56 protein-coding genes and 1 other annotated feature (1 of these 57 running past the window's edge) are annotated in these 57,671 nt (G+C 36.0%); of the genes, 51 read left to right on the top strand and 5 right to left on the bottom strand.

The genetic code is table 11. The annotated features are described in order from the left end of the window. The 11 genes from HMPREF0631_RS04730 to HMPREF0631_RS04680 form a co-directional block, all read left to right on the top strand. A protein-coding gene (locus tag HMPREF0631_RS04730; protein WP_002843781.1) for a sensor histidine kinase crosses the window boundary here: on the top strand, nt 1–168 show its end. Its footprint begins 1,140 nt before the window's first position; 168 of the gene's 1,308 nt are visible here — the last part of the coding sequence; its start codon lies off the left edge, out of view; its stop codon occupies nt 166–168. A gap of 116 nt (nt 169–284) precedes the next feature. After that, nucleotides 285–1,604 carry a ribosome biogenesis GTPase Der gene (gene der, locus HMPREF0631_RS04725; RefSeq protein WP_002843744.1) on the top strand — a complete coding sequence of 440 codons (1,320 nt, stop codon included), beginning with the start codon at nt 285–287 and terminating at the stop codon, nt 1,602–1,604. Nucleotides 1,605–1,619: 15 nt separating this feature from the next. Beyond that, nucleotides 1,620–2,228: a glycerol-3-phosphate 1-O-acyltransferase PlsY gene (gene plsY / locus HMPREF0631_RS04720; RefSeq protein ID WP_002843728.1), complete on the top strand. Its 609-nt coding sequence runs from the start codon at nt 1,620–1,622 to the stop codon at nt 2,226–2,228. Nucleotides 2,229–2,337: 109 nt separating this feature from the next. After that, on the top strand, nt 2,338–3,348 hold the full coding sequence (locus HMPREF0631_RS04715) for an NAD(P)H-dependent glycerol-3-phosphate dehydrogenase (protein WP_002843802.1): 1,011 nt from the start codon (nt 2,338–2,340) through the stop codon (nt 3,346–3,348). Nucleotides 3,349–3,452: 104 nt separating this feature from the next. After that, entirely contained in the window at nt 3,453–4,154 is a 702-nt protein-coding gene (locus HMPREF0631_RS04710; protein WP_002843801.1) for a YggS family pyridoxal phosphate-dependent enzyme, read from the top strand. A gap of 79 nt (nt 4,155–4,233) precedes the next feature. Next, on the top strand, nt 4,234–4,734 hold the full coding sequence (locus HMPREF0631_RS04705) for a cell division protein SepF (RefSeq protein WP_002843826.1): 501 nt from the start codon (nt 4,234–4,236) through the stop codon (nt 4,732–4,734). 9 nt (nt 4,735–4,743) lie between these two features. Further along, nucleotides 4,744–5,001, top strand: coding sequence for a YggT family protein (locus HMPREF0631_RS04700; RefSeq protein WP_002844826.1), 258 nt, complete (start codon nt 4,744–4,746; stop codon nt 4,999–5,001). A gap of 8 nt (nt 5,002–5,009) precedes the next feature. Further along, nucleotides 5,010–5,792, top strand: coding sequence for a YlmH family RNA-binding protein (locus HMPREF0631_RS04695; RefSeq protein WP_002843832.1), 783 nt, complete (start codon nt 5,010–5,012; stop codon nt 5,790–5,792). Nucleotides 5,793–5,879: 87 nt separating this feature from the next. After that, nucleotides 5,880–6,527: a DivIVA domain-containing protein gene (locus tag HMPREF0631_RS04690; protein WP_002843797.1), complete on the top strand. Its 648-nt coding sequence runs from the start codon at nt 5,880–5,882 to the stop codon at nt 6,525–6,527. An 88-nt stretch (nt 6,528–6,615) separates the two neighbouring features. After that, nucleotides 6,616–6,837: a binding site (T-box leader), on the top strand. A 93-nt stretch (nt 6,838–6,930) separates the two neighbouring features. Beyond that, complete coding sequence (gene ileS, locus HMPREF0631_RS04685) at nt 6,931–10,056, top strand: isoleucine--tRNA ligase (protein WP_002843762.1); 3,126 nt, start codon at nt 6,931–6,933, stop codon at nt 10,054–10,056. Nucleotides 10,057–10,189: 133 nt separating this feature from the next. Then, nucleotides 10,190–10,678, top strand: coding sequence for an N-acetyltransferase (locus HMPREF0631_RS04680; protein WP_002843804.1), 489 nt, complete (start codon nt 10,190–10,192; stop codon nt 10,676–10,678). A 17-nt stretch (nt 10,679–10,695) separates the two neighbouring features. On the opposite strand, the gene HMPREF0631_RS04675 is transcribed toward HMPREF0631_RS04680, so the two are convergent. After that, nucleotides 10,696–11,160, bottom strand: a complete 465-nt coding sequence (locus HMPREF0631_RS04675) for a low molecular weight protein-tyrosine-phosphatase (protein WP_002843770.1) — start codon at nt 11,158–11,160, stop codon at nt 10,696–10,698. Nucleotides 11,161–11,535: 375 nt separating this feature from the next. On the opposite strand from HMPREF0631_RS04675, the gene xseA reads away from it, so the two are divergent. The 16 genes from xseA (at nt 11,536) to HMPREF0631_RS04595 (ending at nt 27,815) form a co-directional block, all read left to right on the top strand. Then, on the top strand, nt 11,536–12,735 hold the full coding sequence (xseA, locus tag HMPREF0631_RS04670; RefSeq protein ID WP_002843731.1) for an exodeoxyribonuclease VII large subunit: 1,200 nt from the start codon (nt 11,536–11,538) through the stop codon (nt 12,733–12,735). Further along, entirely contained in the window at nt 12,726–13,025 is a 300-nt protein-coding gene (xseB, locus tag HMPREF0631_RS04665) for an exodeoxyribonuclease VII small subunit (RefSeq protein ID WP_002843813.1), read from the top strand. Before xseA ends, xseB begins: the two co-directional genes overlap by 10 nt. After that, on the top strand, nt 13,025–13,912 hold the full coding sequence (locus HMPREF0631_RS04660; protein WP_002843794.1) for a polyprenyl synthetase family protein: 888 nt from the start codon (nt 13,025–13,027) through the stop codon (nt 13,910–13,912). The genes xseB and HMPREF0631_RS04660 overlap by 1 nt, the downstream gene beginning before the upstream one ends. A gap of 43 nt (nt 13,913–13,955) precedes the next feature. After that, nucleotides 13,956–14,390: a divergent PAP2 family protein gene (locus HMPREF0631_RS04655; protein ID WP_002843789.1), complete on the top strand. Its 435-nt coding sequence runs from the start codon at nt 13,956–13,958 to the stop codon at nt 14,388–14,390. Nucleotides 14,391–14,416: 26 nt separating this feature from the next. Then, nucleotides 14,417–16,381 (top strand): 1-deoxy-D-xylulose-5-phosphate synthase, encoded by a 1,965-nt coding sequence (gene dxs, locus HMPREF0631_RS04650; protein WP_002843742.1) that lies wholly within the window; start codon nt 14,417–14,419, stop codon nt 16,379–16,381. Nucleotides 16,382–16,390: 9 nt separating this feature from the next. Continuing rightward, on the top strand, nt 16,391–17,269 hold the full coding sequence (locus HMPREF0631_RS04645) for a TlyA family RNA methyltransferase (protein ID WP_002843748.1): 879 nt from the start codon (nt 16,391–16,393) through the stop codon (nt 17,267–17,269). Between the two features lie 32 nt (nt 17,270–17,301). Then, nucleotides 17,302–19,011, top strand: a complete 1,710-nt coding sequence (recN, locus tag HMPREF0631_RS04640) for a DNA repair protein RecN (RefSeq protein ID WP_002843830.1) — start codon at nt 17,302–17,304, stop codon at nt 19,009–19,011. Continuing rightward, complete coding sequence (gene steA, locus HMPREF0631_RS04635) at nt 19,002–20,123, top strand: putative cytokinetic ring protein SteA (protein WP_002843847.1); 1,122 nt, start codon at nt 19,002–19,004, stop codon at nt 20,121–20,123. Before recN ends, steA begins: the two co-directional genes overlap by 10 nt. 12 nt (nt 20,124–20,135) lie before the next feature. After that, on the top strand, nt 20,136–21,002 hold the full coding sequence (locus HMPREF0631_RS04630) for a copper transporter (protein WP_002843780.1): 867 nt from the start codon (nt 20,136–20,138) through the stop codon (nt 21,000–21,002). Between the two features lie 119 nt (nt 21,003–21,121). Continuing rightward, on the top strand, nt 21,122–21,811 hold the full coding sequence (locus HMPREF0631_RS04625) for a glycosyltransferase family 2 protein (RefSeq protein ID WP_002843808.1): 690 nt from the start codon (nt 21,122–21,124) through the stop codon (nt 21,809–21,811). 2 nt (nt 21,812–21,813) lie between these two features. Then, a complete protein-coding gene (locus HMPREF0631_RS04620) occupies nt 21,814–22,641 on the top strand; it encodes a glycosyl transferase (RefSeq protein WP_002843805.1) in 828 nt (275 codons plus the stop codon). A gap of 13 nt (nt 22,642–22,654) precedes the next feature. Next, the gene (locus tag HMPREF0631_RS04615; protein ID WP_002843800.1) at nt 22,655–23,728 is read left to right on the top strand and encodes a DUF3866 family protein; all 1,074 of its coding nucleotides are present in this window, start codon (nt 22,655–22,657) and stop codon (nt 23,726–23,728) included. A gap of 8 nt (nt 23,729–23,736) precedes the next feature. Then, nucleotides 23,737–24,555, top strand: a complete 819-nt coding sequence (locus HMPREF0631_RS04610; protein WP_002843839.1) for a purine-nucleoside phosphorylase — start codon at nt 23,737–23,739, stop codon at nt 24,553–24,555. Between the two features lie 66 nt (nt 24,556–24,621). Beyond that, a complete protein-coding gene (gene mltG / locus HMPREF0631_RS04605; protein ID WP_002843745.1) occupies nt 24,622–25,788 on the top strand; it encodes an endolytic transglycosylase MltG in 1,167 nt (388 codons plus the stop codon). Nucleotides 25,789–25,885: 97 nt separating this feature from the next. After that, complete coding sequence (locus tag HMPREF0631_RS04600; protein WP_002843827.1) at nt 25,886–26,530, top strand: O-methyltransferase; 645 nt, start codon at nt 25,886–25,888, stop codon at nt 26,528–26,530. A 13-nt stretch (nt 26,531–26,543) separates the two neighbouring features. After that, nucleotides 26,544–27,815, top strand: a complete 1,272-nt coding sequence (locus HMPREF0631_RS04595; protein WP_002843751.1) for a peptidase U32 family protein — start codon at nt 26,544–26,546, stop codon at nt 27,813–27,815. A gap of 77 nt (nt 27,816–27,892) precedes the next feature. Here HMPREF0631_RS04595 and HMPREF0631_RS04590 read toward each other — a convergent pair whose 3' ends face one another. From HMPREF0631_RS04590 to HMPREF0631_RS04575, 4 genes are all read right to left on the bottom strand, one after another. After that, nucleotides 27,893–28,447: a hypothetical protein gene (locus HMPREF0631_RS04590; protein WP_242821661.1), complete on the bottom strand. Its 555-nt coding sequence runs from the start codon at nt 28,445–28,447 to the stop codon at nt 27,893–27,895. 144 nt (nt 28,448–28,591) lie between these two features. Then, nucleotides 28,592–29,116, bottom strand: a complete 525-nt coding sequence (locus HMPREF0631_RS04585; RefSeq protein ID WP_002843784.1) for a pilus assembly FimT family protein — start codon at nt 29,114–29,116, stop codon at nt 28,592–28,594. Further along, nucleotides 29,082–29,687: a hypothetical protein gene (locus HMPREF0631_RS04580; RefSeq protein WP_002843854.1), complete on the bottom strand. Its 606-nt coding sequence runs from the start codon at nt 29,685–29,687 to the stop codon at nt 29,082–29,084. The genes HMPREF0631_RS04585 and HMPREF0631_RS04580 overlap by 35 nt, the downstream gene beginning before the upstream one ends. A 38-nt stretch (nt 29,688–29,725) precedes the next feature. Then, entirely contained in the window at nt 29,726–30,199 is a 474-nt protein-coding gene (locus HMPREF0631_RS04575; protein WP_002843773.1) for a hypothetical protein, read from the bottom strand. 370 nt (nt 30,200–30,569) lie between these two features. On the opposite strand from HMPREF0631_RS04575, the gene HMPREF0631_RS10175 reads away from it, so the two are divergent. From HMPREF0631_RS10175 to HMPREF0631_RS04460, 24 genes are all read left to right on the top strand, one after another. After that, nucleotides 30,570–32,171, top strand: coding sequence for a sensor histidine kinase (locus HMPREF0631_RS10175; protein ID WP_002843753.1), 1,602 nt, complete (start codon nt 30,570–30,572; stop codon nt 32,169–32,171). Next, on the top strand, nt 32,152–32,763 hold the full coding sequence (locus tag HMPREF0631_RS04565; RefSeq protein ID WP_002843765.1) for a response regulator transcription factor: 612 nt from the start codon (nt 32,152–32,154) through the stop codon (nt 32,761–32,763). Before HMPREF0631_RS10175 ends, HMPREF0631_RS04565 begins: the two co-directional genes overlap by 20 nt. 124 nt (nt 32,764–32,887) lie before the next feature. Beyond that, nucleotides 32,888–33,319, top strand: coding sequence for a hypothetical protein (locus tag HMPREF0631_RS04560; protein WP_039866310.1), 432 nt, complete (start codon nt 32,888–32,890; stop codon nt 33,317–33,319). A gap of 25 nt (nt 33,320–33,344) precedes the next feature. Further along, the gene (locus tag HMPREF0631_RS04555) at nt 33,345–34,595 is read left to right on the top strand and encodes a radical SAM/SPASM domain-containing protein (RefSeq protein WP_002843761.1); all 1,251 of its coding nucleotides are present in this window, start codon (nt 33,345–33,347) and stop codon (nt 34,593–34,595) included. A gap of 510 nt (nt 34,596–35,105) precedes the next feature. Continuing rightward, a complete protein-coding gene (locus HMPREF0631_RS04550; RefSeq protein ID WP_002843829.1) occupies nt 35,106–36,764 on the top strand; it encodes an ABC transporter ATP-binding protein in 1,659 nt (552 codons plus the stop codon). Nucleotides 36,765–36,793: 29 nt separating this feature from the next. Continuing rightward, nucleotides 36,794–36,958, top strand: a complete 165-nt coding sequence (locus HMPREF0631_RS09910; RefSeq protein ID WP_157755927.1) for a hypothetical protein — start codon at nt 36,794–36,796, stop codon at nt 36,956–36,958. Nucleotides 36,959–37,268: 310 nt separating this feature from the next. Further along, on the top strand, nt 37,269–37,733 hold the full coding sequence (locus HMPREF0631_RS04545; RefSeq protein ID WP_002843816.1) for a ribosome maturation factor RimP: 465 nt from the start codon (nt 37,269–37,271) through the stop codon (nt 37,731–37,733). A 19-nt stretch (nt 37,734–37,752) separates the two neighbouring features. Next, on the top strand, nt 37,753–39,027 hold the full coding sequence (gene nusA, locus HMPREF0631_RS04540; protein WP_002843723.1) for a transcription termination factor NusA: 1,275 nt from the start codon (nt 37,753–37,755) through the stop codon (nt 39,025–39,027). A 14-nt stretch (nt 39,028–39,041) separates the two neighbouring features. Further along, nucleotides 39,042–39,323, top strand: coding sequence for an RNase P modulator RnpM (gene rnpM / locus HMPREF0631_RS04535; protein ID WP_002843724.1), 282 nt, complete (start codon nt 39,042–39,044; stop codon nt 39,321–39,323). 2 nt (nt 39,324–39,325) lie between these two features. Further along, nucleotides 39,326–39,643 (top strand): L7Ae/L30e/S12e/Gadd45 family ribosomal protein, encoded by a 318-nt coding sequence (locus tag HMPREF0631_RS04530; protein ID WP_002843740.1) that lies wholly within the window; start codon nt 39,326–39,328, stop codon nt 39,641–39,643. Between the two features lie 27 nt (nt 39,644–39,670). Continuing rightward, complete coding sequence (gene infB / locus HMPREF0631_RS04525; protein ID WP_002843845.1) at nt 39,671–41,611, top strand: translation initiation factor IF-2; 1,941 nt, start codon at nt 39,671–39,673, stop codon at nt 41,609–41,611. Between the two features lie 22 nt (nt 41,612–41,633). Then, nucleotides 41,634–41,981, top strand: coding sequence for a 30S ribosome-binding factor RbfA (rbfA, locus tag HMPREF0631_RS04520; protein WP_002843825.1), 348 nt, complete (start codon nt 41,634–41,636; stop codon nt 41,979–41,981). Between the two features lie 169 nt (nt 41,982–42,150). Then, nucleotides 42,151–43,170 (top strand): DHH family phosphoesterase, encoded by a 1,020-nt coding sequence (locus HMPREF0631_RS04515; RefSeq protein WP_002843792.1) that lies wholly within the window; start codon nt 42,151–42,153, stop codon nt 43,168–43,170. Nucleotides 43,171–43,285: 115 nt separating this feature from the next. Then, nucleotides 43,286–44,257 carry a tRNA pseudouridine(55) synthase TruB gene (gene truB / locus HMPREF0631_RS04510; protein ID WP_002843725.1) on the top strand — a complete coding sequence of 324 codons (972 nt, stop codon included), beginning with the start codon at nt 43,286–43,288 and terminating at the stop codon, nt 44,255–44,257. 70 nt (nt 44,258–44,327) lie between these two features. Then, nucleotides 44,328–45,254, top strand: coding sequence for a bifunctional riboflavin kinase/FAD synthetase (locus HMPREF0631_RS04505; RefSeq protein WP_002843717.1), 927 nt, complete (start codon nt 44,328–44,330; stop codon nt 45,252–45,254). Nucleotides 45,255–45,520: 266 nt separating this feature from the next. Next, nucleotides 45,521–48,364 carry a SpaA isopeptide-forming pilin-related protein gene (locus HMPREF0631_RS04500; RefSeq protein WP_002843811.1) on the top strand — a complete coding sequence of 948 codons (2,844 nt, stop codon included), beginning with the start codon at nt 45,521–45,523 and terminating at the stop codon, nt 48,362–48,364. 52 nt (nt 48,365–48,416) lie between these two features. Then, nucleotides 48,417–49,451: a VaFE repeat-containing surface-anchored protein gene (locus HMPREF0631_RS04495; RefSeq protein ID WP_157755928.1), complete on the top strand. Its 1,035-nt coding sequence runs from the start codon at nt 48,417–48,419 to the stop codon at nt 49,449–49,451. Beyond that, nucleotides 49,435–50,151, top strand: a complete 717-nt coding sequence (locus tag HMPREF0631_RS04490; protein WP_002843836.1) for a class C sortase — start codon at nt 49,435–49,437, stop codon at nt 50,149–50,151. The genes HMPREF0631_RS04495 and HMPREF0631_RS04490 overlap by 17 nt, the downstream gene beginning before the upstream one ends. Before the next feature lie 127 nt (nt 50,152–50,278). Further along, nucleotides 50,279–50,536 carry a 30S ribosomal protein S15 gene (gene rpsO, locus HMPREF0631_RS04485; RefSeq protein ID WP_002843739.1) on the top strand — a complete coding sequence of 86 codons (258 nt, stop codon included), beginning with the start codon at nt 50,279–50,281 and terminating at the stop codon, nt 50,534–50,536. A gap of 163 nt (nt 50,537–50,699) precedes the next feature. Beyond that, nucleotides 50,700–51,542, top strand: coding sequence for a DegV family protein (locus tag HMPREF0631_RS04480; protein WP_002843737.1), 843 nt, complete (start codon nt 50,700–50,702; stop codon nt 51,540–51,542). A 77-nt stretch (nt 51,543–51,619) separates the two neighbouring features. Further along, entirely contained in the window at nt 51,620–53,710 is a 2,091-nt protein-coding gene (pnp, locus tag HMPREF0631_RS04475; RefSeq protein WP_002843726.1) for a polyribonucleotide nucleotidyltransferase, read from the top strand. Nucleotides 53,711–53,819: 109 nt separating this feature from the next. Continuing rightward, nucleotides 53,820–54,035, top strand: a complete 216-nt coding sequence (locus tag HMPREF0631_RS04470; protein ID WP_002843757.1) for a hypothetical protein — start codon at nt 53,820–53,822, stop codon at nt 54,033–54,035. A gap of 195 nt (nt 54,036–54,230) precedes the next feature. Continuing rightward, entirely contained in the window at nt 54,231–56,090 is a 1,860-nt protein-coding gene (gene asnB / locus HMPREF0631_RS04465) for an asparagine synthase (glutamine-hydrolyzing) (protein WP_002843735.1), read from the top strand. 26 nt (nt 56,091–56,116) lie between these two features. Continuing rightward, on the top strand, nt 56,117–57,671 hold a 1,555-nt coding region (locus tag HMPREF0631_RS04460; protein WP_002843812.1), incomplete at its 3' end, for a hypothetical protein.

Raw genomic sequence — 57,671 nt, 5'->3', positions numbered from 1 at the left:
TCTAGGTCCCAAAATATTGAGGGTACTGGACTAGGACTGGCTATAGTCAAGCATATAGTCAGGTCATTGGATGCAAAGATTTTTGTAGAGTCTGAGCTGGGATTAGGCACCAAATTTACGATAGAGTTTGACCTTGTAAAAATAAGAAAAAGACAAGAGGAAGAATAAGTCAAGATAAAATTTTTGTCAAATATGGCTAATTTTAACATATTTGATAGAATATAATGTATAATAGTATATTGTGGTAAAGAGCGTATATTTATATAAGAAAAGGAAGTGAAAATATGGATAATAGACCGATAGTAGCAATAGTTGGTAGACCTAATGTTGGAAAGTCTACCTTATTCAATAAATTGACAGGAACGAAGATATCGATAGTAGAGGACACTCCAGGTGTCACAAGGGATAGAATATTTGGTGAAGTAGAGTGGTTAAACAAGTACTTTACAATAATAGACACTGGTGGTATAGAACCTGAATCTGATGATATAATCATATCTCAGATGAGAAACCAGGCTATGCTAGCAGTCGATATGGCCCACGTAATCCTATTTGTAGTAGATGGTAAGGGCGGTCTTACTGCTGCTGACAGGGAGGTTGCAGACATACTTAGAAAGACTAACAAGCCAGTATTACTAGTTGTCAACAAGATTGACTCTAAGAGCCAGTGGGACAATGTATATGACTTTTACGAACTCGGACTTGATGTGCCATTTGCTGTATCAGGAGCCAATGCAATAGGTCTTGGTGACTTGCTAGATGAAATCGTAAAGAATTTCCCAGATGGTTTAAATACTGAATACGATGAAGATGTGATAAAGGTAGCCATAACTGGTAAGCCAAATGCAGGTAAATCTTCAATCTTAAATAATATCCTAGGTGAGGAAAGGGTAATAGTATCTCCAATAGCAGGAACTACAAGAGATGCAATAGACACATACTTTGAGCAGGGAGACAACAAGTTCCTCCTAATAGATACTGCAGGTATCAGGAGACGTTCAAAGGTATATGAAAATGTAGAGCGGTTCTCTGTAATCAGGTCTATGTCAGCTGTAGATAGGGCTGATGTAGTACTTATAGTAATAGATGCCACTGAGGGTGTTACTGAACAGGACACCAAGATAGCCGGTATTGCCCATGATGAAGGGAAGGCATGTATATTCGTAGTCAACAAGTGGGACCTAGTAGAAAAGGACAACAAGACTATGGGTAATTACAAGATGAGTATTAGGGAGAAGTTCCCATTCATGGCCTATGCCCCTATAGTATTTGTTTCAGCTGTAACTAACCAGAGAATAGCAAAAATACTAGAGACTGTTGTATATGTATCATCTGAGCAGAATAAGAGGGTATCTACATCAGTTCTTAACCAGGTAATAGCAGAGGCTGTTATGCTTAACCAGCCACCATCTGACAAGGGTAGAAGACTAAAGATATACTACGGTACTCAGACAGGAGTAAAACCGCCTACATTTACCCTATTTATAAATGACAAGGAGCTTACTCACTTCTCATATACAAGATATATTGAGAATAGGATGAGAGAAAACTTTGGATATGAGGGTACTTCAATTAGAATTGAGTATAAACAAAAAAGAAGATAGTTGGGAGAATTTACAATGCTAGTATATATTTTAATTGTTATTTTGTCTTATTTGCTAGGTAATATATCAAGTTCATATATTATTAGCAAGTATGTATTTGACAGTGATATAAGAACCAAGGGGTCAAAAAATCCAGGCACTACAAATGCTCTTAGGGTATTTGGTTTCAAGGCAGGACTCCTGACTTTTTTTGGTGACTATTTCAAAGGTACTATAGCTGTATTAATTGCCTACTTCATGGCTGGCTACTTTAGGGTAGACATTGATTTATGTAGGTATTTGGCAGCTCTTAGTGTGGTGCTAGGTCATTGTTGGCCAGTATTTCTAAAGTTTAGAGGTGGTAAGGGTGTTGCTACTACTTATGGAGCCATGCTTGCTATCTCACCCCTATCAACACTGTTTGCAATGCTGTTTTTTGTAATACTAGTTTCGATTACTAGGTATGTATCAGTGGGTTCAATATTTGGAGTCCTATTATTTGCAATACTGATGTATATTAGGGCAGACCTATTAGGGGTATGGTTCTGTATATTATTCTTTGTTTTGGTAATATATAGGCATAGGGAGAATATAAAAAGGCTGATTAGGGGAGAAGAAAATAAATTAAATTTCTCAAGAAAATAAATAATAGATTAAGAAAATAATTTAGGGTTGTAGATACTTTTATATATTAAGAGATATTTACAGCCTTTTACATTAGAGATAGGAAAAAGTCCTAGAAAAGGAGGTAATTATGAGTAAAGTATGTATATTAGGTGCAGGAAGTTGGGGTTGTGCCCTAGCCATGGTTCTGGATAGCAATGGTTACGAACCCCTTCTATGGGCTAGGAGAAAGGACCAGGCTGACGAAATAAATGATAGGCACACTAATTCTAAATATTTGCCTGAGGTCGTTTTATCTGAAACTATTAAAGCAAGTTCTGATATAGAAATAGCTATAAAGGATTCAGAGATGATTGTTCTTGCCGTTCCATCACAACAGGTGAGGAGCCTATGCATGTCTATAAAAAATATTGTAAATCCTGAACAGATTATTGTTAATGTAGCCAAGGGGATTGAGCACACAAGCGGTATGAGGATATCTCAAATAGTTGAAGAGATAATACCGGGGGCTAAGTACTGTATGCTTTCTGGTCCATCTCATGCTGAAGAGGTTGCTAAAAATATACCTACAGCACTTGTAGCTGCATCTAAAGATATAAACATATCTCAAAAGGTTCAAGACTATTTTATGAATAAGTTTATAAGAATATATACCAACTCAGACCTGATAGGGGTTGAGCTTGCAGGAGCATCAAAGAATATCATAGCTTTTGGGGCTGGTATCCTTGATGGTCTTGATTTTGGTGACAATTCAAAGGCTGCCATGATGACTAGGGGCCTTACTGAAATATCTAGGTTCGGAGTTAGTCTTGGAGCGGACTTATCAACTTTTTCTGGACTATCTGGTATAGGAGACCTTATAGTTACCTGTACATCTATGCACTCTAGAAATAGGAGGGCTGGTATCTTGATAGGTCAAGGCTATAGTCTTGAAGAGACTCAGGAAAAAATCCAGATGGTGGTAGAAGGTATAGTTGCTACTGAAGCCATCTACAAAAAAGCCAAGGAATTGGACATAGAGATGCCGATTACAGAATGCATATATAAGGTCATAAAGGGTGAAATCGACCCTAAAAGTGGTGTTACTGACCTGATGACTAGGTCAAAGAAGCACGAAAACGAAACAATTTTTAAATTATAATAACAAATTTCAATTTAAACGGTACAAGACCTAGACTTTTTGATATAATATACTATATGTAATATTTTGCTCATTTTCATATGAGACTAAAGGAGGGTGGACTGATGGATAGTTTAAAAGACAATTTAGAAAGAGTAAGAGCCTCTATTAATCAAGTTGCGCTCTCATCTAATAGAGATCCAAAATCCATATTACTGCTAGGTGTAACTAAGACAGTTGATGTTGATGTAGTTGAATCTGCTATAGAATTGGGTGTCGAAGAAGTTGGGGAGAACAAACCCCAGGAACTAGCGAGAAAATACGATATTATCAAGGATAGGGTGAAGTGGCATCAAATAGGGTCACTCCAGACCAACAAGGTTAAATATATCATTGACAAGGTTGAACTTATACATTCTCTTGATAGGGTAAGGTTGGCTGACGAGATAAATCTCAGGGCTGACAGGATAGATAGGGATATAAAATGTCTTGTACAGGTCAATATGTCAGGCGAAGAATCAAAGCATGGCCTAAGACCTAGTGATGTTGAAGACTTTGTAAGGTACTGCTCCAGCAATTGTCCAAGGATTAGGATAGTTGGTATGATGACAATGGCAGCAGCTGATGCGGATGAAAAAGGTGTCAGAGCTTGTTTTAGGGGGCTAAGAGACCTATCTCAAAGCATAGATCGTTTAGGATTGGATAATGTGAAGATGAAAGAGTTATCAATGGGAATGAGTGGTGACTACAAGATTGCGATTGAAGAAGGTTCTACAATAGTAAGAGTGGGAACTAGCATATTTGGTAAAAGAGATTACAGCAAGTAAATATAAACTTTAAATTTAAGAAGAAAATAAAAATAAGAATCTAAATAAAATGTTGAATAGATGTTACAGGAGGTATATTATGGCAGGCTTAAAGGATAGAATGGGGAAGTTGAGAAACTGGATGGTAATAGACGAGGATAATTCAGAAGAAGAATACGATGCATATGAAGAGTATGAAGATGGATATGATGAATATGATGAATCTGAAGAAGAATTCGAAGATGGCAGTGAACAGGACTTTCCTTATAGTACAGGTATAGGAGCAAACAGGGTACCTGAATACAGCCATAACCAGATGAAGGTAGTTATTGTTGAACCTAAGGTATACGATGATGCTGCACTTATAGCAGACCACCTAAAGCTTAGAAAGACAGTAATAGTTAATTTAGAAAGTATGACTCAGCAGTCAATTAAAAAGTCTATTTTTGACTTTATGAATGGGGCTGTGTATGTGCTTGACGGAAGTATACAGAGAGTATCAAAGTCTATATTTATACTAGCGCCAAAGAATGTAGATGTTGATGCTAGCATAAAGAAAGAATTAGAGAGCAAGGCAATTTTCCCTTGGCAGAATAAGTAGGAGTAAGATATGGAAACAATTAAGATAGCTTTAGTTTACCTTATGGAGTTCATTTCTTGGGCTATTATCATCAAGGCTTTACTCTCTTGGTTTCCGGGTTCGATAGGATACAAGTTGTATGGATTTTTAGAAGATATAACATCTCCAGTTGAAGAACCTATTAGGAGGGTTATTTCTAGGTTTAATACAGGAACTATTGATTTTACACCATTAGTTGCTATATTGTTACTTGGATTTATAAAAAGAATGATATATATGTTCTTGTAGGTGCTAATATGGACAAGCTAAAGCTTACAAATCATATAAAGGATGAAGAACTAAAGGTAAAAATGTATAGAGTAATCGACTCATGTAATAGTGTTTTGAAGTCGCATTCAATAAGGTCAACAGAGTTTTTAAATCCATATGAAGTAAAAAACGCTGTTGCTATATTGAATACTGAGCCTGACTTGAAGTACAAGTTAGAAGGTGGTTATGATGGGGCTATCAGGTCTGTGATGCTGATATCCCAATACTACTGTGACTTAAGTGAAGAATCAAGTATCAGGTGTTTTCAGGTTAGCGGCAACTTCAAATTCAAGTCTGTGTCTCATAGGGATTACCTAGGGTCAATTTTGGGGCTAGGAATCAAAAGAGAAAAGTTGGGAGACATCCTAGTACATGAAGATTATTGCCAGATAATAGTTAGTTCCGATATGGGTGATTATGTTCTATATAATCTTGAGAAGGTTGCTAGGAATAGGGTCACTGTAAAAGAGATAGGGATTTGTGATATTATTCCAGTAGAAGATGAATTCGATATAAAGAATATCAGTGTGGCATCATTAAGGCTTGATGGTATTATTGCAGGAGTATTTAACTTATCTAGGCAGGAGGCATCTAAGTTTATAGGTGCTGAGTATGTAAGTGTCGATTATGAAAAAATAGACAATCCATCTAAACAAGTCGAAGAAAAGTCGGTTATCTCAGTTAGAAAATGTGGGAAGTTTGTCTTGGATGAGATTGGTGGTGTCAGTAAAAAAGGTAAAACCAGGCTAAAGATAAAGGTATTTAAATAATTCTATACAGTGTATAGATAAGAAGACATAAATGGATCTATGTGTCTATCTTATGTGTATATTTTATAAAGATAGGGAGAGGGACTAATGATTACACCAGAAATTATAGAATCAAAAGAATTTAAAAAGGGATTTAGGGGCTATAATGAAGCTGAAGTTGATATATTTTTAGATGAGATCAGAGAAGATTTTGAAGCGACTCTAAAAGAAAATGAATCTTTAAAGGAAAAGCTATCTATGTATAAGGACCAGGTTGGTAAGTACTCAAGCATTGAGGAGACTCTAAAAGAGACTCTTATAACAGCCCAGTCAGCTGCAGAAGATACTACAAATGCCGCTAATAAAAAAGCTAGAGTTATAGTTCAGGAAGCTGAATTACAGTCTAAGCAGATGATAGACAAGGCCAACAACAAGGTTGTTGAGATAAGAAACGAATACGAATCACTAGTAAAGGAATTTAAGGTATTCAGAAACAAGTTCAAATCACTTTTAGAAGATGAAATGAAGAATGTTGATGATATATTTAATGATGTTGAAACAGATAGAGAAAGCTTTAATCAGGTAAATTCTCCAGTTTCATATGAAAATTCAGGCACAATGAGAATGTCTGTTTTAGAGGATGTACAGGAAGAAGAAGACAAGACTATATCTATGGCAGCAATAGATGAAGAGATAGTCACAGCAGAAGACCTAAAAGAAAAAGGATCACCTGAAGATATATTTAATATAAAGTAATTTTCTGAAGATTTATTTTATTTTCTACAAAAAAGTATTGACCTTTTTTATGAAGTGCAATATAATGATTAACATAGTAATTGAAGAACACAATGCATTGATGAAGACAGTAGGACTAGAATAGTTTTTAGCGAGTCGGGTATGGTGGGAGCCGATAAATGATGTCTAGTTTGAAAATCACTTCTGAGCAGAAGGCTGAAAATGGAGTATATCCATTACTAGGTCGACCGTCTAGTCACGATATAGACTAATTGAGAGTCCAGGATTTTCCTGGGAACTTGGGTGGTAACGCGATTTTCTCGTCCCTTGCATATGCATAGGACGAGTTTTTTATTTGCAATTATACTATTACTCGTTACACCAAAAAATAAATTTAGAGTATTAAAATATAAGGAGGAAAACTATGGAAAAGAAGAATGTTTTTGAACCATTACTTGACTGTACTGTTGCAGAGGCAGAAGAAGTAACTCTTAAAAGATGGACAGAAGACAGGATACTTGACAAGGTATTAGAGAAGGGTAAAAATGACCCAACATATGTATTTTTTGAAGGACCACCAACAGCCAATGGTAACCCTGGTATCCACCACGTTATATCTAGAACATTAAAGGACTGGGTATGTCGTTACAAAACAATGAGTGGCTACAAGGTTCCTAGAAAGGCTGGTTGGGATACTCATGGTCTACCAGTTGAGCTACAGGTAGAAAAACAGTTAGGCCTATCAGATAAGAAGGCTATAGAAGATTACGGTGTAGAAGATTTCTGTCAGAAGTGTAGAGACTCTGTATTCTCTTACGAAAGAGAATGGAGAAAGATGACAGAGAGAATGGCATATTCAGTTGACCTAGATGACCCATACATCACTCTAGACAACAACTATATAGAAACACTTTGGTGGATACTAGACAAGTTCAACAAGGAAGGACTACTATACGAGGGTCATAAGATCCTACCATACTGTCCTAGATGTGGAACAGGTCTTGCATCACACGAAGTTGCCCAGGGATACAAGGAAATCAAGTCAAACACACTTGTTGCCAAGTTCAAGAAGAAGGGTACAGAAAACGAGTACTTCCTAGCTTGGACAACAACTCCTTGGACTCTACCATCAAACGTAGCCCTTACTGTTAATGCAGAAGTAGACTATGTAAAAGTTCAGGTTGAAGATGAAGTATACTATCTTGCAAAAGACCTACTTGACAAGCACCTAGGAGATAAGGAATACACTGTTCTTGAAACTCTAAAGGGTAAGGACCTAGAATACCAGGAATACGAACAGTTGATGCCGTTTGTAAATGTAGAAGAAAAGGCGTTTTTCGTTACTTGTGGCGAATATGTAACTACAACTGATGGTACTGGTATAGTACACTCAGCACCAGCCTTTGGTGAAGACGACTACAATATGGGTAGAAAATACTCACTTCCATTTGTACAGCCTGTTGACTCAGAAGGTAAGTTCACTACAACTCCTTGGGAAGGTAAGTTTGTAATGGAAGAAGGCCTAGATGTTGAAATCATCAAGTGGCTTGCAGCAGAGAACAAGCTATTCTCTAAGATAAAGGTAGAACACAACTATCCACACTGCTGGAGATGTGGTACACCTCTTGTATACTACGCCAACCCAGGCTGGTATATAGAAATGACTAAGTTAAAAGACAAGCTAATAGAAAATAACAACGGTGTAAACTGGTATCCAGAATTCGTCGGTCAGGGAAGATTTGGTAACTGGCTAGAAGAACTAAAGGACTGGGCTATATCAAGAACTAGATATTGGGGAACTCCACTGCCAGTATGGAAGTGTGAAGACTGTGGTTGCAAGACTACAGTAGGATCTAGACAGGAACTAGCTGAATTAGCTATTGAAGATGTTGATCCAGAAACAATAGAACTACACAGACCTTACATAGATGAAGTACACCTTAAGTGCCCAGATTGTGGCAAGCCAATGACTAGGGTTCCAGAAGTTATAGACTGCTGGTTTGACTCAGGAGCAATGCCTTTCGCTCAGTGGCATTATCCGTTTGAGCACAAGGAAGACTTTGACCAGTTATTCCCAGCTGACTATATCTGTGAGGGTATAGACCAGACTAGAGGATGGTTCTACTCATTACTTGCTGTATCTACATTCGTAACAGGCAAGGCTCCATATAAGAACGTCCTAGTAACTGACCTAGTCCTAGACAAGAACGGTAAGAAGATGTCCAAGTCAAAGGGTAACACAATCAACCCATTTGAAATGTTTGACAAGTACGGTGTAGATGCCCTAAGATGGTACCTACTATACGTATCACCACCATGGACACCAATCAGGTTTGACGAAGACGGCCTAAAGGAAATAGTATCTAAGTTTGTTGGTACCCTAAAGAACACATACACATTCTTTACACTATATGCCAACACAGATGGCATCCATCCAAACGACTTCTTTGTAGACTACAAGGATAGACCAGAACTAGACAGATGGATCCTATCTAAGTTCAACAACCTAAAGGCAGAAGTAGAAGAAAACCTTGAAATATTTGAAGTCAACAAGACTATAAGAAGAATGACTGAATTCCTAAATGATGACCTATCTAACTGGTACATCAGAAGGTCAAGAAGAAGATTCTGGGGAACAGAACTTACTCAGGACAAGAAGTCAGTATACAATACAACATACGAAGTCCTAACAGAATTCTGTAAGTTGATAGCTCCATTTGCACCATACCTATCAGAAGAAATGTATAGGAACTTGACTGGAGAATACTCAGTACACTGTGCTGATTACCCAAGAGCAAATAAGGACCTTATAGACCTTGACCTTGAAAAGAAGATGGACCTATCTAGAGACCTAGTGACACTTGGTAGAGCAGCTAGAGAAAACTCTAAGATCAAGGTAAGACAGCCAATAGCTGAAGTATTGATAGATGGCAAGTTTGAAGAGCTACTAGGAGACCTAGTTGAGCTAATCAAGGAAGAACTAAACGTTAAGAAGGTTCACTTTGTACAGGACCTAGGAGTATACATGAACTTCAACCTAAAGCCAAACTTCAAGGTACTTGGACCAAAGCTAGGAAAGAATGTAAACGAATTTGGTAAGGTACTAAGAGGTCTAGAGGCCCATGAAGTAGTAGCCAAGCTTGAAGCAGGTGAGTCAATGACAGTTGAAGTTGCAGGAGCAGACTTTGAATTTACTAAGGAAGAAGTCCTAGTTAATATAGAGTCTAAGCCAGGCTTTAACGTAGCTATGGAAAACAACCTATTCGCTATCCTTGATACAACTCTTACAGATGACCTAGTAAAGGAAGGTCTTGCAAGAGAGTTTATCTCTAAGGTACAGCAGATGAGAAAGGCAAGTGGATTTGAAGTTCTTGACAATATCAATATCTACTTTAATGGAGATGACGAGGTTGCAGGAGCAGTAGCAGACTTTGAGGACTATATCAAGTCTGAGACACTTTCAGTAGCTATATCTAGGGTTGAAGATGCAGACCTAGAAAACCAGAACCTAAATGACCACGAAACAGGTATGAAGGTTGAGAGAGTATAGTCTTTAAGAGTGTATGCCTTGACATAAGTTAATAATTTTGTCCCCTTAAATCATTGTATTTGAGGGGACTTTTTATTTGTTTTACATTATGATATAATAATGTTTAATATTAAAAATATGAGGGGGATAATCTATGATTACAAAAGCTACAATGGCAGACCTATCGAGTATAATGGATATTTATTCTTATGCAAGAGAATTTATGAAGACCAACTCAAATCCTCACCAGTGGGGAGATAATAGGCCCAGCAAGAAAAGGATAGTAGAAGATGTAACCAGTGGCAACTCCTATGTGATAATGGAAAATGAAAAGGTGTGTGGAGTCTTTGTATTTATAGTTGGAGAAGACCCTACCTACAAGGTGATTGAAGACGGAAGATGGCCTAATGAAGCAAAATATGGGACTATACACAGGATAGCCTCAAATGGGAAGGTCAAGGGAGTATTCAATAAGTGCATAGAGTATTGTAGTAGTAAATGTGATAATATAAGAATAGACACCCATAAGGATAATAAGATTATGATTAATCTAATAGAAAAAGCAGGTTTTGAGAGATGTGGTACAATCTATGTAGATGATGGTACACCTAGGATTGCCTACCAAAAGACAAATCCCAGGTAGATTTTTTCTTATTTATCCTACAATTCTCTTTTGATTTTTTCCATCAATATGTTGCAACATTCATGGATATCATCATAGGTATCATCAAAGTTACCTGTATACCAAGGGTCAGCTATATCCCTTGGATGATCTGTCAAATCCATAAACTTGATTACCTTTTCTGGGTCATAGCTACCGAATTCATCAACTATATAGTTCATATTGTTTTGGTCCATAGTGAATATATAGTCAAATTCCTCAAAGTCGGACTTCTTAAGTTTAGTTGAGTAGATACCCTCAGTAGATATTCCAAACTCAGCCAGCTTGTCCCTAGTAGCATAGTATACAGGTTCACCGATAGATTCATATGATGTTGCAGCTGAATCTATAAAGATCCTGTCAGACAGCCCTTCCTCCTTGACCATATGGCGAAATAAGGCCTCAGCCATAGTAGACCTACATATATTACCGTGACATACAAACATTATTTTGATTTTATTCATATTATTCTCCTTTTTTTATTTGCATCCTATTACAAGGGAGACCTACAGTCTTTTGTAATATCTGAACCATTGTTTATATTTTTATCGAATATATCATTAAGGAATATTTTCCCTTTTCCATATTCTCAGTTTATATTATACCTTAAATTTAACGACCTTACTACTATTTGCTTGATTTTAGGAGGCTGATGGATTAAGAGCAGTATAGTAATTGGGGGATAATTGTAATAAAAAGTCCATAAAAACTTGATTCTCTCTTATATTGTCATACGATTGTTATTTTGAAAAGGGGCAAGTATGAGACCTAATACGTTGACCTGTCAGCAGAATTGTTCTATAATATAAATTAGTGTACTATGCAAAAAGGAGTGTATTATGAAGCTAAGACCATTGGAAGTATCAGAGTTAAATTCATATATTAAGAAGTTGATAGCTGACGAACCTATACTTGGCAATGTCATGGTAAAGGGAGAGGTTTCAAACTTTAAAATACACTCATCAGGTAATGTATACCTGTCTTTAAAGGACAAGGATTCAAAGGTCAACTGTATCATCTTAAGGCGTAACTTTGCCCAAGATATGGTGATCAAGGACGGAACTAAGATTATAGCATCGGGAAGTGTAAGGGTCTATGAAAGAGACGGTGCCTACCAACTATATATCAATAGTGTAGAGGTTGAGGGCATGGGTAATCTTTACTACCAGTACCTACAGATGAAGGAGAGACTGGAAAAGGAAGGCCTATTCAGTCCTATGCACAAGAAAAAGATACCTAGGTTTCCAAAGGTCATAGGTGTTATAACATCGCCTACAGGGGCTGTTATAAGAGATATCATAAATGTCGTCTCGAGAAGGTATCCTAGAGTTGAAATCAAGCTATTTCCGGTCTTGGTACAAGGTGAGAGGTCTGAAGAGTCTTTGATAAGGGCCCTGGACTTTTTCAATAGAAGAGATGATATAGATACTATCATAATTGGTAGGGGTGGTGGATCTTTGGAGGAGTTATGGTCCTTTAATAGCGAGGCTCTTGCTAGGAAGATATTCGATTCAAAGATACCTATTATATCTGCTGTTGGCCATGAGACTGACTATACAATATGCGATTTTGTTGCTGACCTCAGGGCACCGACTCCATCTTCTGCGGCTGAACTTGCCACACCAGACCTAAAGGACTTGTTAGCAAGTCAAGATATATTGGTCAAGCGTATGTCAAGGGCTGTTTCTAACAAGATAGAAATTGAAAGGCAGAAAGTGTCAAGAAGCATAGAAAAGACTCATACAATAGTTCAAAAGGACATGATTGATATGAGTTATGTAAGGCTTGACAGGATGCAGGAGAGGATGGCAGCTTCTGTAGATAGGAGAATGGTTGACTACAAGAACAAGCTGAGCCTTATAGGTGTGTCTATGGGTAACCTAAACCCATTCTCCGTAATGGACAGGGGCTATTCAGTCGTTGAATCGAGCGGTGGCCTGGTGCAAAAGACCACAGATGTTGAGCTTGGAGAAGATATAGATATATTGCTGAGTGATGGCAGTTTAAGGTGCCAGGTAAAGGAGAAGATATGCAGATAGAAAAATCTACTGACGATAAAAATATAAATATGGATCCACTAGCAAGTGATGTACAAAGAGGTGACGGACAAGCTGGGCAAGTGGAGGAGCTTTCATACGAAGAAGCATTTTCTAAGATGGAAGACATTTTAAGTAAATTAGAAGCAGGTAATATAAAACTTGACCAGTCTTTAGACCTCTATGAAGAGGGTATAAAACTTTATAAGCATTGCAATAAAATACTTAATGAAGCAGAGCTAAAGGTGACCAAGTTTAACAGCTTGCAAGGGGAAGAAGGTGTGGACCTTTAATGGATTTTAAGAAGGAACTAAAAGAAAGAAGTATATATATAGAAGACAAGATAGAGTCCTATTTACCTAAGGAGGAAGGATACCAAAAGACTATTTTTGAGGCTATGAACTATAGTTTAAGGGCTGGAGGTAAGAGGCTTAGACCAATACTGCTTATGGAGGCCTACAAGCTTTGTCAGGGGCAAGGAGAGGATTTTGTTCCATATAGTGTAGCTATGGAGATGATCCATACATATTCGTTGATACATGATGATTTGCCTGCCCTAGACAATGATGACCTAAGACGTGGCAAACCTACAAATCATATAGTATTTGGTGAAGCTATGGCTATATTGGCGGGGGATGCCTTACTCAATACAGCCTATGAGACTATGCTAAATGCAGCCTTCAAGCATTCAAGACCAGAGATTAGCCTTAGGGCAGCCTACGAGATATCTAGGGGGGCTGGTATATATGGCATGATAGGTGGTCAGGTAGTAGATGTTGAAAGTGAAGACAAGAAAATAGACAAGGACAAACTTGACTATATACATATGAACAAGACTGCCGCTATGATTGTAGGATCTGTGAGAGCAGGTGCTATACTAGCTGGTATAGACGAAGATAGACTTGAAAGCCTGACAAAGTATGCTGAGAATATAGGGTTAGCCTTTCAGATAGTAGATGATATACTAGATATAGAAGGTGATGAAAAACTCCTAGGTAAGAGGGTAGGTAGTGACCTAGACAATGACAAGTCCACATACCCAAGTTTGCTAGGCATAGATGCGTCAAAAAAAATAGTTGAGAATTTGATAGAAGAGGCAAAAACATCTCTGGAGGTATTTGCCAGCGATGCCGAGTTTATGAATGCCTTGGCAGACTTTATTAGGGATAGACAAAACTAGCTTACACTAAATTAAGTTTTTATTTAATAATGGGGGAAAGAGTATGGATTATTTATTGGGCTTTTTTTCGAATAAAATGCTTTGGACAAGTATTTTCGCTTGTTTTATGGCTCAGTTTTTAAAAATGTTTTCTGGAGAAAAGAAATTTGATTTAACTAGGATTATAACATCGGGAGGTATGCCGAGTTCACATAGTTCATTTGTGACTTGTCTGTCAACAATGCTAGGTGTAAAATACGGTTTTAACTCTGATATCTTTGCAATCGCTGCTGTTTTTTCATTTATAATAATGTATGATGCCTCAGGAGTTAGACAGGCTGTAGGCAAACAGGCGACAATTATTAACAAGCTGGTAGAGGACTGGCACAATAAAAAGGCAATAGAACAGGAAAAATTAAAGGAATTGATAGGTCATACTCAAAAACAGGTATTTTTTGGTGCTATGTTGGGTATTGCACTAGGCCTGATTTTTTCCTAACGCCTTATTAGAAAATAGGTGATGGTATGTATGAAATATTATCTGGTGTTAACTCACCTGAAGATATAAAAAAACTGAATAACAAAGAACTTGAAGAACTATCAAAGGAGATCAGGAAGTTTCTGGTAAAGAAAATCTCTGTAACCGGTGGCCACTTGGCATCTAATCTTGGGGTTGTAGAGCTTACTTTGGCCCTACACAAGGTATTTGATAGTCCTAAAGACAAGATAGTGTGGGATGTGGGGCACCAGGCCTATGTCCACAAGATATTGACTGGACGTAAGGGGGGATTTGATTCCCTAAGACAGTACCGTGGTATGTCGGGATTTCCTAAGGAATCTGAAAGCGACCATGATGCATTTGATACTGGTCACAGCTCGACATCTGTATCAGCAGCCTTGGGTATGGCAGTTGCAAGAGATATCAAGGGCGAGGACAACCAAGTCATAGCTGTAATAGGTGATGGGGCAATAACGGGTGGAATGGCCTTTGAAGCCCTGAACAACCTAGGTTTTACAAAGAAAAATATGATAGTTGTCTTTAATGACAACGAGATGTCTATAGACAAGAATACAGGGGCATTTTCCGACTATATGTCCAAGATAATGAGGTCGAGCGATACCCTGAACCTAAAGGAGAACATAGACAAGATAATGAATATGACCCAGATGGGTGAGAAGATATCTAGAAGGGCTAATAAGCTTACAGAATCTATACTGACATCTATATCACCACAAGAATGTGGTCTTATAGATGCTATGGGTATCAAGTATTTTGGACCAATTAATGGTCATAACTTAGGTGAATTAATAGAGACCTTCAAGTATATGAAGTGTATAGATGGACCTAAATTTGTCCATGTCAAGACTGTAAAAGGTAAAGGCTATAGGTATGCAGAGCAAAAACCTGAGAGTTACCATGGTGTGAGCAGTTTTGATTATAAGATTGGAGTACAATCTTCTGGTAAAAATTCAATATCAAAGGTTGTTGGTATGACTCTTACTGAGATGGCCAACTACAATGAAAATATAGTAGCCATAACAGCTGCTATGCCTACAGGTACAGGACTTAATTTCTATGAGAAAGTCCACCCAAACAGGTATTTTGATGTTGGTATAGCTGAACAACACGCAGTCACCTTTGCTGCTGGACTTGCAAAATCAGGTATGAAGCCGTATTTTGCAGTTTATTCTACATTCTTGCAGAGGGCCTATGACCAGCTGATACATGACGTATGTATCACTAAAAAGCCAGTTACCTTCCTTATAGATAGGGCAGGGCTAGTGGGCAATGATGGGGAGACCCACCACGGTGAATTCGACCTATCCTACCTCAACTTGGTGCCAAATATTTGTGTAATGGCACCAGCTGATACAAAGGAGATGATAGATATGATAAAGTTCTCTCAGAGGCTTGATATGCCAATAGCTATCAGGTATCCAAGAGGGAATGAATACTATATAGACTATAGGAAGTATCCTAATTTGAATATAAATAGTGACACTCAATCATCGGACATATCTCAACCACTGGACATATACAGTCTAGGTAAGCCAAGAATAATATATGACGGATATAGGGATAATGAAAAGATTGACGGCCATAAAAATAAAAGACTATTAGTTATGACTATAGGTAATATGTTAGAGCCAGCCCTAGATGTCATCAACGACTTGGTTGGAGATTCCTATTATGGTGATTTTGAGTATAGGATACTAGATGCTAGATATCTAAAGCCTTTAAATGAAGAGGTTTATTTGGAATATATAAGAGATGCTGACCATATTGTTACTATAGAAGACAATGTAGTGACTGGAGGCTTTGGTTCAAGGATAGGTTCATTACTTACAGACAATGACATTAGGACAGGCCTTGATAGGATAGGTATTCCTGAACAGTTTGTAGCCCATGGTAGTGTTGATGAATTAAGAAAAGAGATTGGACTTAGCACAGGGGCTATAAGTGCTAGGATAAAAGATATATTAAAATAGGGGAAGATTATGAAGAAGAGAATTGATGTGCTACTAGTAGATTTCGGATATTTTGCTAGCAGGGAACAGGCTAGAAGAACTATAATGGCGGGAAATGTGTTTGTAAATAACCAAAGGGTTGATAAGCCTGGTACTGCAGTCAAGATTGACTCAGAGATACTTGTAAAGGGGAAGCAGATTCCTTATGTAAGTAGGGGTGGTCTTAAACTGGAGAAGGCTGTCAACAACTTTGATTTAGTATTAAAAGACAAGGTCTGTATGGACATAGGAGCCTCCACAGGTGGATTTACAGACTGTATGCTACAGAATGGAGCTGTAAAAGTATACTCTATAGATGTGGGCTATGGTCAGTTGGCTTGGAAGCTAAGAGAGGACGAGAGGGTTGTCTGCATGGAAAGACAGAACATACGTCACCTAGATGAGAGTTTATTAGATCCTAGACCAGACTTTGCATCAATAGACGTGTCATTTATATCTCTTAAAAATGTCTTACCAAAGGCTTGGGCCTCACTTAAGATGGGGGGCAGGATTGTAGCCCTAATCAAGCCACAGTTTGAAGCTGGTAGGGAAAAAGTAGGTAAAAAGGGAGTCGTAAGAGAGCCTTCAACCCATATAGAGGTAATAGACAGGGTATCTAAAATAGCAGTTAAGGAAGGTTTTAAAATACTTGACCTTGACTATTCTCCTATCAAGGGGCCAGAAGGTAATATAGAATACCTGATATACCTTGAAAAGATTGAAGATAAGTTAGAACTTGAAGATTGTGTCTTGGTTGATGATATAGTAATAGAGGACAAGTATCTTCCAAGTGAGAACAATAACTATGAGGACTACTATAGTAGGATTGAGAAGCTGGTAGAGGAGTCTCATTCACTTGACAATAAATAGGAAAATAGCCAGAGACATTGGCGGAGGTAGCTATGATTTACGAACTATATATAAAGAACTGCGCCCTAATAGAAGAGATGAGGGTGGAGTTTGGTAAACAACTTAATATTCTTACAGGTGAGACCGGTTCGGGTAAATCTATTATTTTGGGAGCCCTTAACCTTTGTCTCGGCGGTAAATATGATAGGACCTTCCTTAGAAAGGGGCATAAGGATGGTTTGGTCGAGGCCCTTATATACACCAAAAATGAAAGATTTATAGGGTCTTTAAGGGAATTTGGTGTCGAAATCGACATAGAAGAACCTATCATAGTGTCCAGAAGACTATTTGATGATGGTAAGACCACGACAAGGGTCAATGGCAAGAACATAAGGGTTTCTGACCTTAAAAAGTCTATGGGCTACCTTGTGGATATGCATGGTCAGCACCAAAACCAGGCCCTATATGACAGAGACAACCATCTTGAGTTTTTGGACCTATACGCCAAGGATTCTATTCAAAGAGAATTAAGCAACTACAAGAAGGTATTTGAAGAGTACAGGGATATTAAAAGAGAAATCCTTAGGTTAAATGATAACAAGTCTGACAGGGAAGTCCAGAGGGAAAAAGACTTGCTTGAATTTCAAATAAAGGAAATATCATCTGCCAAGCTAGATGAAAAGGAATACGAAGACCTAAAGTCTAGAAGAGATGTGTTTTTGAACAGTGAGAAAATATATAATGCCCTTGCCCAGTCCTATGAGTTGATGCATGAATCGGAGTACAGTGCTGATACTATAGCAGGCAAGGTTGAAGTACTCATGTCTCCACTTGGAAAATATGATTCAAGGCTTGAAGAGATGAGGTGTCAGAGCGAGAAGATAGCAATAGAGATTCAGGATCTAGCTCAAGATATGAGGTCATATATGTCCAGTATAGATTTTGACCCAAATGTTTTAAATGAGATTGAAAATAGGATAGATACTATAAACAACTTAAGACGAAAATATGGAGATACCATAGGAGAAATCCTAGAATACTATGATAGGATTGTAAAAAGACTAGACGATATAGAGAATAGGGAAGAAAAAAACAAGATTCTTCAGGACAAGCTATCCAAAAAACTTGTAGAGCTTGAAGGGGTAGCTAAGATACTTTCAGACAAGAGAATGAAGGTAGCAGAGAAACTTGAAGAAAGCCTTTTGTCTGAACTTGTATCACTAAATATGAAAAATACAAGATTTAAGGTTATTTTTAAGAAAATAGACTATAATGATAATGGATATGACGATATAGAATTTTATGTATCATTCAACTTGGGTGAAGACCTTAATCCTTTAAACAAGGTCGCATCAGGTGGTGAGATGTCAAGATTTATGCTTGCATTTAAAAATATTATTTCTGATGTCGATAAAATAGAGTCGATGATATTCGATGAGATAGATACAGGCATAAGTGGAAGGGCAGCTCAAGTTGTTGGAGAAAAGCTTGCCAAGATATCTGAAAACAAGCAGGTTGTGTGTATTACCCACCTACCTCAGATAGCCGCTTTTGCTGATGATCACTATTATATAGAAAAGCATATTGAAAATAAAAGAACGTTCACAGGCCTTTGCCATCTAGAAGAAGATGGACAGATTGATGAAATTGCTAGGTTGATATCAGGCAAGATAATATCAGACAAGACCCTAGAACACGCAAGGGAGATGCTCTATGGAGCAAGAGAAAGCAAAATGAATTTTAGGAGGGAAAAATGCGAGTAGAAGCAAAGTTAAAAAAAGATAGAAAAACTAAAAAGCTCGCAAAAAGAATAGAGCCAGGTCAAATAGCGGTAATCAATCATATAGATATTGACGAGGTGGCAGCCAATTCTTTAGTTGAAGCAAAAATCAAGCTGGTAGTAAACGCTGACAAGTCTATAAGTGGTAGGTATCCTAATGCAGGGCCTAGAATACTTGTAGATAATAACATACTTATCGTTGACAACATAGGTATAGATGCCTTTGATGACCTACAAGAGGATGATTTTATTGTGGTCGAAGATGGAGAAATCTATAGAAGGGATAAGTTGATAGGTCGTGGAGAAGTCATGGACAAGGAAGTTGTCGATGAAAAGATTAGACTAGCCTACGAAAATATAGGTCAGGAGTTGGACAGATTTATAGACAATACAATAGAGTATGCCAAGAGGGAAAAGGGCATGATACTTGGAGATGTAGAGATACCTAAGATGTCCACTAAGTTTGCTGATAGGCATGTTCTAGTAGTTGTAAGGGGTCATAACTACAAGGATGACCTACACGCAATGATCAACTATATAGAAGAAGTCAAGCCAGTTCTAGTAGGTGTAGATGGTGGAGCAGATGCCCTTATGGAGTTTGGTTACAAGCCAGACCTAATAGTAGGAGATATGGACAGTGTAAGCGATGAGGCCCTTATGGCAGCGGACGAAATACTTGTCCACGCCTATGTAGATGGTAGGGCTCCAGGTCTAAAGAGGGTTGAGGACCTAGGATTAAAGGCTGTTGTCATGCCTTCTCCGGGAACTAGTGAAGACATAGCTATGTTGGTTGCCTATGAATACAAGGCCCAGCTGATTGTAGCCCTTGGAACCCATTCAAATATGATAGACTTCCTAGAAAAGGGTAGAAAGGGTATGGCATCAACATTTCTTGTAAGACTGAAGATAGGTGATAGGCTAATAGATGCCAAGGGTGTGAGTATGCTATACAAGTCAAGGTTAAAGATTAAATATATAGTTGCTCTAATACTGACAGGTTTGTTCCCAGTGTTGATAGTTGCATCTCTATCTCCAAAGGTACAGACATTTATGCAATTATTACAAATAAAGATGAAATTATTACTACAGATGTAGGGGGGAAAGAGTATGCATATTAATTTTAAGTATTTTATCGTGTCAATAGGGTCTATATTTTTAGCCCTAGGTATCGGTATATTGATAGGATCTAATCTAGGAACAAACGAGGCAGTTGAAGAAAAGAATGCTTCGATAATAGAAGAGATAGATACCAAGTTTAACCAGTTAAAGGAAAAAAATGATCAGCTAAAGGCAGAAAATGAAACCTTTAAAAAGTCTATATCAAATGCTAAGGCCTTAATAACAAATAAAGAAATAAACCTAAGCCAGTATGAGCTTAAGGACAAGCAAATCGGTATTATATCTTTCAATGAAAGGGAAGACACTAGCAATATAGAAACTGCAGCCAAAAATTCTGGAGCAAATATTGCCTTTAACGTTCAGATTAATGAGTCTATTTTAGAAAAGGATGCCCTAAGCAAGGTCAATGAGAAACTATCACTTAACCTAAAGAATAGGGCTGATATAATGAAGTTAATAGCAAATTCAATAAAGACTTCAGGAACATCTCAAGAACTTGAAAAGTTACAGGAACTAGGGTATGTTAAGCTTGTAAGCTATAATGGTAACTATGACTCTGTTACAAACTTTGTCGTATATACAAACTCAAATACAAAGTTGAGTGACAAGTTTGCTATGCTAGAAAAACCAGTCCTAGAAAAATTCAGTCTTAACAAGCCAACTATAGCTATAACAACTAGCACATCAGATTCAAAATTATTGGAAAAGTATTCTGAGATGGATATGCCTAGTATAAACAATATAGATGACGCTAGTGGTAGGTTATCTATGATTATGCTGATGAAATATGGAGTAACATCAGGTAGCTACGGAAATCCAGCAGAAGGTACTGTATTGCTACCGAGTGAAAAATAGGACTAAGAAGTAGTACTATAAATCAGACTTATGAGATAGGTCGATAAAATATGACTATAAAACATGTCATATATAAAATATGACTATAAAACATGTCATATAATGCAAGGAGGTAAACTATGTTTACGAGTGTTATAATACCAGCCTATAACGAGTCAGAAAGAATAATAAAGACTCTTGATGGTATAGCGAATATAGAAGAGATAAATGAGATAGTTGTAGTTGATGACGGATCGAGTGACGATACTGCTGAATTACTTAGAAACTACAAGCTAGACAAGCTTATTTTTAAAGAGCAGCCAACAAACCAGGGTAAGGGCAAGGCTCTTGAAAGAGGACTTGAAACTATAAGCCCAAAGGCAGAGGTCGTAGTGTTCTTAGACGGTGATGTAATGGAGACATCATCAGAGGTAGTCAAGATCATCAGACCAGTGGTAGATGGTGAATGTGATGTCGCTATTGCAAGATTTAGACCTGCCAAGAAAAAGGGGGGTATGGGCTTTGTAAAAAGACTTGCCAAGGAATCTGTATTTAAGATGACTGGAGTTGAACTCAACTCAACGATATCTGGGCAAAGAGCCTTTAAGAGAGAAGTAATAGAGAGATTTGATGGAATACCTGATGGATACGGTGTAGAAGTAGGTATGACTATAGATATACTAAAATGGGGATATACAGTTAAAGAGGTAATAGTAGATATGACCCACAATGAAACTGGAAGGGACCTAAGTGGATTTATCCATAGGGGTAAACAGTATCTCCATATTAAGAGAATAATTAACCAAAAGAAAAAAGAGTGGGGGAGATAATCGTGTACGATTACTTGATGTTGTTAGTTTTATTGTTGGTTGGAGTTGGTGTAAGTGTCATCTCGATACCAATGGTAAAATATATGTTAGAGTCATGTGGACTTATAAGGAAAAATTATAGGGGAGAGATGATTCCGGTTGGAATGGGAATAGCATTTATCCCAGCCCTAATGGTAAACTCCGCAATATTAACTTACTTTAATATAGAACACGATAGACTCTTATTGATATTTGTATTGTTGTTTGCTGTTATGGCTATGGCATTTGCAGGTATAATGGATGATGCTATAGGAAACAGGGATGTCACTGGACTAAAGGGACACTTTTTATCCATGTTTAAGGGTAGGTTGACTACTGGTGGATTTAAGGCAGTACTTGGAGGTTTTATAGGTATAGTTGTATCTGCAGCTGTTGCAGATAATATACTAGGAGTTGTAGTCGGAACCTTGGTTGTTGCCTTAGCTACTAACTTTATGAACCTATTGGACCTAAGACCAGGAAGAGCTATTAAGGTATACCTAATTATAAGTATACTAGTACTGATATTTGCTGGCGACTTTAATAGGCAGTTGTATATGCTCCTATTACCAGGTGTTGTATCTTATTTTATATTTGACCTAAAGGCCCTATCAATGATGGGGGATGCCGGCTCAAATGTACTAGGTGTATTTATAGGAGTTATGATAGTGATATCATTTAGCATACAGGTTCAGCTTGTATGTCTGGTAGGACTTATTGCCATACACGTTCTTACTGAAAAATATTCACTGACTAAATTAATAGAACAAAATTCAGTACTCAACTTTATAGACAAGTTGGGTAGGAATTAGGAAGGATAATAATATGATTAGCAAAAGACTTGCAAAGGTAGTTTCTATAAAAAGTGAAAACGAAGAAATACAGGATTTAGTAGTAGAAATTGATTCTAAAGAGTCAAGGGCCTATAATTATGTGGCTATGACAGGACATGCTGATATAGGTGATTGTGTAGTTGTAAATACTACTGCTGTTGAACTTAGTCTAGGAACAGGTGGCTTTCACTATGTCATCCTAAATATGGACAAGCCCGAATCAAATTTAACACCTGGTGGTCATATTATGAAACTTAGGTATACTCCTCTTCAGATAAAGGTAGATTCTGTAGAAGAACAGGCTAGTCCTTATCATGATGTGTTTGCCGGCTTTGAATCACTAGATTCTCTGCCTGTAGCTGTAGGTGCCCTACATAGTATATTGCAACCTTTTGCTGCTACATACAAAAAATTTAAACCGGATGCCAAACTAGTGTATATTATGACAGATGGTGCAGCACTTCCTATTTCTTTTAGCAAAAACGTAGAAAACTTGAAAAAGGCTGGACTCATAGATAAGACTATAACTTATGGTAATGCCTTTGGTGGCGACTATGAGTGTATAAATATCTATACAGCCCTTATAACTGCCAAAGAAATTTGTAAGGCCGACTGCGTACTAGTTGCTATGGGACCTGGAATAGCAGGCACAGGAACTAAGTACGGATTTAGTGGTATAGACCAGGCTACAATATTGGATGCAGTGTCAAAACTTGGTGGTAGATCATATATGATACCTAGAATATCTTTTGCTGATAAGAGGGATAGACATAGGGGCTTGTCTCACCACACACTTACAATCCTAAAAGATATAGTAAACAATCCAACAAGGATAATAATCAACAAGGCCTATCAAGATGATAAGTTGGCTAGGATAAAGGAGCAGTTAGAGGAAAATGACCTATATACTAGCCATCAAATAATAGAGTATGACTACCAAGATACAAAGCTTGACCTAGATTCAAATAATATGAGGGTCAAGAGCATGGGTAGGTCATTTGATGAAGATAGAGAATTTTTTGAAGCTGCTTCAGCAGTTGCAGCCTATATGGGAAAGGAAGAGTAGGTGAATTTATGGATGAATATACAAATAATATAGATTTAAGCCTTGAATACATAAAAAGCGTTACAGATAAGGTACCTGAAATTGCCCTTATACTAGGGTCAGGCCTAGGAGATTTGGCAGACCAGATAGAGAATCCGACTATAATCAAGTACCAAGATATACCAGGTTTTATGACATCAGATGTTGAAGGTCACAAAAACCAATTGGTAATAGGTAGCCTATGTGGCAAGTGTGTCCTTGTTATGCAGGGGAGGTTCCACTACTATGAAGGCTATACACAAAAAGAAATAACATATCCAATAAGGGTATTTAAAAAGATGGGTATAAATAAACTACTTGTAACAAATGCTGCTGGTGGTGTCAACAAGACTTACAAACCGGGAGATTTGATGATAATCAAGGACCATATCAATTTTTCAGGATCAAATCCACTCATAGGAAAGAATGATCCAATAGGACCAAGATTTCCCGATATGTCAAACGGATACCACAAAGAAGGTAGGAGCTTGATCAAGGAATGTGCAGATAGACTTTCTATGGATATTAAGGAAGGTGTATATATGTATTTTTCAGGTCCTAACTATGAGACTCCAGCAGAGGTTAGAATGGCTGGAATACTTGGAGCAGATGCTGTCGGTATGTCTACGGTTCCTGAGGTATTGGTTGCCAACCATTGTGGCATGAGTGTATACGGTATATCGTGCATAACAAATATGGCAGCGGGTATACTGGACAAGCCGCTAGTGCATGATGAGGTAATCGAAACATCAAACCTAGTAAAGGATAGGTTTATTAGATTAGTTAAAGAGCTGGTAAAATCTATATAAACTTGCAATTTTATTTGAACTTAGTGTATAATAGTAAAATGATTATAATTGAGAGGAAAAAATATAGTGGATAAAAAAACATTGAAGAGAAAGACTCCTAATAAACCTATTAAAAAGTCTAAAAAAAGACGCAGAAAAGTTAATTTACTGAAAATATTGGTTTGCCTACTTGTGCTTATAGTATTGTTTTCGGGTGGATCTTACTACATGATGAAGACAGGATCACAACCAGTAGATCCTAACACCAAGGAAAGTCAGCTAGTAGATATACCAGAGGGCTCAAGTGTAAAGTCAATTGCAAGCCTATTAAAGGAAAAAGACCTGATCAAAAATAAACGTGTATTTGTTAAAAATGTAAGAGATACAGGCAAGGCTGAAAAAATAAAGGCCGGAAAGTACAAGTTGTCAAAGAACATGGACAACGACAAGATAATAGACAAGCTAGTAAGAGGTCAGATATACCAAGATGGTGTGAAATTTACAATACCAGAAGGTAGCATATCAACAGATATAGTTGCAAAGTTGGTAGCCAAGGGACTTGGACAAAGGGAAAAATTTGTAGACCTATATAGGAACCCTAGTAAGTTTGCTGATAAGTTCCCATTTTTAAAGGACACTAGGATAGCAACTCTAGAAGGATTCTTGTACCCAGAGACTTACTATTTCAAGAAGGGCACTAGCGAAAAGGAAATTTTTGAAAAGATGCTATCTGAGTTTTCTAGGGTCTACAAGGCAAGTGTAGAGCCAGCTGTCAAGAAGAACAACTATAATTTCTATGACACTATTATAATGGCATCTATAGTTGAAAAGGAAGCTGTAAATGATGAAGATAGGGATATAATAGCAGGTATATTCTACAATAGATTAGACAAGAAGATGAGACTACAGTCAGATGCTGTACTTCAGTATGGCCTACCACAGAGAAAGGGCAGGGTCCTGTATTCTGATTTAAAGGTAGAATCACCATACAACCTATACCTAAACAAAGGCCTTCCACCAACACCAGTTGCCAGTCCAGGTAAGAAGTCTATGGTTGCTGCAGCCAATCCTAAAAAGACAGACTACCTATACTTTGTTACAAATGTCAATGGTAAGAACTCATACAGCAAGACATTTGAGGAACACAAGGTAAGTGCTGACAAGTATCGTAAGGAAGCCTATGGTGAACAAGATGCAAAGGCAGCTCAAAAGTCTAAAGAGGAATCAACTACTGAAAAAAGTAGCAAAAACTAAAGTGACTAGATAACAGGGAGGGGCTACTTCCCTGTTTTTTAGAGAAAAATCAAAATAGGAGTAGATATGAGTAATATAGTATAGTATAGGAGTAGATATGAGTAATATAGTAAATGATTTGGTTGAAGACTATATAAGGAACATCTTAAAGGAAAATAAGTCTTTAATCCTTGAAATGGAAGAATACGCAAAAGAAAATAGCGTACCTATAATACACAAGGAAGTTGCAGAATTGTTGAGGTTTATATTGGACATACACAAGCCTAAGAGGATACTTGAAATTGGATGTGCAATTGGTTATTCTTCAATATTTTTTGCTACAGTACTAGGTGGCGATGTTGAGATAATAACAACAGAAAGAAATCCAGTGATGCTAGAAAAGGCATACGAAAATATAGAAAAGGCAGGACTTAAAGACAAGATAAAAATTCTTGTTGGAGATGCTGCACAGACCCTAAAGGACCTAGATGGAGAGTTTGATATGATCTTTATAGATGCAGCTAAGGGTCAGTACAAGATGTTCTACGATATGGTGACACCACAGCTAAAAAAGGGTGGCATTGTAATATCAGACAACATTTTGTATAAGGGAATGATTGCAAGTGATGATTTTGTGGTAAGAAGAAAAAGGACGATTGTAAAGAGAATGAGAGAATACCTAGACTATATATGCAGTCTAGAGGATGTGGATACATCAATCCTACCAGTAGGAGATGGAGTAGCCTTATCATACAAGAAATAAAGGAGTAAGTATAATGGAAAAAGTGGAATTACTAGCCCCAGCTGGCGACCTAGAAAGACTTAAAATAGCATTTGAATACGGTGCAGATGCAGTTTATCTTGGTGGAGAGAACTTTGGTATGAGAACAGCTGCCAAGAACTTCACTATAGAAGAGATTAAAGAAGGTGCAGATTTTGCACATGAGAGAGGTAAGAGGATATTTGTAACTGTAAATATCATACCTCATGACTCAGATTTTGAAGGATTTGAAGACTATATCAAGGACCTATCAGCAGCAGGAGTTGATGCCCTAATAGCATCAGACCCAGGTGTTATCCAGATAATCAGGGATATTTTACCAGATATGGAACTACATATATCTACACAGGCCAATACAACTAACTATAGGAGTGCAAATTTCTGGTATAATCTAGGAGCCAAGAGAGTGGTTGTAGCGAGAGAACTTTCTTTTGAAGAAGTAAAATCTATAAGAGACCACGCTCCAGAGGGCACAGATATAGAGGCATTTGTTCATGGAGCCATGTGTATATCATACTCAGGTAGGTGCCTAATATCAAACTATATGACAGGAAGAGATGCCAACAGGGGATCATGTGCCCAGTCATGTCGTTGGAAGTACAACCTAGTAGAAGAAAAAAGACCGGGAGAGTACTTCCCAATATATGAAGACGAGAGAGGGACATTCTTCTTTAACTCCAAGGACCTATGCATGGTAGAATTTATACCTCAGATAGTAGAAGCAGGTATAACATCCCTAAAAATAGAGGGTAGAATGAAGACTGCCTACTATGTAGCAACAGTTGTAAGAGCCTACAGGATGGCACTTGATGCTTACTATGCAGACCCTCAAGGATGGAAGTTTGATCCTATGTGGCTAGAGGAACTAAAGAAGGGAAGTCACAGGCACTTCACTACTGGATTCTTCAATGACAAGCCTGGAACTGAAGAACAGAACTACGCATCTGCATCATATGTACGTAACTACGACTTTATAGGTATTGTGGTATCAGACCAGGATGAAGATGGATATGCAGTAGTTGAACAGAGAAACAAGATGGTCATAGGTGATGAGATAGAAATCATAGGGCCATACACTCATACATTAGAGACAAAAATCGAAGAAATGTACAATGAAGAGGGAGAGACTATAGAGGCAGCTCCACATCCAAGACAGCTTGTAAAGATGAAGCTACCTAAGGGAGTTGGAAGGAACTTTATGCTTAGAAAGGCTATCGAAGGACCAGCAAGCAGTGAAGAAACTGGTGGATGTTCTGGCTGTAACTAATGGAAAATGAGGTTACATACCGAGGAGAGCTTTAAGGGTCGGATGGTATTGTAACCTCATTTTCATATGTTAGAATATTAGAAGTAGATTGTAAATTCCCTAGTCAGTTTGGACTTATCCTTTTCAAAAATAAGTTTGACTGAAAGGTATATCAGCTTACCCTCACCATCGAACACTGGCTTGACCAGCATTGACTTAAGGTGGTTGGCAACCTGAAACATAGTGTCATTTTTGATATATAAGGACCCATAGGAATTGACTAGTGATTTTTGAACTACAAAGTCCATAGTCATATAGTTATTATAAGTGAGATAGTCAATTGACCTTACTTGGTGGTAGTCGCTGTCATCTACAAACTTGCTACTGATAAGGCAGTCTATAGAATCCTCTAGCTCAAACCTTATAATATCTTCGGTCTTTATTGCAACCTCATTTAAATCAAATAAATTTGCTTGGTATTTTTGGATTTTTCTTGTAGATGATACCAGTAGGAAAATGCTAGATAAGACTATACATGATACACAAATATAAATCAGGCATTCTATCATAAGATATCCTTGCTTTTTGCTCCTATTATCTAAAATAGACACTTTATTTTTCTTGATTATTAAACCATTTATCAAAACTATCACCTACAATATTATCTATTACAAGAATAACTCATATATTATTCCTAAAACCATAATTCACATACATTACTCTTAAAACTATACTTTACATATATAATTCGTAAAACTATAATTGACATATATTATTTATAAAACAATACACATATACTATTTATCTATATCACTCCTGACACTTGGGCTAAGTTCAAGTAAGGCTAGTTTGTAGTCGCATGAATAAGAATGTACCCTCGAAGTACCCAGCATGAGGGTGATTCTTTCCGCCTTTTTCCTTGATGTGTCTATAATATAGAGACTGAGTGGGGTTGATGACCCGCCAGACCTATTAAGGCTACCTATATTAAATGTCATACTATCATATCCTATATAGATGTCCTTTTCTAGGATCCTTTTTTCCAATATACCACCCTTGTAATTTTCGATAGAGTATGACTTGTTTTGGGCGTCTATTTTGAACTTGTAGCTTACACTTGTATCTTGGGCCAGAACGATTGTATTCCTAAGGTCTGACTTTAGGTTGTTTATAGACTCATTAAAACGAAGGGCTCCTATGGGGTAGGATATGCTGGATATAGATAGGACAAGTCCAAGTAGGGATAGGCAGACAAGCATCTCAACAGCTGAAAATCCATCGGTCTTATTATTTATAGCTGAACAAGGTCTTAATTTCTTCATAGGTCAAATTCCTCTTTTCCTCAGGAGTTTTTATATTGTATTTTAGGTAGGGGTTGATTATCTGGCACCTCTTAGATATATACCTTTGAATATAGTCTTTTTTACTAGTGAAATACTTGCCTGGCACATGCTTGGGGTCTAGTTCATCCTTGAAAATACAGGCTATGGAAAACTCTATGCTAGTATTATCAATATTGACCCTGCTGTTCTCAGCTATACTCTTGATAGTGACCCTCTCATCATTGTAATATTCCTTCTTGTAGACCCTCCTATGACCGAGTCTATCCATAGTTGCAAAGTATCTTTCAAACTCAGCAGCTGAATTTGTGGACTCATAGGCATATTTGATGGAGTATAGGTAGTTTATCTCGGCACAGACAGGACCGATTTTGGCTTCATAGTCATTTTGTGCAAGAGACCTACTAGACTTTTCATATCTCATCAAATTTTGGTATGCCAGCATGCTTGATATTATTATGATTACTAGTATGTTTAGGCAAATCAAACTACTAAGTGATACGCTGCCAGATTTATTTTTATTTGGTTTTATTTGTATTGGTATAGTATTCATACTCGTTCTTCCTTTAACATCCTAAATCCATAGGTTGATTATCTCACTATAAAGTAGGTGCTGGTCTTGTAAGTTCTTTTCTTGTCTGCAGCTGATATATCTAGCCTGTACATCTTAAAATTATCATCTAAAAGAGTGTATCTCTTTTCAAATAGGTAGCCATCTTTTTCATAGACAATAGGATCGGCGCTGATTTCTTTATCGCTGTCGGGCTTTGACATTAGACTTACTGAGTGGTCTACCTCACTTCTTAGAATTTTGTATTGACTGTTCAAATCAACCGTATGTTTATTTATAAGAGATAGGTTGGCTAAATAGTTTGATACAATCAGGATACAAAGTGAAAGACTGAGGATTGCTAGGCACAGGTCTACCATAAGATATCCACTAGAAAAGCCTTTTGTCAAGTCGCCACCGGAAAAGTGTTTTACTTTAACAGGCATTGGTTTTAGCAATTTAATTTTATTCGTTTCTTGATACTTTATATAGGGTTTTAAATTTAAGTAGGTCATTATAACTCTCTTTCTCCCTTATTTTAAAGATATTCTTCCATATTTTAAAGCTAATTGTTTTATCAATATAGCTTATATTTCTTATACTTAATTTCCATATTTCACACTAGTAGTAGGGAAGGTATTATAATATAGGCTATTATTTTTAAAAATGAACCAAATATTGGTCCGATAATATAAATTCAAAGTGTGATTTAATATATTAGTAGTAACTTTAAATAATAATTTATATAGCTATCTTTATAACTTCTGTAGTATAATCAAAGAAGGAAATTATTGATTTTTTGTGAAAAATAAAGTCATTACAAGTAAGTAATATATATTTTGTTACTTGAAATATAAGTTAGAATATTTTATTTGAGGTGCTAAAATGAATAAAAAATTTAAGCAAAATATATTGGATAATAAATTTGTGTATCTATTAATATTTACTGAGGTAATCCTAACCTATATTGCATGTTCAGGCACTCTATACATGAGTATGAACATTGTCAATAAAGCTATTTTATCCTTTGGCTTGCTACTTATATATTTATCCAATTATCTATTGCTATTAAATAACAAAAACAAATTAATTATAAGAAATGCATTAACAGTAGCTGCTTTTACAATACTAACAATAATTGATATCATCTATTTTGATATGAGCGATAAATATTTTTATGAACTATTTAGTGCTCAGCTATTGATGGTATTTTTTATGGAAGACGCAGTAATAAGCTTACTAAGTAAAAATTTGTTTTTTAATGAAAGCATAAAAATTTATTTTTTCATTGCTTGGTTAATAGCTAGTATACTTACATATTTTAAAATTGTAAGTGGAATAAAGTTACTAATTATTTTAATGCCAATAGTTTACTCCTACCCACTAATATTTTTTATTATTAATTTAAAGAAAATAAAAAAATACAATTACACACAAGTGGACAAAGTATTTATTATAGGTGTAACGAATATGATTTTTTATTATTTTGCAAAATATTTTGCCTTCGAGACAAATGCGGATTTTTATATATTCTTTGTTTGTGTAGAGTTTGTGCTTATATTTAATATAATTAAGTCAGTATTCAGTAGTTATAGCCTTGTAGAAAAAATGAAACGAATTAGTACTAATAGGAATTATATATTATATTTGGTTACATCATTATTAATACTGGTTTTAGTTAAAAGTAGCATTATGGACAAAATCTTCGTGATTTTTAATTACCTTCTTTTGATGAGTGTAATAGATATTGCTATACATTTTAATATTTTCCAATATAGTGACAAATGTGTAGGATGTATGAAAAACAGTAGTCTATTTATTTCACATATTGAGAAATTGAAATATGATTCAATATTAGAAGATAAATACAGAAAAAAGCTATCAAAAATAATTCATGATGAAATATTACAGGATATTATCGCTCTTAAGATGGATTTGACTGGTAGGAAAAGTGAAATGGAGAATGATAGACTTATACTAATAACGGATAATATTATTAGAAATTTAAGAGGTAAAATAGATTATTTTGATCCTAAAATTCATCCTGAGAGGCCTTTATACACAACATATTGTGAAATACTAGACAATATATCTCATAGATACGATGACAAAGAAATGTTAGTTGAGTTTAATTGTGATAAAGACATCATATTGAACAAACCCTATGATAAGTTAGTGTATAGAATATTGCAAGAACTAGTTAATAATGCATATAAACATTCTTCTGGATATTTAATTGAAATAACATTAAGGGTAGGATATAGGGAAATTTTTATTACTATAACAAATTATGGAGATGATATTTATGATATAAATAAAGTGAAAAAGGGTCATTATGGATTGAATGGGTTAATAGAAGAAATAGAATCGTATGGAGGCAAATATACATTTGAATGTAAATTAGATAATGAAGATGAAAATACTGTTGTTACTGAGATAGTGATACCGATAAATAAGGAGATTGAATATGAAAGTTTTATTGATTGAAGACCATATATCTGTTAGCGAAGGTTTGAAAAGTAATTTGGAAAAATACGAATTTATTGAGGAGGTTTTTATTGTAGAGGATTTAGAGGTTCTGTCTAAAAACAATTTAATATCAAAGTATGATCTGGTATTGATGGACATTAATTTGGAAAGGTATAGAAATGAAAGTTACAGCAATGGCTTACTTTTAAGCAAAGATATATTAAAAAATAATACCAAAACTAAGGTTGTAATTTTGAGCGGATATGATAGTAACTATTTTAGGCGTACAGCTTGTGAGATAGGTGCAAGCGGTTATATTTGTAAAGATGAGCATGTCGAAGATATTGCTTATAAATTAAAAGCAATATATGAAAACGATACAAACAATATAACTTATGAAGTAGACATTGATGAATTGGATAACTTAGAAATTAAGATAGTGTCCTTGTATAGTAGTGGTTACAACAGAAAAGAGATTGCCAGAATAGTGGGGGTTAGCGATAGGACATTAGCTAATTATATGAATAAAATATACCAAAAATTACAGGTAAGGAATTATCAGGAAATGATTATAGAAGTTCACAAAAGGGGATATAGCATGATACTATAGTTCCTTGCATAAAAGTTAGTATAAATTTGATTGAGATAAATATATAATTTAATTGTAATGAAAAGAGATGTGTTAATGTAAGAACACTCTGGGATCTGAGAATACGTTAATAGGAGGTGTTACAATGCAAAAAATGTATGAAAAGTTTTTTTTAGTGGAAGAAATGTATTATAGAAGCAGTGATATTAGGTGCTTTATATACCTACTTTCAATATTTCCAATATTTGTGATATTAAAGGAATGTTATTTTTATAGTGGTGATAACAATCTTTATTCATACCTTGTTGTCAGTTTGATTAGTTATTTTACGTCGAGCTTGTTTTTAAAAGAAACTATAATAAAGAAAATAAATATAATTAATGTATTCTTTTCTGTTTTATTATATACTATAATTATTTTTTTACCTTTGCTATTATCGGTTGTAGGTATATTGAGTGATCCTGTAGGTTCTTTTATTGATATTATTAGCTTTGTATTACCATATGTTTCTATATTTTTGTTTGTAAAATTTTCAAAAAAATATTTAATATATAAGAGTAATAGATGTGAAAGATAATAATTGTGATTCAGGGGGGATTTTAATGAAATTATCTAGATTTAATATAGAACATCCTGTAAGCGACGGTTTGATTCTATATAATACTTTAAGCTCAGGCATATTGCTTTTGGAAAAAGAAGATATTAAAGATTATTTTAATATTAAGAATGAGTGTTGCCTTAGTAATGAAAAGCTAAAAAATGAGCTTTGTAAAGGTAGAATGTTAATTGATAAAGAATTTGATGAAATTGAATTTATAAAATTTACAAATACGGCATCTAGATTTAGTGGGCGAGGGTTAGGACTAACAATAGCTCCAACCTTATACTGTAATTTTGCTTGTCCGTATTGTTTTGAAAAGGGTGTAAAGTTTGATCAGATGTCTGATGAGGTTATTTTGTCATTGGTATCATTTATTAAAAATTATATAGGAGGAAAAGAACTACTATCAATAACTTGGTATGGTGGAGAACCTTTATTAGCAATTGATATAATTGAACGTATAACAAAATTAGTTTTTGATGATTCTGAATATGAAAATATGAATTATTCATCAGATATTATAACTAACGGTTATTTGTTGACCAGAAATGTTGCAAAAAAACTAAAAAACTTGGGAATAACTAATGCACAAATAACTTTGGACGGACCACCTCGAATACATGATTCAAGAAGAAAACTGATGTCAGGTGGAAAAACTTTTGACAGAATATTAAAAAATATTAAAGAAACGTGTGATCTTATTGATATCACAATAAGGGTAAATTTAGATAGAACAAATCAAGATGATGTTAAAGAATTAATTGATATTATAAAGTTTGAGGGACTGTACGACAAGGTGTTTATTTATGTAGCTAAAGTAGATGATTTTTTTAATGATAGCAACCCTAGCTTATTGACATCTGTTGAATTCTCAGAAAAGTATAATGATTTTTTAACTAATAATAAAAATTATATACAAATAGCTGAATTTAATCCTAATGTTTGTGGGGCTGTTAATATAAATAGTTTTGTCATAGACCCCTCTGGAAATATGTACAAGTGCTGGGATGAAATAGGAAGAGATGAGGGTGTTGTAGGAAATGTTTCTTCTGGAATAGACTATAATAAAACATTTTTTAATTATATCAACAACGATCCACTCTCTTCTGAAAAATGTTTGGATTGTAAAATATTACCCTTGTGTATGGGTGGATGTCCTTTCCAGAAAAAAATTAGTGGAGATTCTGTTTGTCGCTCTAAAAAATATAGTATAGAGAGTGAGTTAGAAAATATTTATATGAATACAATTTAAATCTACTACCTATAACTATTTTATATTTTTTTATGAAAGGATTATTTATATGAGATGGATAAACAATAGCTCTGATTTACCTACAGTTGCTAGGCTTGGAGGCGGACCTTCTCCTTGTATACATTTGAAACCATGTAAAAATTATTCGATATGTTCGAGTTTTTGCATATTGCTTCATACTTGTAAAAAGCAATATAACTGTGTGTTAAGAAAGAGATAGTATAATTATATTATTTTAGGAGGTACTGATTATGAGATGGCTATCTGAACCAAATGATTCAAAGGGTAAAACTCAAAAGAATTGTTTTTTGGTTTTCTCTGAAAATAAAGAAGTGAGTACAGAAACGTCTGGTTTTTGTATTTTAAATTTTACTTGTAGCAAACAAAGTAATTGTGTAAAGAAGAAAAAATTTTAAATAAATATTAAAATGATAATTTAGTTATAGGTATAGATATATATTATTTTATAATAGAAAGTGATGTGATTAAATTTTTTATAATTTATTTTACATGAAATTTCATTCGTTTATTTCTGATATACGATTGATTTATAGGTATATATTAAAATTAAAATTTAGTAGACTGTCGATATGTAACATAATAGCAATAATAACATTGGAGTCCTCTCTGTTGATGTTGGAACCTTTTTATTTTGGAAAAGTAATTGATGGTTTAACACATAAAAATGCAGTGCTTGTTAAGTATGTTTTTATTCTGATATTAATATTTATTGGTACGACTATTTTATTTAAAATAAAAACTATGTGCTTGATAAAAATAACTACTGACATAGAGAAAAAGGTTAAACTAGATGTATTTTCGCAGGTGTTTAAAATACAGTACAAGGATTTTTTGAGGATTGATAAGGGAACACTACTTAATAACATAGAAGAAGACTCTATGGTTATTTCCAATTTGTTTAATGATTTAATTGATTTTTTTAGATGTCTAGCTACTGTAATTGTAACCTTTATGATAATGCTTAAAATAAATGTATTACTAACACTTATAGTTATTTGTTTTCTACCTGTAGAGTTTATTTTATTTGTAATAATGGGACAACTTTTGAGGGTTAAAATAAGAAAATTATCTCAATTAAAGGATGAATACATAAATGTAATAAATGAGTCTTTTAATGGATTTAAGACAATAAAGTTATTAGGGGTTCAGAATGAAAGAAAAAAACATTTTGCAGACGAAACAAATAACATTTATAGATTAGGTGTTAATAAGGCGAATTTAGATGTGAATGTATCATTAACTATAAGCATTATATCATTTATATCTAGGATGCTGGTTATAGTTATAGGTGGGAAACTATGTTTAGAAGGTTCTATTTCTATTGGTACACTAGTTGCTTTTAGTACATATTCTGAAAAATTTAAAGTAGAAGGAAGTGGGCTTTCCAGTTTCAGTTCTATGGTTCAAAGTATTGGAGTTTCACTGGAAAGAATAAATACTTTATTTGAAGAACATACTCTAGATTTATACGCTGATACTGAGGCAGATGTAGTAGAGGATAATATCAATGATAGAATGAAAATAGATAAAATAGAAATAAGCAACTTGGATTTTTGCTATATTACAAGCAATAATATAATTGAAGATTTTTCATTCACATTTAATCATGGAAAAATATATAAGATAAACGGACCGAGTGGAAAAGGAAAGTCTACTTTCCTAGATATATTGTCTGGTCTTTATCCTGAAAAAATGACAAATATTAAGGTAAATGACAGTAAAGATTACGATTTAAATAGTTATAGGAATTCAATTGTGTATATAGATCAGAATTCGTATATATTTACATTATCTATATACGATAATATAAGTATGTATAGAGATATAGAACTAGACAGTGTAAAAAAAATCTGTATTAAATTAGGTATTGATGAAGTTGTAGAAAATCTACCTAACAAATATTATACGATAATAAATTCGGAAATAAACCTATCTTCTGGACAATTACAAAGAATACTAATAGCAAGAGCTTTCGTAGAGAAAAAAGATATGTATATATTTGATGAGACAACAGCTTATTTAGATAAAGAAAATAAGGTTATTTTTTTTGAGATGCTGAAAAAAGTATCTAATGATAGTATAGTTATATTTTCTTCTCACGAAGATATAGGATATATCGAAGTTGAAGCAATTGACTTTTGTATATAGTATATATTATTAAGAAAGGAGGGGCTGATATGAGATGGATAAATGATGCTAACGAAGAAAACTTTGTATATGCTTCATCTGGATGTTATACTAATTTTGGAAATACATGTAAAAAGTATAAGTTTTGTGGCAAATTTTGTATTTTAAAATTTAATTGTAAAATACAAAGTAATTGTGGATATTACAGAAAGTAGAAAAATGTAAACTTGCTAGTATTTGTATGCTAGACTTAAGATACCGAAAAATAGGGTTTTATTAGGAACTGACTCATAAATTTTAGGAAATACGAAAAATGCTAAATTCAACAAAAATAGAACGTTGAAATTTAGCATTTTTATTTACCTGAATAGTATTGTTTTTTTATTTAATAAGTGTTAAACTATAAATAGTGAATATTTGTTTGTTGGTGTGAGGCTTTATTGGCTCACATTTTTTCGTGCATGGGCACATTATTTCTAATGGAATCAAATAGACACAAGGACAATTGAATATGGAGGTGGAATAATGAAAAAGAATATTGCACAGCAGGTAGAAAAACTTGTTCAGCCTATTGCAGACCTATATGGCTTTGAATTAGTAGATGTAGAGTATGTCAAGGAAGCTGGAATATACTACCTAAGGGTAATTATCGATTCAGAGGATGGAATCGGTCTTGATGAATGTGAAAAAGTCAGCAGGGACCTAAATCCAATCCTAGACGAAAAGGACATGATTGAAGAAAACTACCTACTAGAGGTGTGTTCTCCGGGAATTGATAGGATTCTAAAAAGAGACCACGAGTACGAAAAATACTCTGGCAAGTTGGTTGAAGTAAAGTTATATGCAAATAACGATATAGTAAAGGGCAAGCACTTTGAGGCTGACCTATGCGGATTAGAAGATGACAATATAGTATTACTATATAAGGGTAAAGAATTAAAGTTAAATAGAAAAGAAGTTGCACAGGTGCGTTTAGCAGTAGTGTTTTAATTTTGGAGGTAAAAATAAGATGAACGTTGAATTTATGCAGGCACTAGAAGAGCTTGTGAAGGATAGGGGTATAGACAAGGAAGTACTACTTGAAACAATAGAACAGGCTTTGACATCTGCATACAAGAAAAATTTCGGGTCTGCACAGAATGTTAGAATAGACCTAAACAGAGAAACAGGAGACATAAAGGTATACTCACAGAGAGTAGTAGTTGATGAACAGGACCTATATGATAATTTCCTTGAAATCGAGCTAAGTGAAGCAAGAGAAATCAGTCCAAACTACGAGTTGGGTGACATAATAGAGCATGAAGTAACACCTATGGACTTTGGTAGAATAGCTGCACAGACTGCCAAGCAGATAGTAGTACAGAAGATCAGAGAAGCTGAAAGAGAAATGACATACAATGAATTCATTGAAAAGCAGGATGAATTAATAACTGGTGAAATATCTAGAACTTCTCAAAGAGATGGAAAGTGTATAGTATTCGCACAGATAGGCAAGGGCGAGGGTGTCCTACTTGCAAGTGAGCAGATCAGGGGCGAAGAATACAAGATAGGAACAAATATGAAGTTCTACGTTGTAGACGTAAACAAAACTAGCAAGAACCCACAGATACTACTATCTAGAAGCCATACAGGACTAGTTAAGAGATTGTTTGAGATGGAAGTACCAGAAATCCAGGACGGTACTGTTCAGATCAAGTCTATATCTAGAGAAGCTGGTTCAAGAACAAAGATGGCTGTATTATCTACTGACGAAAACATAGACCCAATAGGAGCATGTGTTGGTACTCAGGGATCAAGAGTTAGAAATATAGTAGATGAACTAGGTGACGAAAAGATAGACATAGTGAAGTACAGCGATGACATTGGTCAGTTCGTTGAAGCATCACTTAGCCCATCAAAGGTTACAAAGGTATTTGTAAACGAAAAAGAAAAGTCTGCTGTAGTAATAGTACCAGACTATCAGTTGTCACTTGCAATCGGTAAAGAAGGACAGAATGCTAGACTAGCTGCTAGACTTACTAACTGGAAGATAGATATCAAGCCAGAATCAGACTTTACTGAAGAAGATGAAAGAGCCCTACTTGAAAAAATAGCTAGTGACAAGCTAGCAGTTGAGGAAGAAAAGGCTAGTAAAGAACTTGCAGAGGAAAATCCAGCAGAAGATATGGACAAAGAAGTGGCACTTGAATCAGCTCAAGAAGCTATGGAGCCTGCTGATGTAGAAGTTGCAGAAGAAATCCTATCTGATGGTGAAGTAGAAGAGACATCAGGTGATCAGGCCTAGATAAGAGGTGGAATATGAAAGAAAAGAAGATACCTCAGAGAAAATGTATAGCCTGTCAAGAAAGAGACAACAAGAAGAAGTTGATCCGCATCGTAAAGAACAAGGACAATGAGATATTTCTAGATCCAAGTGGAAGGGCAAATGGTAGAGGAGCCTATGTATGCGCTACTCACGAGTGTCTTTCAAAGGCTATCAAGTCTAAGGCACTTAACAGGGCCTTCAAGATGGATGTAGAGGATGAAGTCTACAGGCACTTACTTGATGAACTTGACAAGGTCAGTTCAAATGAGGACTAAATATGATAGATATGAATGAAAAAAAGCTATACTCTATGATAGGATTATGTATGAGGTCAGGCAACCTGGTATCAGGTGATGATACTACTCTCAATGAAGTCAAAAAAGAGAGGGTGAGTCTCGTAATAATCGCAGAGGATGCTTCTAAGAATACGACAAAACTTTTTTCGGATAAATGCAGTTTTAGAAATATTGCCTACATCAAGCTTGGGACAAAAGACAAGCTAGGATTGGCAATTGGAAAGAGCCCGAGAGCTGTATTGGGAATTAAGAATAAAAATTTTGCAGACCAGATACTAAGACTAGTAGAAGAGGTCTAAGAGGGCAATTTTAAGGAGGTGTATTTTATGTCTACAACAAGCATAAAACATATAGCCGAAGATTATAACATGAGCGAAAAAGAACTTATGTCTAAGATTAACGACTTTGGTATTGAAACAACAGAAAACGGACATGTAGAAGGAGAAAACTTAACTTTACTAGTTGAGATGCTAAACGAAGAAATTCGTGAAGCAAAGGGAAATGTGGTAGAGGTTGACAGCAAGATAACTGTACAGGACCTAGCTACAGAGATGGACAAGCCAGCATCAGAAATCATCATGAAATTGATGAAGATGGGTACTATGGCTACAATCAACCAGGAAGTCAGCTTTGATATTGCATCACTTATATGCAGCGAGTATGGTTTTACCCTAATGAAGAAGGATAGCTCAGAAATAGAAGAACTAGAGATTGAAGCTCTAATGGATATAGAAGAGGACCTAGAAAAGGACCTAAAGCCTAGACCACCAGTAGTAACAGTAATGGGACACGTTGACCACGGTAAGACATCCCTACTAGATGCTATCAGGGACACTGATGTAACATCAGGAGAAGCAGGTGGTATCACTCAGCATATAGGTGCTTCAGAAGTAAAGATAAATGGCCAGAAGATAGTTTTCCTAGATACACCAGGACATGAGGCCTTCACTTCAATGAGAGCCAGAGGAGCCCAGGTAACAGACATAGCTATCCTAGTGGTTGCAGCCGATGACGGTATCATGCCACAGACAATAGAGGCTATCAACCATGCCAAGGCAGCAAGTGTTCCCCTAATCGTTGCTATCAATAAGATAGACAAGCCAGGAGCCAACCCAGAAAGAGTAAAGCAGGAGCTATCTGAACAGGGACTTCTAGTAGAAGACTGGGGTGGAGATGTAATATCAGTAGAACTATCAGCCAAGAAGAGAATTAACATAGAGACTCTACTAGAGATGGTACTACTAGTTGCAGAAGTAGAAGAGCTAAAGGCCAACCCAGACAAGAGGGCTGTTGGTACAGTAATAGAGGCAGAACTAGACAAGGGTAGGGGTCCAGTAGCGACTATCCTAGTCCAGGGTGGTACCCTAAGAGTAGGTGACCCAATAGTAGCCGGTGTAGCATCTGGTAAGGTAAGAGCCATGATCAACTACAAGGGTAAGAGAGTAAAGCAGGCAGGTCCGTCTACAGCAGTAGAAATTCTAGGACTATCAGAAGTACCACAGGGTGGAGACCAGTTTGTATCTGTACCTAATGACAAGGCTGCTAGAACTATAGCAGAGAAGAGACAGGCTATCCAGAGAGAAGAAATGCTAAAGGCATCTTCTAAGGTATCACTAGATGACCTATTTGCCCAGATGTCAGAAGGTAAGGTAAAAGACCTAAACATAGTAATCAAGGCAGACGTACAGGGTTCTGTCCAGGCTGTAAAGCAGTCGCTAGAAAAGCTATCTAATGATGAAGTAGCAATCAACGTAATCCATGGTGGTGTTGGTGCTATAACAGAATCAGACGTCCTACTAGCATCTGCATCTAATGCCATAATCATAGGATTCAACGTTAGACCAGTGTCTGGTTCAGAACAGCTAGCAGAAAAGGAATCTGTAGATATCAGAACATACACAATCATCTACAAGGCTATAGAGGATATGAAGGCTGCCATGTCAGGTATGCTAGATCCAGACCTAGTTGATGAAGATACAGGTAAGGTAGAAATAAGAGAAATATACAAGATATCAGGAGTAGGTACAGTAGCAGGTTGTTATGTCCTAAGTGGTAAGATCATCAGAAACTCTAAGGTTAGAATAGTAAGAGATGGTATCATAATCCACGAAGGTGAACTAGCTGCCCTTAAGAGATTTAAGGATGATGTCAAGGAAGTGTCACATGGATATGAATGTGGGCTAAGCTTTGTAAACTACAATGATATCAAGGTAGGAGATATAGTTGAGGCATATATAGTTAAGGAAGTAGAAAGAACTATAGACTAGCCTCAGAAAGACGAGGTATAACATGGCTTCAAACAGGATTAGAAGAATCAGTGAAGAAGTAAAAAAAGCAATCAGCGTCATGCTGATAAATGGTATAAAAGACCCTAGGATAACATCTATGATCAGCGTAACTGATGTAGAGGTTACAAACGACCTTAGGTATGCCTTTGTATACATCAGTATACTAGGTGGCGACAAGGAAGAGTCACTAGAAGGTCTAAACTCAGCCAGAGGATACATCAGAAGAGAAGTAGGTAGACAGGTCAAGCTAAGATATGCTCCAGAGATCATATTTAAGATCGACGACTCTATTGAAAGAGGTATGTATATGGATGAGTTGATCAAGAGCGTCAACAAGGACGAAGAATAATAAGATATAAATAGATTGGTCGTAGGTTTGGTATTCTAAGCTTACGGCCTTTTATTTTTGATTCAGTAAATCAAATTTGTCTCATTTTTCTGATTGAATATTAAAATATTCGTATTCATCTATAGAATCATGATATAATATAAGATGGTATTAAAATATGGAGGTACAAATGTCACAGATAATTAACAGGAGTCTATCAAAGGAATTCCTAAAGATAATAAATGAAATAATCGATTACATAATAGCAAATGATAAATTTGTAGTTACATCCCACATAAATCCAGACGGTGACAACATTGGTTCGTCAAGAGCCATGTGTGGTTTTTTGAAAAAACTAGGCAAGCAAGTCGTATATATATTGGATGATCCATATCCAAGTGACCTAGAGTTTTTGTATGATAAGGTAGATATAGATAAGAGCAAGTCATCTAATATAAAAAGTCTAGCAGGATACAAGGTAATCGCTCAGGATTCTGGTTCATATGAGAGAATTTGCATGGATAAGGACCTACTTGAAACATCTGATGGTATAATTTGCATAGATCATCATCACACAAATGGCGACTATGGATTTATAAAATACATAGACACAAGGGCGTCTTCTACTTGTGAGTTGGTTTACAATATTATAAAGACATACGAAGACAGGTTCGAAGATATAATAGACTATGATATAGCAACTTGTCTATATACTGGTCTTGTTACAGACACTGGTAATTTTCAGTATTCCAATACAGAACCATCCTCATATCTGATGGCTGCTGACCTAGTAACTAGAGGCGCAGATAAAAATCTTGTGATAGAAAAGATTTTTCAGAGTAAGTCTCTAGCCTACTACAAGGTACTTGGCCAAGTATTGGACAATATGGAGATCATAGAAGGAAAAATATCTCTTGCAACAGTGAGCAAAAAAATGCTAGATGAAAATAATATAAACTATGACGATATAGATGCTATCACTCCGTATACAAGGGATATAGATGGTGTAGAGCTAGGTATATTTATCAAGGAGAAGGAGATAGGTGAGATAAAGGTCAGTCTGCGTTCGAAGTCTTATGTGGATTGTACAAAACTTGCCCAGGTATTTGGTGGTGGTGGCCATGTTAGGGCATCAGGTCTGACCATCAGAGACAAGAGTCTTGACGAGGCTAGGGATATGTTAAGACAAGAAGCTGTAAAGTTTATATAGTTAGGCAAATATATATAAGTACATATATTTAGAGATATATATAATATAGATGTATAAATAATATATAGATACACATACATAGAGTAATAAATATATAATTAAAAGTGAGGATATAATGGATAGGATTTTTAATATAAAGAAACCACCTGGTATGACATCTCATGATGTTGTCTACAAGGTGAGAAAAATACTTGGTACTAAAAAAGTGGGTCATACGGGTACCCTTGATCCAGATGCTGTTGGTGTATTGCCAATATGTGTGGGAAGGGCAACAAAGGTATGTGACTTGATTTTGAACAAGGACAAGGCCTATGAGTGTGAGCTTACATTAGGTGTTGAGACTGACACCTATGATTCTTCTGGAGAAGTGGTCTTTGAAAAAGACCTATCTGACCTAACTGACGAGCAGGTAGTAGATGCTCTTATGAGTCAGGTTGGGGATATTGACCAATACCCACCTAAGTATTCTGCCCTAAAGGTTAAGGGTAAGAAGATGTGTGATCTCGTAAGACGTGGAAGGGCAGATGAGATAGTCCTAAAACCAAGACCTATAAAGATCAAAAAGATAGATATAAAATCATTAGATATTCCTAAAATATTGTTTGAAATAGACTGCTCCAAGGGTACTTATGTAAGGAGTGTATGTCACGATGTAGGCCAAATACTAGGTGTAGGTGGTCATATGTCTAGCTTGACTAGGACGAGAAGCGGCATATTTACCTTAGATGATTCGATTAGTCTAGAAGAATTGGAGAAGTTTAGGGATGAAGGAAGTCTGATTGACCATTCGTATAGTGTTGAAGATGTGTTGGCAGATTTTCCATTTTTAAAAATAAAAGACAATGCCTCTAAGTACTATTCTAATGGTGGTATGATTGAAGAACGTAGGTTTATAGATGGAGACTACAAGAAGTACATAGACACTAGTACTGGGGCAAAAACAAACATCGAAGCTAAACAAGCAGATAAAGAAAACTTTGAACTAGATGTAAGGGTATATGACAGAGATGGATTTATCGGTATTGGAAAATTGAGCTACCACAATGATGCATTGATGATAAAGAGTGAAAAGATATTTAGGTTATAATTATAGTAAGTAAAATAAATAGCTTATAATGTTAATTAGTAAAAATATTTAAATTATAGTAGGTGAATGAATGATTGTTTTTAGTAGGTTAGATGAAATAAATATTACAGATAAGACCTGTATTACTATAGGAAATTTTGACGGTGTCCATAGGGGGCACCAGACACTAATATCAAAAACTGTTGATTATGCAAGGATGAATGGTTTAAAGAGTGTAGTGTTTACATTTTCAAACCACCCAGTCAACTACTTTATTCCTGGTTCAGTGAAGAATATTATCACTATAGAAGAGAAGCTGAGGATTATCGAGAGTATGGGTGTAGATATATGTGTCAATATTGAGTTTAACTCAGATATGACAAGTATCTCAGCAGAAGACTATGTGAAAAAAATCCTACTTGGCAAACTCAACATGAGGAAGCTGATAGTTGGTCATGACTTCTCTTTTGCCAAGAACAGAGAAGGTAATCCAGCCTATCTTGAAAGTGTCAAGGATGAGTTTGGATTTGAACTAGAGATAGTTGCACCGATACTCTTAAATGGGACTAGGGTCAGTTCTACAGATATTAGAGCAAATATAATAGAGGGAAATGTTACATCAGTTGCCTTTATGTTGGATAGGTTATATTCTATAGATGGAGTTGTAATAAAGGGCAGGCAGATAGGTAGCAAGATAGGGTATCCTACAGCCAATATAGACTATGACAGAGGTCTAGTCATACCAGCAGATGGTGTGTATGCGACACTTGTTGAGATAGACGCAAAGAAGTATAAGGGAGCCACAAGTATTGGCAACAACCCAACAGTAAATGGAGACAAGACTACAGTTGAGACATATATACTAGACTTTGATCAGGATATATATGGCAAAGATATTAGGGTGGAGTTTGTGGAGCTTATGAGACCTATGATAAAGTTTGAGACGATTGAAGAACTTACAGACCAGCTGAAGGCTGATGAAGAATATGTGAGAAATAAGTATAGTGATATTATATAGTACTAGTGTGAAACATAATTAAATATTTGATGATGTGCAGTACGGCAGTGGTGTTGTGCTGATTCTTGTTGTAGCTCGATATATATATTAAGAGTATTTTTAAGAGTTGGTAATGTAATAGCAAATCTTGTCAATTTTCTAATTGTGATAGAGTTTTTTTAAAATGTGTGATATAATGATGACAATCAGTGAAAATATCGTGTATTTTGTGTATAGTTCTCAATAATTTACTGAAAGTTCTAAAAATATGAAAAGGAGGAAAAAGAATGAGGAGAAAATTACTAACGCTGCTGTTAGCTATTGCTACAATATTACAAGCAATTCCTATGAATATTATAGCAGAGCAAACAGAAAATGATTATGGGGTTGTAGGTGCATATAAGGCTTATTCTATTAATAATAAGCTTTATGAGCCTAAAGGGGATGAAGGTGGTGTAGCAAATGATGTAATCTATATTAAGAAAAACAATGATAATGATGCAAATAAAGGCATGCCAGCATACTGTTTTAATGCTAAGAAGTCTATAGTTGATGTGTATGATTCAACTCCAAACTTTGGAGATTTAACAGATCCAATGCCAACGTACACTAAGATAAACGGAGGTATTAATAACAAATTTGTAGATCTTGCAGATGAGAAAAGATTAAAGAATAATGGTGAGCTAGTAAGTGCCGTACTTAAGGTGATTTATAATGGCTATAGAGAAAATGATGGAAACAGGGTAGAAGAAATTAAAGATGCATATAAGACTGCATATGATGATACTGTTTCAGATGTAGAAATATATGCTGCTACTCAAAAAGCAATCTGGTATTACACAGATAGTGTAAAAGAGTTTGAATTGAATGACGATAGAATTGGAAAATCAATAACAACAAAAGTATTGAGATTATATAGGTTCCTAATAGGTAAAGATGATCATGGGCTTGGGTTGACTTTAAATGAGTATACAGGAGCTCAAACTCTGGACTTGTATATGCCAGACAGGGGACAAAAAGATAATGCACTTCCATATCAGAATCTACTTGGAACGGACCTTGTTGATAAAAAAGGTTCTCCTGATGTTAAAAAATATAATATTAAGGTGAAAAAGGTTGATGAAGAAGGCAATGCACTTCTAGCAGGTGCTACCCTTGAACTAAAATCTGAGAAGAATATAATTTACAGGTGGAAAACTGATACGACAGAAAATAATAAATTAAGCAATCCGAGAACTTTTTATCTTCAACCAGGAAGATACACATTATCAGAAGTGTCACCTCCAGAAGGGTATAGAAAGGCAGAACCTAAAACCTTTATTGTTGGAGAAGATGGTAAAGTAAATGGTGTAACAGAAATAGTTATGACAAATAAAAAGATTCCGGTTATGTCCATCCAAGTGTCAAAAAAGTGGCAAGATGAAAATGGAGGGAAATATAATGATACTAACTTCTTGACTGTCAATATCAAATTAAAGGCTGATGGTGATGTTGCTCTTGATGCATCTGGTAATATTATAAAGCCTATATTATTATTTGAAAATAATAAGTGGACATATGAATTTAAAAACCTTCCAGTATACCATCCTGGAAAAGAAAATCTTGAAAATGAAAAGTTTAAGTATACAGTCGAGGAATTAGATATTCCAGAAGGCTTTGAATGGACGGAAGGTAGAGATACAGTTATTACTGGCAATGGGAATGAAAAAAATGAAATTTATCTGGTAAATAAGAAAAAAGTAGAAACAGAGGAACCAAAAGTCCAAAATGAGGCTCATATCCATAGAATACAAGTTAACAAGACGTGGTCAGATCTAAATAAAAAGTCTAAAAAGCCGGTGTATTTCGAGCTATGGAAAGTAGTTGATGGAGATGAAAGTAAGGTTATTGACAGAGATTTAGTAGGAGGGAAATTAAAAAATCCAGTCAAGCTAAATGAAATGACGCCATCAGTTGCTTGGAATAATGTTTATGTTAACGAAGAATTAACTAAAAAGAATTTTGTTTTTAAAGTTAAAGAAGTAGATGATAAGGGTAATCCATGGGAAGATAAAGAAAATGGTTATTCAAAAGAAGATACTAAAATTATTGAGGTGGCAAATGCTACGGCAAAGCTATTTACAGTGACTAATACTTATAAAAAAGTTGATACTGAAAAGAATATAACTATATCAAAGGTAAATATAGGCGGAACAGAGCTAAAGGATGCCAAGATAGAAATTAGAAATGAATCAGGTGACCAGTTAGCAAAGGGAAAAATAGACGGAGAAGCAGGTGACCTAAAGTGGACATCGACAGAAACTGCAAAAGAAATCGAGATAAGGCCAGGAACATACACATTCTACGAAGAAGCCGCACCAGAAGGATACCAAAAGGTAACAGAGCTTAAATTTAAAGTAGATGAGTCGGGGAATGTAAGTCTAGTCGACGGATTTAAGGGACAAAATGAAGATAAGACACCGGCAACAGTGACGGCTAAAGATGATAAGTTAATAATTACGGATAAGGCGAAAGCCAAAAAGCAAGAAGTTGTTGTAAGTAAGGTATCCCTATCAGATGACGAAACAAAAACAGTGGGAGTTGTAGGAGCTAGTATCCAGATATTTGAAGGAGAAAAGGCAGAAGGAAATCCAATCCATAGTTGGAAAACAGACGGAAAAGATCACACAATACCAAACCTAGAAGTAGGAAAGAAGTATACATTCCACGAAGAAACAGCACCTACGGGCTTAAAGGCAGTAACAGATTTCGTATTTACAGTAGATGAAAAGGGAGCAGTAAAGCTAGAAAAAACAAGTACAACAGGTGAAGTAAAGATAGAAGAAGGAAAACTTGTTGTAACAGATGCTATAGACTACAAGAAGGTAGTAATAAGCAAGGTAAAGATAGGCGGAACAGAGCTAAAAGATGCCAAGATAGAAATTAGAAATGAATCAGGTGACCAGTTAGCAAAGGGAAAAATAGATGGAGTAGCAGGTGACCTAAAGTGGACATCGACAGAAACTGCAAAAGAAATCGAGTTAAAGCCAGGAACATATGTCTTCCATGAAGAAGCAGCTCCAAAGGGCTACAAGGCAGTTAACGATGTAACATTCAAGGTAGACGAAAATGGCAAGGTTGAAGTAGTGTAAGTTAGTTGTAGTAGATGATGCAGAAGATGGAACTCTAAAAACCACTGTAGGCATTGGCGACAAGAAGGCAAGAAGTGACAAAGAACTAGCCCTAAAGCCAGAAGAAGTCAAGGACAAGCTAGAAGTAGTAGATACAGTAACTTACGAAAACCTACAGCCAGGTGAAAACTATAGCCTAGAAGGAAAACTAATGGACATTACGGATGTTAATAATCCAGAACAAGTAGGAGAGCCAGTAGTAAAAATCGTGACAGTAAATGATACAGGCAAGGGAACTTGGGAAGTTAAGTTCCCAAATGTAGAACTGAAGGAAAATCATAAGTATGTAGTCTATGAAAAGGCAACATCAAACAAGCTACTAAAGATAGGACAAGATGGTAAGCCAGTAGCTAATGTAATCGAACATAAAGATAATACTGATAAGGCTCAGACAATTATAGTTTCAAAATCTGGTACTACAAATCCAGGAGGTTCAAACAATAATGGTGGCTCAAACAACGAGACTACTCATAATAAAGACCTAGTAGTAAGAAAAGTAACTCTAGGAAATGACAATGTATCTCTTGTTCGTGTTGTAGGAGCTAAGATCGTTATATACGAGGGTGTAGGCAAGTTCAGAAAAGAAGTTGACAAGTGGACAACAGAAAAAGACCTTGACCATACTGTTAGAGGTCTTGAAGTAGGCAAGAAGTATACATTCCATGAAGAAGCGGCTCCAAAGGGACTAAAGGTTGTAACAGATTTTGAATTTGTTATAGACAAAGACGGAAAAGTAACTATACTGTCTTCACTTACAAGTGGCAATGCTGAATTCAAGGATGGTGTATTGGTTGTTACCGATGACAAGGACACAGGTTCAGGAAGACAGTCAGGTGAAACAGGACAAGGTCAACCAGGAGGAACAGGACGAGGTCAATCATATAAACCATCATATGAATCAACTGGTGGCTCTTCACACGGAACTAAGACTCTAACAGCAACAGGTGATGGAGTAAACCCAAGTGTATACGCAGGTTCTATGTTTGCTCTTGGTGTAGCCATGATTATACTAGGAAGAAAAAGGAAGATTCATGTCAAGAGCAAGTAGAAAATCTAAAAATCTAAGGGGGATATCGGTCATTCAGTTGATCGGTATCATCCTTGTAATTTCTTCACTAGTATATATGTCCTATAGTCATTTTAGGGTCGTAATGAGGAAAAATGCTATTGAAAGTGCCAAAGAAGAGTTTATAAAAAATGGATTGGCTGGTAATAAACCGAGTACAAAAAATACTAAGAAGCCAAGCGACAAGTCTAAAAGAATAGGCAAAAATTTGGAAAAACCTCAAAAATCAGGTCTTAACCAGTCTGCACAAAAACAAATGCTTAAGAATGCAATAGCCTATATTGAGATAAAAAAAATCAACCTGGTATTGCCGATTTTTGATAACACGAGTAATCTAGCCCTAAGAGCTGGTGTAGGCATTTTGGAAGAAACTGATCACCTAAGTAAAGACAAAAATACGGTCACTGTACTAGCAGGTCATAGAGGTGGATACAATGGCGAAGATACATTCTTACACATTGACCGTTTAGATCCTGGTGATGAAATACTTATCACAACTCATGAAGAGATACTCAAGTACAGAGTAGAAAATAAAGAAATAATTGAGCCTACGGATTGGTCCAAGTTTGATAAGCAGGAGGACAAAACAAGATTGATACTTATGTCTTGTCATCCTTATCCAACGAATACCTACAGGCTATTGGTCAAGGCTGTCCTAGATTCTAGTGAAAGTCTGAGATAATTCACAAAAGTATTTGCTATTGTTAGTATTTTATGTTATACTAATTGAGGTTAAACCTTGGCTCGGCTTTTGAGTCTCCACTCGATGCTTAGCTATAGGCGATTTTAAAATTTTTAGGAGGAACACAATGATAAACAAGGAACAGATAATCAAGGATTTTGGTAGAAAAGAAGGAGATACAGGTTCTCCAGAAGTACAGATAGCTCTATTAACAGCTAGAATCAACTACCTTAACGAACATTTAAAGGAACATAAGAAGGACCACCACTCAAGGAGAGGTCTACTGAAGATGGTTGGTAGAAGAAGAAATCTACTAGCTTACCTAAAGAAGAACGATCTTGAAGGATACAGAGCTCTTATAGCTAGACTTGGTCTTAGAAAATAATTTAAAAAGATTATCAAGATATCTTAAAAATGGTCTGACTATTGAGGTCAGGCCATTTTGCTTTGTACTCAACCACTGTAATGACAAACATAATAGTATACTTATAGGTCAATATGATGTATAATAGATATATTAGAGAATAATGAACGTGGGAGGTATTACCTTGGATATAAAATTAATATGTGATAGTCTTTGTGATATTCCAGATGAGATAATGGCAAAGGACTATCTTGAAATGGTACCCCTTACATTGATAATGGATGGTAAGGAATACAAGGATGGAGTTGACATAACTAAGGAAGAGTTTTACAAGATGGCAATGGAGTCAAAGGAAATACCAAAGACTTCTCAGGCCACGTATGTTCAATTTAAGGATGCCTTTGATAGGGCCCTAGCTGAAGGTAAGAAAGTAATATGTATAAATGGAGCGTCAACAAAGAGTGGGACTTACCAGTCTGCTGTCCTTGCTAAGAACGATACTGATGGTGAAGTACATATTTTTGATACTGAAAACCTATCTCTAGGAGCTGGCCAGTCTGTAATAAGGGCTTGCGATATGATTGAAGAAGGTCTATCAGTAGAGGAGATACTAAAGAATCTTGAAGATGTAAGAGATAGTGCTGTTGTTTACTTTGCACCAGCCAACCTTGACTACCTTAAGAAGAGTGGTAGGGTTACAATGGCTGCAGCTGTAATTGGAAATATGTTGAGTATTAGACCTATTTTTAAGATGGAAAAGGGTGAAATAAGTATAGATGGAAAAGTAAGAGGTAGCAAGAAGATGATTGCCTATCTGATTGATAAGGTAATAGAAAGAAACAAGGACCTGTCAAAGATAACCCTTACTGTTGGCCATGGTTGCAATATGGAAGACTTTGTCAAGCTAGCTACCGAGGTAGAAAACAAGCTAAAGGACAAGGTTAAAAAAGTATTGATATCCAAGGGTGGAGTTTGTGTTTGTTCACATACTGGTCCAGATATAATAGCTGTAAGTTTTTCTAGGTAGTTATTGGTTTTTGATAAATAATAAGATTTTAATTGATGGTTAATCAAGAAATACAAAGGAAGTTTAAGGAGGAAACTATGTTCGAACATAGAATTTTTGAAACAGAATTAGCTGGTAGAAAGCTATCTGTTGAAGTAGGCAAAATATGTGAAATGACAAATGGTAACTGTATCATGAGATATGGTGATACTATGTTGATGGTAAATGCTACAAAGTCAGCAGAACCAAGAGATGGTATAGACTTTTTCCCACTAAGTGTAGATTTTGAAGAAAAGCTATACTCTGTAGGTAAGATACCTGGAGGATTTTTGAAGAGAGAGGGTAAGGCATCTGAAAAGGCTGTTCTAACATCAAGACTGATAGATAGACCTATTAGACCTCTTTTCCCAGAAGGATTCAGGAATGATGTGCAGGTTGTTGCTACAGTATTGTCTGTAGACCAGGACTGTACACCTGATATAGTAGCTATGATAGGTTCATCAATAGCCCTATCAATATCTGATATACCTTTTAACGGTCCAACAGGTTCTGTATTGATTGGTCTAGTTGATGGTGAGTTCGTTGTCAACCCAACACAAGAGCAAAGAGAGGTATCTACTCTTCACCTAGTAGTATCTGGTACTAAGGATGCAATCATGATGGTTGAAGCTGGTGCTGAAGAAATAGATGATGAAATAGTTCTAAATGCAATACTTTTTGCCCACGAAGAAATTAAGAAGATAGTTGCCTTTATAGAAGAAATCGTTGCAGCAGTAGGTAAGGAAAAGTGTGAAATAAAGCTACATTTACCTGATGAAGACCTAAGATCAAAGGTTGATGCTTTTGCTAGGGAAAAGATGAGAGCTGCTGTTAAGACAGTAGAAAAGATGGAAAGAACTGAAAAGATGGATGCTGTAAGTGCTGAAACTCTTGAGTACTTTGAAAAAGAACTAGAAGAATTTGAAGAAGTAGCTGGAGATATAGAAGAAGTACTACACGACATTATCAAGGACGAAGTAAGAAGTCTAATAGTTGACGAAAATGTTAGACCTGACAATAGAGCCCTAGATGAAATAAGACCAATATGGTGTGAAACTGGCCTAATACCAAGAACTCATGGTTCTGCAATATTTACAAGAGGTCAGACTCAGGTTCTTAATGTTACTACACTAGGAGCATTAGGAGATGGTCAGAAGTTAGATGGATTAGATGAAGAAGACAACAAGAGATATATGCACCACTACAACTTCCCAGCTTATTCAGTTGGTGAGACTAGACCTTCAAGGGGTCCAGGTAGAAGAGAAATAGGTCACGGTGCCCTAGCTGAGAGAGCCCTTGTGCCAGTTATCCCTTCACAGGATGACTTCCCATATGCTATTAGACTAGTGTCTGAAGTACTTAGCTCAAATGGTTCAACATCACAGGCATCTGTTTGTGCATCTACACTTTCTCTACTAGATGCTGGTGTACCTATCAAGGACATGGTAGCTGGTATTGCCATGGGTCTAATCAAGCACCATGACAAGGTAGCTGTCTTATCAGATATCCAGGGTATGGAAGACCACCTAGGAGATATGGACTTTAAGGTAGCTGGTACTGAACATGGTGTAACAGCTATACAGATGGATATAAAGATTGCAGGTATAGATGAACAGGTTCTTAGACAGGCTCTTAAGCAGGCTAAGGCAGGTAGAATGCATATACTTGGCGAAATGAAGAAGGTTATAACTGAACCTAAGCCAGAGCTTTCTCCATACGCTCCAAAGATTGTGAAGATGCAGATAAATCCAGACAAGATCAGAGACGTAATAGGACCTGGTGGAAAGATGATCAACAAGATTATAGATGAAACTGGTATCAAGATCGACATAGAGCAGACTGGTGAGGTATTCGTAGTAGGCGTTGAACAGGAAATGATCAACAAGGCAATCTCTATGATAGAAGACATAGTAGCAGAAGCAGAACCAGGCAAGATATACAAGGGAACAGTAACTAGAATAGAAAGTTTCGGTGCCTTTATTGAGATCCTACCAGGCAAGCAGGGACTACTTCACATATCTCAGATATCAAACAAGAGAGTTGAAAAGGTAGAAGACGTATTGTCAATAGGTGACGTTGTAGACGTACTTGTTACAGAAATCGACAACAAGGATAGGATTAACCTATCTATAAAGGCTATAAAGAAGTAGGACCTAGCTACTTTTAGATAGCAAAATATGATGAATATATATCCGGGTAAATAGATGACTTTATTTACTCGGATTTTTTGAATATAATACTATATTTGGAGGCATTTATATGAAATTAGATAAAAATAGGGTAAAAAATACCCTGATGTTTGAGGTCGGTGTTATAGGTATTGATGCCTGGATTAAGGACAACCAAGGAGGCCTAATGGACTATTTTTCCGGTTCAATAACTAAGGCTGTGATATATTATGTGATCTTGTTTATTATAGTTGCAGTCCTATATAACCTAGGACTTGAAAAAATGAGGAAGTACAACAAACACTAGGTTAAAATATTGACTACTATTGTCATATGTGATATGATGATAATGTACATATAATGCCTTAAGTCTTAAGGATTTGGTACATATGAAGGGTAAAAGCCTTATTTGTTAAGGATATCCAAGGGGCATATTCGTCAGGGTATGTTCCTTTTTTTGTAAAGTGACTAAAATATAAAGTGGAATCAAAAAGGAGATATTATGTGTGGAATAGTAGGTTATTTCGATAACACGAGTAATAAAGATATTGTAATTAAAAAGATGATGGACAGGATCATACACAGGGGTCCTGATATGGGGGACCTATATACTGATGATAGCTGTGGTCTTGGATTTAGGAGGCTTAGTATTATTGACCTATCTGAGGCAGGTAGCCAGCCTATGTACAGTGCAGATGGAACAAAGGTCTTGGTATTCAACGGTGAGATATACAACTATATGGATATCAAAAAGGACCTATTAGATAAGGGATATGTATTTAAGTCTGACACAGACTCTGAGGTATTGATACATGGTTATACAGAATATGGAACTGACATTGTAAACAAGCTTAGGGGTATGTATGCCTTCTGTATATGGGATAAGGTAGAGAAAAAGGCGTTTGGTGCAAGGGACATATTCGGCATCAAGCCATACTACTACTACCAGTATGAAGTGAATGGACAAAAATCTATGATGATAGGATCAGAAATCAAGTCATTCTTAGAGCATCCAGAATTTAAAAAGGAAGTCAATGAAAAGGCCCTAAAGCCATATCTTACATTCCAGTATTCTTCTCAGCCTGATGAGACATTCTTCAAGGGTGTAAAAAGGTTGAGACCTGGTCACTATTTCACTTACCAGAATGGTGAAATGAAGATTGAAAAATACTGGGAAGTGAATTTCAATGACGAAAAAAATACAATAGAAGAAAATATAAAGAGAATCCAAGATGTAGTAGATGATTCTGTAAGATTACACAAGCATGCAGATGTTGAGTTTGGATCATTCTTGTCTGGTGGTATAGACTCATCATATATAACATCTTGCTTGATGCCTGACAAGACATTCTCAATAGGTTTTGAGCAGGAGAAGTTTGACGAATCAACTCTAGCTGCTGACCTATCAAAAATACTAGGTATAGAAAATGTAAGAAGGACTATAACAGGAGATGACTGTCTAGGTAAGCTTTCAGAGATTCAGTACCATATGGATGAACCTCAGTCAAATCCATCAACACTACCACTATACTTCCTATCAAAGCTTGTAAGAGACAATGGAGTAACAGTTGTCCTATCAGGTGAAGGGGCAGATGAAATATTTGGTGGTTATGAGTGGTATGATATAGATGCAGGTCAGAGAAAGCTAAGACAGTTGCCAGGATTTATCCTAAAGCAAGCTGCTGCTATTGCCAAGCACCTACCAGAGTTCCACGGTAAGACAACATTGCTTAGGGCTGGTAGACCAGTTGAGGAGACATTTATAGGTGAAGCCTTGATATTTGAAGAAGACGAAGCTATGGACATAGTAACAGATAGGTTCAAGAATTCTAGAAGTGTAAGAGATATAACTAAGGAAGTATACGATCTTGTAAAGGGCAAGGATGATGTCACTAAAAAGCAGATGCTTGATATCAAGTTATTTATGGAGGGAGATATACTTCAAAAGGCAGACAAGATGAGTATGGCCCACTCTCTAGAGCTAAGAGTACCTTTCCTAGACAAGGAGGTTATGAAGGTTGGAGAAAAGATAGGATCTGACCAGAAGATAACGAATGGAACTACTAAGTATGTCCTAAGAAGGGCAGCCCAGGAGAAACTACCAGAAGAGTGGTTTAAGAGAAAGAAGAAGGGATTCCCAGTTCCTATTAGGATATGGTTCACAGAAGAAAAGCACTACAATTTTGTGAAGGAATACTTTACAGCTGACTATGTAGACCAGTTCTTTGACAAGGAAAAGATAAATAAGCTTTTAGATGATCACTACAATGGCACTATCAATAATGCTAGAAAGATATACACAATTCTTGTATTCCTTGTATGGTACAAGAGATACTTTATAGACGAAGTAGCTGTAAATTAATAAGATAGGCTTAGAGGAGTTGTAAAATGAAGAAAAAGTTAATAATGATTTTGGCGGCTCCTCTTGTTATACTAGGACTATACTTTGGACTGGTATACGGATATATCAACCCCATGGTGAAGGGGCTAGACATCCATATAAACGGAGGAACCTTTATCACTAATATAAATAAGTATGTAATCAAGGTTGGAGATAGGGTAAATATATCCATGGGTGACTATATAGTAGTCCCAAACTTTTCTAAAAAGCCAAAGTTGATGGTCGCAGTTCTCGACCAAAATAATATCCTAAAGGTAGAAGGTAACCAGCTGACTGCTCTTAAAAAGGGGTATTCATCAATAGGGATTCTAAACAAGAATAGGGTGCTTAGAAAAGTTGCAATAATGGTTGTTGACCCCAAGATATCCAATATGGAAATCGCCCTTGAAAGCCCACTAGAATACTATGGTGACTCTACTAGGGTAAACTCAAAGGTCGATATTGAAAAGTATAAGAAGCTTGAAAAGGGCTATAAATTAACCTACTCATCAACGCAACCTAATATTTTGAAAATAGATGGTGACCAGATATCTGCTGTTGGTGTAGGTGAAACTAGGCTAATAGCTAGGTATGGTAGGCAGGAAATCCAATCCAATATCAAGATATTGCCTAGGGTTGACGAATTAGAACTACCTAAGTCAATAAACATTGAGGAAGGCCAGACAGGTCACGCTAGTGCTAATATAAAGGTTAGTCCACAAGGATCTAGGTCAGTAATAAACTATAGGGTAGACAAAAACTCAGATGATGAAAGATGGGATAGTAACCTTGTAACACAGTATGGTGACAGCGGTCTTGAAAAACAATATGGAATAGTCGTCGATAAAAATGGTAATATACAAGCCAATAGACCCGGTATTTACAAGCTAAAGGTAAGGTCAGGAAGAAAATCGGACTCTACATTTGTCCATGTAACAGAGAAAAAATTTGAGAACTTAGATGTTCAAAATTTAAATTACAGTTCTAAGATAGACAAGGACAAGTTAAAGCTAGAGCTTGGTTGGGACCACAACAAGAGGATCAAGTCCTATAGGATGTATATAAAAAAGGGTGACGGTGACTTTGAGTTACAGGATATTATCAAGACAGACTCTTTTAAGGCAATTCCTAAAAATAGAATATCTATCAACAAGTACCTTGACCTAGGTGAAGACAAGTCATACAAGTATGAGTTGTATTTGGTAGGTATTTCAGGTGATAATATGACAAGAAAGTCAAATACTCTTGTAATTGACTCAAGTAATAGGTCTGGTTTTCAAGAAAAGGCTCCTGAAAAATTGGATTATAAGATAAATCACGAGGACAGGTCAATAGAGTTCAAATGGGCAAAGATGAATGGAGCAGTTAACTATAGGATATATAGTGTAGACAAACAATCCAAAGAAAAATTCTATAGGTTAGAAGCCAAGAACATAGTCAATGACCATACAACTATAGAGGCCAATGATGACAATATGAATAGGGACTATTATCTGGTCGGAGTAAATGAGGTTGGAGAAGTATCTATGTCAAGTAAAGCTATAAATATAAAACATAATTTTT

It is taken from the genome of Peptostreptococcus anaerobius 653-L (assembly GCF_000178095.1).
In the GTDB taxonomy this organism is placed as follows: domain Bacteria; phylum Bacillota; class Clostridia; order Peptostreptococcales; family Peptostreptococcaceae; genus Peptostreptococcus; species Peptostreptococcus anaerobius.
This window is presented reverse-complemented; position numbering and strand designations above follow the sequence as displayed.

Bases quoted from the DNA above. Each gene is read 5' to 3' on its own strand.
- plsY (WP_002843728.1), top strand. From the start codon at position 1,620: ATGCTAGTATATATTTTAATTGTTATTTTGTCTTATTTGCTAGGTAAT.
- HMPREF0631_RS04550 (WP_002843829.1), top strand. From the start codon at position 35,106: ATGAAATTTCATTCGTTTATTTCTGATATACGATTGATTTATAGGTAT.
- asnB (WP_002843735.1), top strand. From the start codon at position 54,231: ATGTGTGGAATAGTAGGTTATTTCGATAACACGAGTAATAAAGATATT.
- ileS (WP_002843762.1), top strand. From the start codon at position 6,931: ATGGAAAAGAAGAATGTTTTTGAACCATTACTTGACTGTACTGTTGCA.
- HMPREF0631_RS04660 (WP_002843794.1), top strand. From the start codon at position 13,025: ATGGATTTTAAGAAGGAACTAAAAGAAAGAAGTATATATATAGAAGAC.
- HMPREF0631_RS04580 (WP_002843854.1), bottom strand. From the start codon at position 29,687: ATGAATACTATACCAATACAAATAAAACCAAATAAAAATAAATCTGGC.
- HMPREF0631_RS04645 (WP_002843748.1), top strand. From the start codon at position 16,391: ATGAAGAAGAGAATTGATGTGCTACTAGTAGATTTCGGATATTTTGCT.
- HMPREF0631_RS04560 (WP_039866310.1), top strand. From the start codon at position 32,888: ATGCAAAAAATGTATGAAAAGTTTTTTTTAGTGGAAGAAATGTATTAT.
- HMPREF0631_RS04695 (WP_002843832.1), top strand. From the start codon at position 5,010: ATGGACAAGCTAAAGCTTACAAATCATATAAAGGATGAAGAACTAAAG.
- HMPREF0631_RS04585 (WP_002843784.1), bottom strand. From the start codon at position 29,116: ATGAAGAAATTAAGACCTTGTTCAGCTATAAATAATAAGACCGATGGA.
- xseB (WP_002843813.1), top strand. From the start codon at position 12,726: ATGCAGATAGAAAAATCTACTGACGATAAAAATATAAATATGGATCCA.
- HMPREF0631_RS04490 (WP_002843836.1), top strand. From the start codon at position 49,435: ATGTCAAGAGCAAGTAGAAAATCTAAAAATCTAAGGGGGATATCGGTC.
- HMPREF0631_RS04710 (WP_002843801.1), top strand. From the start codon at position 3,453: ATGGATAGTTTAAAAGACAATTTAGAAAGAGTAAGAGCCTCTATTAAT.
- HMPREF0631_RS04680 (WP_002843804.1), top strand. From the start codon at position 10,190: ATGATTACAAAAGCTACAATGGCAGACCTATCGAGTATAATGGATATT.
- HMPREF0631_RS04700 (WP_002844826.1), top strand. From the start codon at position 4,744: ATGGAAACAATTAAGATAGCTTTAGTTTACCTTATGGAGTTCATTTCT.
- HMPREF0631_RS04565 (WP_002843765.1), top strand. From the start codon at position 32,152: ATGAAAGTTTTATTGATTGAAGACCATATATCTGTTAGCGAAGGTTTG.
- HMPREF0631_RS10175 (WP_002843753.1), top strand. From the start codon at position 30,570: ATGAATAAAAAATTTAAGCAAAATATATTGGATAATAAATTTGTGTAT.
- recN (WP_002843830.1), top strand. From the start codon at position 17,302: ATGATTTACGAACTATATATAAAGAACTGCGCCCTAATAGAAGAGATG.
- infB (WP_002843845.1), top strand. From the start codon at position 39,671: ATGTCTACAACAAGCATAAAACATATAGCCGAAGATTATAACATGAGC.
- rnpM (WP_002843724.1), top strand. From the start codon at position 39,042: ATGAAAGAAAAGAAGATACCTCAGAGAAAATGTATAGCCTGTCAAGAA.
- HMPREF0631_RS04470 (WP_002843757.1), top strand. From the start codon at position 53,820: ATGAAATTAGATAAAAATAGGGTAAAAAATACCCTGATGTTTGAGGTC.
- der (WP_002843744.1), top strand. From the start codon at position 285: ATGGATAATAGACCGATAGTAGCAATAGTTGGTAGACCTAATGTTGGA.
- pnp (WP_002843726.1), top strand. From the start codon at position 51,620: ATGTTCGAACATAGAATTTTTGAAACAGAATTAGCTGGTAGAAAGCTA.
- HMPREF0631_RS04530 (WP_002843740.1), top strand. From the start codon at position 39,326: ATGATAGATATGAATGAAAAAAAGCTATACTCTATGATAGGATTATGT.
- HMPREF0631_RS04545 (WP_002843816.1), top strand. From the start codon at position 37,269: ATGAAAAAGAATATTGCACAGCAGGTAGAAAAACTTGTTCAGCCTATT.
- HMPREF0631_RS04610 (WP_002843839.1), top strand. From the start codon at position 23,737: ATGGATGAATATACAAATAATATAGATTTAAGCCTTGAATACATAAAA.
- dxs (WP_002843742.1), top strand. From the start codon at position 14,417: ATGTATGAAATATTATCTGGTGTTAACTCACCTGAAGATATAAAAAAA.
- HMPREF0631_RS04575 (WP_002843773.1), bottom strand. From the start codon at position 30,199: ATGACCTACTTAAATTTAAAACCCTATATAAAGTATCAAGAAACGAAT.
- HMPREF0631_RS04655 (WP_002843789.1), top strand. From the start codon at position 13,956: ATGGATTATTTATTGGGCTTTTTTTCGAATAAAATGCTTTGGACAAGT.
- HMPREF0631_RS04630 (WP_002843780.1), top strand. From the start codon at position 20,136: ATGCATATTAATTTTAAGTATTTTATCGTGTCAATAGGGTCTATATTT.
- HMPREF0631_RS04715 (WP_002843802.1), top strand. From the start codon at position 2,338: ATGAGTAAAGTATGTATATTAGGTGCAGGAAGTTGGGGTTGTGCCCTA.
- xseA (WP_002843731.1), top strand. From the start codon at position 11,536: ATGAAGCTAAGACCATTGGAAGTATCAGAGTTAAATTCATATATTAAG.
- HMPREF0631_RS04505 (WP_002843717.1), top strand. From the start codon at position 44,328: ATGATTGTTTTTAGTAGGTTAGATGAAATAAATATTACAGATAAGACC.
- HMPREF0631_RS04595 (WP_002843751.1), top strand. From the start codon at position 26,544: ATGGAAAAAGTGGAATTACTAGCCCCAGCTGGCGACCTAGAAAGACTT.
- HMPREF0631_RS04705 (WP_002843826.1), top strand. From the start codon at position 4,234: ATGGCAGGCTTAAAGGATAGAATGGGGAAGTTGAGAAACTGGATGGTA.
- HMPREF0631_RS09910 (WP_157755927.1), top strand. From the start codon at position 36,794: ATGAGATGGATAAATGATGCTAACGAAGAAAACTTTGTATATGCTTCA.
- HMPREF0631_RS04555 (WP_002843761.1), top strand. From the start codon at position 33,345: ATGAAATTATCTAGATTTAATATAGAACATCCTGTAAGCGACGGTTTG.
- rpsO (WP_002843739.1), top strand. From the start codon at position 50,279: ATGATAAACAAGGAACAGATAATCAAGGATTTTGGTAGAAAAGAAGGA.
- HMPREF0631_RS04615 (WP_002843800.1), top strand. From the start codon at position 22,655: ATGATTAGCAAAAGACTTGCAAAGGTAGTTTCTATAAAAAGTGAAAAC.
- HMPREF0631_RS04500 (WP_002843811.1), top strand. From the start codon at position 45,521: ATGAGGAGAAAATTACTAACGCTGCTGTTAGCTATTGCTACAATATTA.
- rbfA (WP_002843825.1), top strand. From the start codon at position 41,634: ATGGCTTCAAACAGGATTAGAAGAATCAGTGAAGAAGTAAAAAAAGCA.
- HMPREF0631_RS04690 (WP_002843797.1), top strand. From the start codon at position 5,880: ATGATTACACCAGAAATTATAGAATCAAAAGAATTTAAAAAGGGATTT.
- truB (WP_002843725.1), top strand. From the start codon at position 43,286: ATGGATAGGATTTTTAATATAAAGAAACCACCTGGTATGACATCTCAT.
- steA (WP_002843847.1), top strand. From the start codon at position 19,002: ATGCGAGTAGAAGCAAAGTTAAAAAAAGATAGAAAAACTAAAAAGCTC.
- HMPREF0631_RS04515 (WP_002843792.1), top strand. From the start codon at position 42,151: ATGTCACAGATAATTAACAGGAGTCTATCAAAGGAATTCCTAAAGATA.
- HMPREF0631_RS04625 (WP_002843808.1), top strand. From the start codon at position 21,122: ATGTTTACGAGTGTTATAATACCAGCCTATAACGAGTCAGAAAGAATA.
- HMPREF0631_RS04675 (WP_002843770.1), bottom strand. From the start codon at position 11,160: ATGAATAAAATCAAAATAATGTTTGTATGTCACGGTAATATATGTAGG.
- nusA (WP_002843723.1), top strand. From the start codon at position 37,753: ATGAACGTTGAATTTATGCAGGCACTAGAAGAGCTTGTGAAGGATAGG.
- HMPREF0631_RS04600 (WP_002843827.1), top strand. From the start codon at position 25,886: ATGAGTAATATAGTAAATGATTTGGTTGAAGACTATATAAGGAACATC.